We start from the raw sequence: 56,846 nt of genomic DNA, 5'->3' as shown, positions 1-56,846 counted from the left end.
CCCGAGCGCGCGGTAGCAGTCCATCACCGTGGGCACCACGATCCGGAAGCCGTAGATGTCGGTCACCTGGGCGAACGAGAGGTGCTTTTCCTCCATCTTGCGGTAGATGGAATAGACGGTCTTCTCGCGCCCGGCGATGCGCACCTGCATGCCGGCCTGCTCGAAGGCGGTCTCGAGCTCGCGCTGCACTTTCTGGATCAGGTCGCGGCGCCGGTTGCGCGCCCGGGTCACCGCCTTGGTCAGCGTGGCGTGCCGCCAGGGGCGCAGGTGGCGAAAGGCCAGTTCCTGCAGTTCGCGGTAGGTCTGGTTCAGGCCGAGCCGGTGCGCGATGGGCGCGTAGATGTCCAGCGTCTCAGACGAGATGCGGGCCCACTTTTCGCGCGGCACGTCGGCCAGCGTCCGCATGTTGTGGGTGCGGTCGGCCAGCTTGATCAGGATCACCCGCACGTCGCGGGCCATCGCCAGCAGCATCTTGCGGAACGACTCCGCCTGGTTTTCCTCGCGCGTCGTGAACTGCAGCTTGTCGAGCTTGGTCAGCCCGTCCACCAGTTCGGCGACGGCCGGGCCGAAGCGCTCGATCAGCTGCGGCTTGGTGACGCCGCAGTCCTCGATCGCGTCGTGCAGCAGCGCCGCCATCAGCGCCTGCACGTCCAGCTTCCATTCGGCGCACTGGGCCGCGACGGCGATGGGATGGGTGATGTAGGGCTCGCCGCTGGCCCGGATCTGCCCCAGGTGGGCCTCGTCGGCGAAGCGGTAGGCGCGGCGGACCTGCTCGGCCTCGGTCGCGTCCAGGTAGTCGAGCCGGGCCGTGAGCGCGGCAAAGCTGGCGGCAGCCGCGTTCGCCGCCGCCGGGCTCTCGACCGGGGGCGCCTCTGGGGGTTTGCCCCGCCCGGAGGAGGGCTGCAGCACGGCGCTCATGCCCACATCGTAACAAGCGCGCGGCTCGTGAGCGCCCACATAACAAAAAAGCACCGCAATGCGGTGCCTGTTCCGGGGCCGGAGGGCCGGTGGCGCGGCGTCAGCCGGGGACCTTCTTGAGCATTTCCAGGCCGACCTTGCCCTGGGCGATCTCGCGCAGGGCGGTGACGCCCGGCTTGTTCTTGCTCTCGATCCTGGGCGCGTGGCCCTGGCTCAGCATGCGGGCGCGGTAGGTGGCGCACAGCACGAGCTGGAACCGGTTGGGAATGTGCTGCAAGCAGTCTTCGACGGTGATGCGTGCCATGTGCGGGGTCTTTTCAGAGGATGTGGAGGGCCTTGAAGGTCTCGGCCCGGGCGCGGCGTTGCGCGGAGAACTTCAGCCGCTGGGCATGAACGATGGCCTTCAGGTCGAAAAGGGCTCGTTCGAACAACTCGTTGATTATAACGAAGTCGAATTCCCTCGCCTGTGCCATCTCTTCCGCGGCATTCTGCAGCCGCAGGTCGATGGTGTCCGGCGAATCCTCGCCGCGCCGCTGGAGCCGGGAGCGCAGCTCGTCCCAGCTGGGCGGCAGGATGAAGATCAGCACGGCGTTGGCGAAGATCCGCTTGATCTGCAGCGCGCCCTGGTAGTCGATCTCCAGGATCACGTCGGCGCCGCGGGCGATGCGCTCCTCGATCGCCCGCTTGGAGGTGCCGTAGCGGTTGCCGTGCACGAAGGCCCATTCGACGAAGCCGTCGGCCAGCACCATCTGGTCGAATTCCTGCTCCGACACGAAGTAGTACTCGCGCCCGTGCTTTTCCTGGCCGCGCGGCGGCCGCGTGGTGTGCGACACCGACGGCTGCACCTGGGAATCGAGCTCCAGCAAGGCCTTGACGAGGCTCGATTTGCCCGCGCCGCTCGGCGCGGCGACCACGAAAAGGTTGCCTGGGTAGTCCACTGGTTGTCGGCGTTCTGGGGCCGGCTATCTTATCAGCCGGTGCCGCGTCGCCCCGGACGAAGCAAGCCGGCCGGGCCTCGCGGCCGGCCGGCTTCGCGCCCGGCCGGGCAGGCTCAGAGCGCCTGGCCGTTCAGCTTCACGGAAGTGGCCTCCATCACCACGCCGCCGTTGACCGACTTGACGTGCAGCCCCTTGCCGCGGACGAACCAGTTCGTGCTCGGCGCCGAGCCGGGGCCGGAGCTCACCTCGAACTTGCATGCGTCGTAGGTGCCCGCCGGCACGGTCACGGTCTCGTTGCCGAGGTAGGTCGTGGTGGACGAGGTCTGGTACGACCCGCCAGGTGTCTCCGCGCCGTTGATGACGTAGGAGTACGAGGTGTTCTGCGTCGCCGTGAACGACTCGCCGATGGCGAGCGAGGCGGTGCGGTCGACCCATGGCGGCGTGTAGACGGTGCGCATCGCGGGAGCCAGCGTCGACTCTTCGGTGGCCATTCCGTACTGGGTGACCTCGCCCACGCCAGTGCGGGCCGCATATACCTTCGCCGTGATCGTGAAGCCGCCTTGCATCGAGCTGGTGGTGGCGGTGACCGTTTCGCGCGCCTGGTAGCCCTGGAACGAGACCAGCCCGCCGACGGTGGAGTCGATGGTCTGGGTGCCGGTCATCGCCCCCGTGTACGAATAGCTCACCGTGAGCCGCGTGCCTTGGGTGTCCAGCAGGGCCAGGTCGAAGCAGCCGTTGCCGGCCCCGGCCGGCGGCGGGGTCGTCGGCGTCGGCGCCACCGGAGTGATGTAGTTCGTCACGAGGCCTTGCGGCACCGGCGCGTCGATCGAGCCGCCGAAGGGTCCGCCGATGACGTAGATCGCGCCTACTTCGTAACTCGTGCCGGCGACCACGACGACGCCCAGGTAGACGCCGGTCTCGGGGTAGTGGCGGTAATGGAACGGGCCCGCGGACTGCGTCGGCTGATGGCTGGGGAAGTAGCCGGCGTATTGGGGCGCCGACTCGGCGGCGTCCATCAACTGGCGCGCGGCCTCTTCGGGCGTGACGCCGGCATTGCGCAAGGCCTGCGCCTGCGAGCGCAAGGCGCTCGCGGTGACCGCGGGCGTCGCGGCCTCCATCGTGTCGCTGCCGCCGCCGCAAGCGCCCAGCGCGGCCGCGACGGCGACCGTCAACAAGGTCTTCCTGATCTGCAAGGTTGTCTCCTACTGCTGTTGAGGTGCGGATGCTACCGGCGGTAACACCCTGCAACAGTAGGAAACCCGTTTCCAGGAAGGGATTACTCGATGTTCTGGACCTGCTCGCGCATCTGCTCGATCAGGACCTTCATGTCGACCGAAATGCGGGTCAGTTCCAGCGCCGCGGACTTGGAGCCGAGTGTGTTGGCCTCGCGGTGCAGCTCCTGGATCAGGAAGTCCAGGCGCTTGCCGATCTCGCCGCCCTTCTTCACGAGCCGCTCGATCTCGTCGATGTGGGAGCCGAGCCGCATCAGCTCCTCGGCCACGTCGATGCGGATGGCGAATGCCGTTGCCTCGGTGAGCGCGCGGTCCTGCGCCGTTTCAGGCACGGCGGCGCCATCGGCGAGCGCCATCGCCTCCTTCCACCGTTCGAGGAACCGCGTGCGCTGCTGCTCGACCAGCTGCGGCACCAGCGGCTGCGCCTGCTGCACCAGATCGCGCAACTGCCTCAGGTGGCCGAGCATCATGGCGGCGACCCGGGAACCTTCGCGCTCGCGGGCCGCCATCAGGTCGTCGAGCGCGCCGCGGGCCAGGCGGGGCAGGGCTTCGGACCAGTCCGCCGCCGCGCCACCGTCGGTCTCCGCCAGGCGGATCACTTCGGCGATGCCGAGCGGGCGCGCATCCGGCAGCCAGGTGCGGACCTGGTCCTGCAGGGCGCCGAGCCGCTGCAGCAGCCGCGGCGACGGATCGCGCAGCACGTCGCCCGACGTCGACTCGAGGTAGCCGCGCACTTCGACCTTGCCCCGCTTGATGCGCGCGGCGACCAGCTCGCGCAGCGCGGGCTCGTGCTGGCGCAGTTCCTCGGACAGGCGGAACGACAGGTCGAGAAAACGGCTGTTGACCGAGCGGATCTCCAGGCCGAGGCGGCCGCCCCTGGCTTCAGCCGCCGAGCCCGCCGGCGCGCCACTGTGCTGGGCGCTTGCGTACCCGGTCATGCTGTAAACTGGCATGGAGTTCGTCGGTCGTTGCGGGATTGCGAGAATAATCGGGTCAGGGCCGGGCCCTGTATTCTTCAATTATGTCAAAGGTCAAACCAGCCCCGCTCCCCCCGGACACCGTCATCGGCGGCTACCGCGTGGTGCGCAAGCTTTCCTCGGGCGGGTTTGGCGTGGTCTACTTGGCGGTCGACAACGAGGGACAGCAGGTCGCGGTCAAGGAATACCTCCCTGCCTCCCTCGCCTCGCGTGGCCCCGGGGAACTGCTGCCGCAGGTGCAGCCGGAAAAGCTCTCCCTCTACCGCCTCGGCCTCAAGAGCTTCTTCGAGGAAGGCCGCTCGCTGGCGCAGATCTCGCACGCCTCCGTGGTCAGCGTGCTGAACTTCTTTCGCGAGAACGAAACCGTCTACATGGTGATGAACTACCTGGAGGGCGCGACCCTGCAGGACTTCATCATCACCGCGCGCGAGCTGAAGAAGCAGAAGGTGTTCCGCGAATCGTCGATCCGCTCGCTGTTCGACGAGGTGCTGCGCGGCCTGCGCATCGTGCACCAGCACAAGATGCTGCACCTGGACATCAAGCCGGCCAACATCTTCATCACCGACGACAACAAGGCGGTGATGATCGACTTCGGCGCGGCCCGGGAAGTGCTGTCCAAGGAAGGCAACTTCATCCGGCCGATGTACACCCCCGGATTCGCCGCGCCCGAGATGTACCGGCGCGACTCGTCGATGGGCCCGTGGACCGACATCTACGCGATCGGCGCCTGCATCTATGCCTGCATGCAGGGCTATCCGCCCAATGATGCACCGCAGCGGCTGGAGAAGGACCGGCTGGCGCTGGCCCTGTCGCGGCTGCGCGGGGTCTATTCGGACAACCTGATCGAGGTCGTCGAGTGGTGCATGTCGCTGGACCCGCTGTCGCGGCCCCAGTCGGTGTTCGCCCTGCAGAAGGAGCTGAGCCGCGAAGGCGAGCGGCGCTACACCAAGCTCACCGTCGGCGAGAAGATGCGGCTGCAGTTCGACAACATCATCTCCGACACCAAGAAGAACGTGAAGCGCGCCGGCGCCACCGCGTTCGGCGCGCGCGCCAAGTAAGCGATGAAATTCTCGGTATTCCAGATCAGCCGCAAGGGCGGCCGCGAGAAGAACGAGGACCGCATGGGCTACTGCTACACGCGCGAGTCGGGGCTCTTCCTGCTGGCCGACGGCATGGGCGGGCATCCCGAGGGCGAGGTGGCGGCGCAGCTCGCGCTGCAGACGATCTCGGCGCTGTACCAGAAGGAAGCGCGTCCCATGGTGGGCGACGTCAGCGAATTCCTGGCCACGGCGCTGATGGCCGCGCACCACCAGATCATCCGCTACGCCAGCGAAAAAGGCATGCTGGACACGCCGCGCACCACGATGGTCGCCGCGATCCTGCAGGGCTCCTACGCCACCTGGGTGCATTGCGGCGACTCGCGGCTGTACCTGGTGCGCCATGGCGAACTGGTCACGCGCACGCGCGACCACTCGTACCTGGAGCAGCAGACCAATGCCGGCGTGGTGCGGCTGGACCGCGTCAACCGCAACATCCTGTTCACCTGCCTCGGCTCGCCGAGCAAGCCGGTGTTCGACGTCACCGGCCCGGTGATGCTGCAGCAGGGCGACAAGATCCTGCTGTGCTCCGACGGGCTGTGGGGCAGCGTGCCGGATGGCGAGATCGTGCGCTCGCTGAGCACCCGGTCGGTGTCCGAAGCCGTGCCCGAGCTGGTGGAGAACGCGCTGCGCAACGGCGGCGAGCACTCCGACAACGTGACGGTCATCGCCCTGGAGTGGGAAACGCCGGACAGCTTCGAGTCGACGCGCGGCATCTCCACCGACAGCATCATGGACGGCGTGTTCGCCTCGACCATCCAGGCCGGCGTGCTCGACACGGTGGTCGAGGACCTGGACGACGCTGCCATCGAACGGTCGATCGCCGAGATCAACGAGGCGATCCGGCGCAGTGCGGGGAAGAAGGCGTAGCTTTCCTGCCCGCAGGGGCCAGGAGGCCGGGCTGGGCCCCAGGGGAACAGCCCGGCCTCCACTTCAACCTCCAGCTTCCACCATCCACCTCTAGTCCCTAGCCCCTATGAATTTCACCCGCCCCGGCGGCCGCTTGCCCGACCAGCTCCGCCCCGTGCGCATCACGCGCGGCTTCACCATCCACGCCGAGGGCTCGGTGCTCATCGAGTTCGGCAACACCCGCGTGCTGTGCACCGCGTCGGTCGAGGACAAGGTGCCGCCGCACAAGCGCGGCAGCGGCGAGGGCTGGGTCACCGCCGAATACGGGATGCTGCCGCGATCGACGCACACCCGCAGCGATCGCGAGGCGGCGCGCGGCAAGCAGAGCGGCCGCACGCAGGAGATCCAGCGGCTGATCGGCCGCTCGATGCGCGCGGTGTTCGACCTGAAGCTGCTCGGCGAGCGCACCATCCAGCTCGACTGCGACGTGCTGCAGGCCGACGGCGGCACCCGCACCGCCGCGATCACCGGCGCGTACGTGGCCGCGCACGATGCCGTCGCCCGGCTGCTCGCGGGCGGGCAGCTCGCGGCGTCGCCGATCACCGGCCCGGTGGCGGCGGTGTCGGTCGGCATCGTGCAAGGCGTCCCGGTGCTCGACCTCGAATACGTCGAGGACGTGGCCTGCGACACCGACATGAACGTGGTGATGACTGGCGCCGGCCATTACGTCGAGGTGCAGGGCACCGCCGAAGGCGCGGCCTTCACGCGTGCCGAGATGGACCACCTGCTGCGCCTGGCGGAGCAGGGCTGCGCGCAGCTGGTGGTCATGCAGCGCGAGGCGCTCGCGCGCGCCGCCTGAGACGGCAGCGGGGGACCCACGGCCGCGCTGCGGCGCGGCACAATCCGCCTTTGCGCCATGATCAGCAAGATCGTCCTCGCCTCGAACAATCCCGGAAAACTGGCCGAGTTGCGCGCCATGCTCGCGCCGCTCGGCATCGAACTGGTGCCGCAAGGCGAGCTGGGCATCCCCGAAGCCGAGGAGCCGCACCGCACCTTCGTCGAGAACGCGCTGGCCAAGGCGCGCCACGCGGCGCGCGCGAGCGGCCTGCCGGCCATCGCCGACGATGCCGGGCTGTGCGTGGCCGCCTTCGGCGGGCTGCCGGGCGTTGACACGGCGTTCTACGCCACGCAGTTCGGCTACCCCAAGGGCGACGCCAACAACGTGAAGGCGCTGCTGGAGCAGCTGCGCGGCCACGAAGACCGGCGTGCGGCGCTGGTCAGCACGCTGGTGGCGCTGCGCACCCCCGATGATCCCGAGCCGCTGATCGCCGTCGGGCGGGCCGCTGGCGAGATCGCGCCGGCGCCCGTCGGCGAACATGGTTTCGGGTTCGATCCCGTGATGTACATCCCGGAGCTGGGCGGCACCTTCGCGCAGCTGCCGCCCGAGGTGAAGAACGCCAACAGCCATCGCGGCCAGGCGGCCCGACGGATGATGGAGCTCATTCGCGAGAGCTGGCTGCGATGACGGGGCGCACGCCGGTCATGATGGCGAGCGCCGGCGGCACCGGCCGCGCCGTCCAGGACGTGCAGCATTACCTGCGGCCGGGCACGCTGCAGCTGCCGGCCCAGCCGCCGCTGTCGCTGTACGTGCACCTGCCGTGGTGCCTGCGCAAGTGCCCGTACTGCGATTTCAATTCGCACGAGCTCGCCGAGGGCGAGGTGCCGGAGCAGCGCTATGTCGACGCCGTGATCGCCGACCTCGAGGCATCGCTGGGCATCGTGTGGGGGCGAGAGGTGCACAGCATCTTCATCGGCGGCGGCACGCCCAGCCTGTTCTCGCCGCAGGCCATCGATCGCCTGCTGGCGGACCTGCGGGCGCGCCTGCGGCTGGCGCCCGACTGCGAGGTCACGCTGGAAGCCAACCCCGGCACCTTCGAGAAGGACCGCTTCCGGGCCTTCCGCGCCGCCGGCGTGACCCGGCTGTCGGTGGGCGTGCAGAGCTTCGACGACGAACGCCTGCGGGCGCTGGGTCGGGTGCATGACCGGGCGCAGGCGATCGCCGCGCTCGAGGAGGCGGCGCTGGCGTTCGAGACCTTCAACCTCGACCTGATGTACGCGCTGCCGGGGCAGGACATGGCCGGCCTGGAGCAGGACGTCGCGCAGGCGCTGTCGCTCGCGCCGCCGCACCTGTCGGTGTACCACCTCACCATCGAGCCGAACACCTTCTTCGCGAAGTACCCGCCGCAGGTGCCGGACGACGACCTCGCCTATTCGATGCTGGACCGGATCACCGAGCTGACCGCGGGCGCCGGCCTGCAGCGTTACGAGGTGTCGGCGTACGCGAAGCCCGGGCACCGCTGCTGGCACAACGTCAATTACTGGCAGTTCGGCGACTACCTCGGAATAGGCGCCGGCGCGCACAGCAAGCTGACGTTCCCGCACCGCGTCGTGCGCCAGGTGCGCCTGCGCGACCCCCGCCTGTACATGGAAGGCGCGCTGGCGGGCCGGGCGCTGGCGCAGGACGACGAGGTCGCGCGGGCCGACCTGCCGTTCGAGTTCATGCTCAACGCGCTGCGGCTGCGCGACGGTTTCGCCTTGGCCCAGTTCACCGCGCGCACCGGGCTGCCGCTGACGGCGATCGCGCAGCCGCTGCAGGAGGCGGAGCGCCTGGGGCTGGTGGAGCGCGACCTGAACCAGGTGCGCCCGACGACGCGCGGCTTCGACTTCCTGAGCGACCTGCAGGCGCTCTTCCTGCCGCCGAACGCCCGTCCTTGACCTGGCGCAAGTGAAGGAGGGGCCGGAAATGCATTTCGTGCATGCCGGGGAGCGGATCAGGCATTTGCGATCCGGGTCCGCCGGGCCTAGATTCAGGGTGCTGGCGGCGCGAGCGCGCCCGCCGCAAGAAATAGGGCTTCGGCCCAAGGAACGACCTCGATGAATGCTGCCACGCAAGCCGTCCACAACCGCCTGGCCGCCGTGCTCGCCCTCGCTGCCGCGCGGCTCGAGCCGGCCCGCCACCAGGTGATCCAGCAGATCGCCCCCGAATACTTCCAGCGCCTCGACCCGCAGGATCTCGCCGAACGCACGCCCGAAGACCTGCTGGGGGCGCTGCTGTCGCACCTGCAGCTCGGCGCGCAGCGACAGCCCGGCGAGCCGACGGTCCGCATCTTCAGCCCCACGCCGGGCGAGGACGGCTGGAGTTCGCGTCACTCGGTGATCCACGTCGTCAACGACGACATGCCGTTCCTGGTCGACTCCACGACGCTCGAGATCAACCGCGAGGGCTACACCCTGCACCTCATCGTGCACCCGATCTATGCGGTACGGCGCGACGCGCAGGGACGGCTGCTCAAGGTGTCGCCGCGCGACCAGGATCCCGAGGCGCCGCGCGAGTCGTGGATGTACGTCGAGATCGACCGGCTGGCCGACGCGGAACAGCGCGACACGCTGGCCGCGCGCATCCGCCGCGTGCTCGGCGACGTGCGGGCCGCCGTCGAGGACTGGAAGAAGATGGTGGCGCGGATGCAGGATGCGGTCGGTGGGCTGCAGCGCGCGCCCGGCGCAGTGCCGGCGGAGCTGGTGGCGGAGAGCCAGGCGCTCCTGCAGTGGCTGGCGGACGACCATTTCACCTTCCTCGGCTACCGCCAGCACGACCTGGTCCAGCAAGGCGGCGAGCCGGCCCTGCGGCTGGTGCCTGGCAGCGGCCTGGGGCTGCTGCGCGAAACGCCCGAGGAACGGCGCGACGGCGCCGTCACGCCGCTGCCGGTCGCGGCCCGGCAGGTGGCCACGTCCCCGGTCCCGGTGCTGATGGTGACGAAGGCCAACAACCGCTCCACGGTCCACCGCGCCGGCTATGCGGACTACGTCGGCATCAAGCGCTACGACGAACGCGGCGAGGTGGTCGGCGAGCACCGCTTCATCGGCCTGTTCACGTCCAGCGCCTACAGTGCGCGGGTCGCCGAGATTCCCCTGCTGCGAGGCAAGGTCGACGCGATCGCGCGGCGCGCCGGGCTGCCGCCCGGCGGCCACCTGTCCAAGTCGCTGCACCACATCCTGGAGACCTTCCCGCGCGACGATCTGTTCCAGATCCCCGACGAGGACCTGTTCGAGACGGCGATCGGCATCCTGTCGCTGGGCGAGCGGCAACGCCTGCGCCTGTTCGTCTGGCGCGACCCGTTCGAGCGCTTCGTCTCCTGCCTGGTGTACGTGCCGCGCGAGTCGTTCTCGACCGAGCTGCGGATCAAGTTCCAGCGCATCCTGCTGGGCGCCTTCAACGGCACGGTGATCGACTTCGACGTGCTGCTGGGCGAGACGGTCTCGGCCCGCATCCACTTCACCGTGCGCACCACGCCGGGCGAGATCCCGCCCTTCGAGCGCAGCGACATCGAGCGCCAGCTCGCCGCGGCCGCCCGGCGCTGGGACGACGAATTGCGCGAGCGCCTGGTCGAAGCGCGCGGCGAGGGCGAGGGGCTGGCGCTGTTCAAGCGCTGGGCGGCGGCCTTCCCGCCGGAGTACCGCGACCGCGTGCCGGCCGCGCAGGCGGTGCCGGACGTGCGCAAGCTCGCCACGCTGTCGCAGCAGGCACCGCTCGCGCTGTCGCTGTACCCGGTGGGGTCCGACCCGGGGGCGCTGGGGCTGAAGGTGTACCGCCGCGGCGCGCCGCTGGTGCTGTCTGACAGCCTGCCGATGCTGGAACACATGGGCGCCCGGGTGCTGTCCGAGGCCAGCTATCGCGTCGGCGCGCAGCGCGGCGACGAAGCCATCGCGGTGCACGACTTCCGCCTGCAGGCGCCGCTCAATGCAGAGTTCGACATTGCCACCCTGGCGCCGCTGTTCGAGGAGACGTTCGCCCGGGTGCTGCACGGCGAGGTCGAGAGCGACGACTTCAACCGGCTGGTGCTGCTCGCTGCGTTGTCGGCCGACGACGTGCTGGTGCTGCGCGCCTATGCCAAGTACTTGAAGCAGATCGGCTTCGCGCAGTCGCAGGCGACGATCGCGGCCACGCTCGCGGCGCACCCCCGCATCGCGCGCATGCTGGTGAGCCTGTTCAAGCTGCGCTTCGATCCGCAGCGGCACGACCACGCCGGCGCGACGTCGCAGGTCCACGCCATCGAGCAGGCCCTGGAGAAGGTGAGCAACCTGTCCGAGGACCGCGTGCTGCGGCAGCTGCTGGCGTTGATCCAGGCCACGCTGCGCACCAACTTCTGGCGCACCGGCCCCGGCAACAGCGGCACGGCCGGGCCGCGGCGCACCTTCCTGAGCATGAAGCTGGATTCGGCGCGGGTACCCGACCTGCCGCGGCCGAGGCCGCTCTACGAGATCTGGGTCTATTCGCCGCGCTTCGAGGGGATCCACCTGCGCGGCGGCAAGGTGGCGCGGGGCGGGTTGCGCTGGTCGGACCGGCCGGACGATTTCCGCACCGAAGTGCTGGGGCTGGTGAAGGCGCAGATGGTGAAGAACACCGTGATCGTGCCGGTCGGCTCCAAGGGCGGCTTCGTCCTCAAGAAGGCGCCGCCCGCCGGCGAGCGCGAGGCATTCATGCGCGAAGGCGTCGCCTGCTACGAGGATTTCCTGCGCGGCCTGCTGGACGTCACCGACAATCTGGTCGAGGGGCGGACGGTGGCGCCGCCGCAACTGGTGCGCATCGACGGCGACGATCCCTACCTGGTGGTCGCCGCGGACAAGGGCACGGCCACGTTCTCCGACTACGCCAACCGCGTCAGCGCCGAGTACGGCTTCTGGCTGGGCGACGCGTTCGCCTCCGGCGGCAGCGCCGGTTACGACCACAAGGAGATGGGCATCACGGCCCGCGGCGCCTGGGAAAGCGTCAAGCGCCACTTCCGCGAACTCGGCACCGACATCCAGCGTACCGACTTCACCGTGGCCGGCATCGGCGACATGTCGGGCGACGTGTTCGGCAACGGCATGCTGCTGTCGCCGCACATCAAGCTGGTGGCCGCCTTCGACCACCGCCACGTCTTCCTCGATCCGCAACCCGATCCGGCCGCCAGCCTCGCCGAGCGCCGGCGCCTGTTCGCGCTGCCGCGCTCGTCGTGGGCCGACTACGACGCGAGCCTCGTTTCGCGCGGCGGCGGCGTGTGGGCCCGGTCGGAAAAGTCGATCCCGGTCTCGCCCGAGGCGCAGGCCGTCCTCGGCATCGCGGCCGACCGCCTGACGCCGACCGAACTGATCTCCGCCATCCTGCGCGCGCCGGTCGACCTGCTGTACAACGGCGGCATCGGCACCTACGTCAAGGCCGCCGGCGAAAGCCATGCCCAGGTGGGTGACCGCGCCAACGACGCGTTGCGCATCAACGGCAGCGAGCTGCGCTGCAAGGTGGTCGGCGAGGGCGGCAACCTGGGGTTCACGCAGCGCGGACGCATCGAGGCGGCGCTGGCCGGCGTGCGGCTCTACACCGATGCCATCGACAACTCGGCGGGCGTCGACACCTCCGACCACGAGGTCAACATCAAGATCCTGCTGGGACTGTCGATCGCCGACGGCACGCTGACGATCGACCAGCGCGACCAGCTGCTGCCGACCATGACCGACGAGGTCGCCGCGCTGGTGCTGCGCGACAACTACTTCCAGACGCAGGCGCTGTCGGTGTGCCGGGCCATGGCGCCCGAGTTGCTCGACGAGCAGGTGCGGTTCATGCGCTTCCTGGAGAAGGCCGGGCGGCTCGATCCGGCGATCGAGTTCCTGCCGAACGAGGACGAGATCGCGCAGCGCAGGGCGCGCGGCCTCGGCCTGACGGCCCCCGAGCAGGCAGTGCTGCTGGCCTACAGCAAGATGTGGCTGTCCGACGAGATGGTGGATTCCGAACTGCCGGAGGATCCCTGGATCGCGAGCGCGTTGTACCGCTACTTCCCGGTGGCGCTGCGCGAGCGCTTCGGCGCCTGGATCCCGCGCCATCCGCTGCGGCGCGAGATCGTCGCCACCCACGTCGTCAACAGCATGGTCAACCGGGTCGGGCCGACCTTCGTCCACCACATGGGCGAGTTGACCGGGAGCACGGCGCCCCAGGTGGTGAAGGCCTACCTGCTGGCGCGCGAGGTGTTCGGCAGCGTCGACCTGTGGCAGCGGATCGAGTCCTTGGACAACAAGGTGACCGACAGCGTGCAGCGGGAAATGATCGTCGCCTGGCGCGCACTGGTGCACCGTGCCACGGCCTGGTTCCTGCGGTCGCGCCATCTCGACGAAGCCGCCGGCAGCGCGGCCGAGCGGCTGGCACCGGCCGTCGGCATCCTGCGCCGGCAGATGGGGCCGCAGTCCGGCCAGGAGGCGCGGGCCGCCACCTGGATCGCTGCCGGCGTGCCGGCGGACCTGGCGCGGGAGATAGCCGCGGCCGACCGGCTGTTCAGCGCGCTCGACATCGCGGAAATCGCCGGCGCCGGGCACGCCGACCTGGAAGTGACGAGTGCGGTGCACGCCGCCGCCGGCGACCGGCTCGGGCTGGAGCAACTGCGGCGCCAGATCGCGGCGCTGCGCGCCGAAAGCCACTGGCAGTACCTGGCCAAGGTGGCGCTGGCGGACGACCTGGCCGACCTGCAGCGCGCGATCACGCTCGACGTGGTGAGCCGCGGCGGCGGCGATGCCGCGCAGCGGCTGCAGGCATGGGAGCAGCGCGGCGCGGCGGCGATCGCCAGGTCGCGGCGGCTGCTGGCCGAGCTGGGCGATGCCGCCGGCGTCGACCTCGCCATGCTGCAGGTGGCGCTGCGCGAACTGCGCCAGCTCGGTTGAAGCAGTTGCGGGGTCCTCGCGGGCCCCGCAACTCAGCCGCGCAGGCCTTTTCCTACAGACGTTACGCCCGGACACCTACAGGCCGCCTGCTGAGGCGGGGCGTAGATTGAAGGCGTGAAAGCAGGCGAGGTGTGCGATGGAACAGCGGGCGAGGAGCGAACGGCCGGACCGCAAGCGGCGTGAATCGAAGCCGCGCGACGCCGGAAGCGGCGAAGGCGCCGCGAGCGCCCTGGCCAGCCTGCGAGCGCTGGAGCGCAGCCGCAACGCCTGTGCACCGGCGGAGGAAGCCCCTTCCGTGCCGGCCCCGGGCCGCCGCGGCCGCCGGCAAGCTCGCGGCGACTGAAGCACGAAAAGAAGCCCCCGCGCCAGGCGCAGGGGCTTGCCTGGTGAAAGCGGCGCGTGGCGCCGCTCCTGCTTTCCTACTTCCCGAACACCAGGAACAGCGCGTCGTCGTTCGTCGCGTGCCGGACCTGCGCGTTGTCGAACGCGGCGAAGCCGAACGGGTAGCGCGCGGCGGGCTTGTCGAACTGCACGTCGAACTTGCTGCCGGTGACGAGCTTGCGGCTCGCGACCGCGGTCCGCACGCCGTTGTTCCAGCTCTGCGTCACCTTCAGGTCGGCACGGTCGGCCTTCAACCCGTTGAGCACGTACGAGGCGACTTCGTCGCCCGGCTTGAAGTTGTCGACGAACGCGACCTGCTCGCCCGGCTTGATCCAGTAGGTCCCGCCGCCGGTGTTCGCCGCCTTTCCGTCCCGGTTCATGAACTCGGGCTTGCCGTTGACGAGCTTGATCTGCGTGTAGTCGCCCTGCGAGTCCTCGTTCTTGCGTCCGGCGTTGTTGCTCACGCCCTTCACGTAGCGCGTGTGGTCGACGTACTGGTCGTCGCCGAGTCCCAGGGGCACCGTGCGGGCGCCCTTGACGTGCCAGATGTCGCCGAGCTCGCCCGCGCTGGACGTGTACTTGTTGCCATAGGGCTTGCCCTGCCCTTCGTGGCACATCACGGCGCAGCCCTGCTCCTCGAAGCCCTTGATCGAGTTGTTGATCGACCAGATGACGGCCCACTTGTCCTCGTAGAACTCGGTCTCGTCGCCGCCCTTGTTGGCTGCGGCGACCAGCTTCTTCCACGAGCCGTCGGCCTGCTTCTGGTACGGCCCGCGGCGCACGGAATCGGTGGGGTCCTTGTACTGCACCAGCATGTACAAGGTGTCCGCCGTGTACACCGCCTTCAGCGTCGCGGTGGTTTCGCCCTTGCCGCCGAAGTTTGCACCGTCCGTCAGGTCCAGGTTCAGCGGCCTGGCCTGGGCCCACGCCGGATCGGCGGCGAGCGCGGCCGGGTTCGGCGCCTGCACGACCTTGGCGGCCACGAGGGTGTTCGGCGCGGCAGCCTGCTGGCTCACGCCCTGGCAGCCGGCCAGTGCGAACGTTGCAAGGATGGCGGCGGCGGTGCCGTGCAGTTTCAGGTTCATGGTTTTCCCTCTCGATGACAAAGGACTGGGTGGCCCGCCTGACTGCGGAACCACCTCCCGTCACCATGATTGGGAACGATATGGAACGACCGCCTCTTGAGAAAGATCATGTGCCGCGAGGGTGGCTACAGGCACCCGGGCCGGCATCGCGAGCGGCTTGATGCGGCGCAAGCCCCGGCGGAGACCGGCGTCACCTGGCGGAGAGTGTGAGATTCGAACTCACGGACGCCTTGCAGCGTCGCCGGTTTTCAAGACCGGTGCAATCGACCGCTCTGCCAACTCTCCGAGAGCGCGAGTTTACTGCTGTCGATGCACCGGCTGGACCTCAAGCCGCCGACGCCCGCTTCGCCGCCGATGCCGTGGCGGCGGCGGGCAGCACGGCGGATGCGGCCGCTTGCGCGACCTCGGCCAGGTGCGGCGCGGTCTCGTGGTTGGTCGGCGCATTGGCGGCGCTCTGCGGCGCGACCACCTTGTCGGACAGCTCGCGCACGCGGTCAGCGGCGGCGATCAACTCGCCCATCGCAGCCGCGGTGGCATCCCACGACGTGCGTGCGACGATTTCCGCCAGGGCCCTGGCATGCTGCGCCTGCTCGCCGGGCGTGCGGGCCAGGATCTTCTCGCAGGCCGCGACGTACTCGTCGACCGTGTCGGCGATGGCCACCAGGTGGCCGTACGGTTCCACCACGTCGCGGATCGACGTGCTCACCGACGGCCGGCCGCACGCCATGTATTCGAGCGTCTTGGTCGGGCTGATGAAGCGGGTGGCCTCGTTCAACGCGAACGGCAGCAGGCACACGTCCCAGCCGGAGATCAGCCCGGGCAGGTCGTCGTAGCTCTGCTGGCCGAGCCAGTGGATGTTGGGTCGCTGCGGCAGGGTGGCCGGATCGATCTTGACCACCGGGCCGACCATCACGATCTGCCAGTCGGGATGGCGCTGCGCCATGCCGTCGACCAGTTCGAGGTTGACGCGTTCGTCGATGACGCCGCAGTACCCCAGTCGCGGCCGGGCGATGCCGCCGAGCAGGCGGTGGTCCTCGGCCCGGGCGAAGTGCTTCGCATCGACGCTGCTCGGAAAGCAGTGCACGTCCGGGTGGCGGTTGCGCTTCGCGTTGTAGAGGCTGCGGCCGCCGGTGAACACCAGGTCGGCCATCTTGAACAGGGCGTTCTCGCGCTGCACCAGCTGTCGCGGCGCGTGCTTGAACAAGGTGAGTTCGTCCATGCAGTCGTACACGACGCCGCGCGGCGCGAGCTCGGTCGCCAGCGGCAGGGCCATCGGCGTGTAGAACCACACCCAGTAGTCCGACACGCCTTCTTCCGCCATGGCGTCGCCGACCATCCGCTGCAGCGCCGGCAGGTGGTCGTCGTGGAAGCCGGGCGCGTCGCCCGCGACATGCGGCCGCCAGACCTGCACGTTGGCGGCCGGATCGAAGCGCTCGAGCCCGTTCTGCCCCGCCCTGAGCACCGGCTCCTCGATGAAGATCACGCGCCATCGCTGCGCCAGCCGCGACAGAAGGTGCTGCGGCCGCTGGTAGACGAAATTCCAGCGCAGGTGCGAAAAGACGACGAGTGTATTCATGGGTACTTCCTTGTTGGAGGGTGTTGGACAGGCGGTGGCGGCCGGCCCGCGGACGAGCCCTGGCCGCGGCCATCGGCATCGCGCCTGCGGACGGCGCCATGCCGTGCTTGGGGGAGTCGGCATGGAGCTGTCAAGGCAGGCTCAGAAAGGGGAGACGGAAGGTTCCGGGCGCGTGGCGCCGCGGACCGGAGCGCGCGGTGATCCGGACAGCAGGTAGCCGGCCGCGAGCAGGGCCCCGGCGCCGAGCACCAGGCCGCCGGCGCTCATCGAGCGTGCCATGCTGCCGGCCAGCTCGCCGCCGCGCGACGCGGTGAGCTGCAGCCGCCGCTTCGTCATTTCGGCCCCGAGGTCTCCCAGCTGGTGCGCCAGCACCCGCTCGGCCGTCGGCAGCAGCAGCGTCTCCTCGTCGGCCACGTGGTGCATCACGGCGTTCATCAGCTGGTAGAAGGCCTCGTCGAACGAAGTCTCCTCCGGTTGCAGGTGGCGCAACTGGCTGATCAGGCGTCGCACCTGGTCGTGCTCGGGCACGCTCTTGCTCATGAAGTCGCTGTCCGCGATCGCGCGCAGCGCCGGGTAGAAGATCTCTTCCTCCAGCTGTGCATGGATCTCGAGTGCCACGCACACGGTGTCCGCCAGGCCCTTCTTCACCCGCGGCGCCGTGTCGGGATGGTACTGATGGAAGGTCGTGAGGACATGCGTGTGGTCCATCCGGATCATGTTCGTCACGCTGGGACTCATCCGGCTGAGCAGGTGGTTCATGGCGGCCTCGGGTCGTTGCGTCAACCGCCTATTGAACTGCCTCGCGCGAGCGCCGCGTGTCGGACACAGGCTCGTCATTGCATCCGCGGCGCGGTGCCCCCGGCATGGCCGCGCGCGCACCCTCGGCGCTGTAGGCAAGTGCCTACCTCGTCGCGTTTCGTGCCTACCGCCAGCGCGGCAGCTGCCTACCGCAACAGGGGCCCGCGTCGCGCAAGCCGCGGCCGCAGGCGGGCATAACGTGGCGGCATCAACAACCGAATGTGGAGATCGAAATGCCCGTCATCCTCTGGCTTCTTGGCGTCCCGCTCGTCGTCATCGTCCTGCTGATGCTGTTCGGCGTGCTCTGACGCCACCACCCGGGAGCGCCTGGCGCGCTCCCGCCAGTGCGCCGCGCTACGGCCTGCGCTTGACCTGCTCGAGTTGCTCGAGGTTGCGGCCCGACGTGGCCCCGCGATCGCCCTCCGCAGCCTCGTGGCCAGCCGCCGGCCCGCTGTGCCGGTCCGCTTCCCGGTTCTCGTAGGGCTGCCGGCCCTGGCCGCCGTCCCAGTTCATTTCGCTGGGCGCACCGTGTTCCGCCTTCGCGCGTTCAGCGTCCTTGCCGGAAATGCCGTCGTTCATGCAATCCTCCCTGTGTCCTCGAACGTGGGTCGCGTGGCGGCGTACACGCGCAGGGTTCGCCGCATCTCCAGCGTGCCGGGCAGCACGTACGCCACGCCGGCCTGCTGCCGGAACGCCTGCAGGTGCTGGTCGTAGAACTCGCCCGTGACATGGAGGGACCTGCCGTGCACCCGGCCCGCGTGGTGTTGCACGGCAACCGGCTGGCGCTTCCAGGACGGCGGCGCCGCCAGCAGCGACAGCGTGTCGTGTTCGTTCGCCCACACGATCGCGCCGGCGTGTCCCGAGCGGCGGGTGTCGGCGACGAACCTTCCCGCGGGCGCACCGTCGTCGGCCCATTCCGGACTGCGCAGGATCGGCGTGCTGCCGGCCAGCCGGCCCTTCGCGTCGAACGCGAAGACCCGCCCCCGCGCCTGGTCGATCACCACGAACGGCAGGCCGGCATGGTCGTTCTCGCGGATCGCCCAGGCGGTGACCTGGCGCACTTCGGCCGACCAGCCTTCGCGGGCGAGGTCGCGATCCAGGAAGTTCAATGCCTGTTCGGTCGCGGCCCCGGCCTGGCGGTCGTACCAGGCGCCGATGCCGGCCAGCGACACCAGCAGGCAGCCGGCAAACACGAGACCGGCGGGCGCGGTGAGGGAGCGTCTTCTTTTCACGGACGTACAGGGTAGCGGGGACGGCGGTCCCGTTTGTAGGACCACGCCGCGTGAACACCGTGTTGCACGGTGGCGGCGGGCGAAAAAAAGCCGGGCACGTGGCCCGGCTGTGCAGGAAGCCGCTTGCCCGGCCCGCTAAACCATCACGGCAGGAAGTTCAGGTTCCCGGACGTGGTCGCGGTGCCCAGGGTCACCGAGCGCTCGACGGCCGTCCGCCCCGGCGCTTCCGCGCGCAGCGTGTACTTGCCCGCGGCCGCGGCGTCCGGCGTGAAGGTCGCCGTGGCGGTACCCGCCGCGTACGTGCCTTTCAGCGGAGCCGCGAGGGGCAGGCGCATGCTGTAGGTGCCGTTGGTCGCGTCGACGGCACGGGTGGCCACTTCGATAGTCGGCCCGCCGGTCAGTGCCTGCAGCGCGCGCACGTCGGCGTCGGTCACGGCGACCGAGGTCGTGCTGCTGCCCGACACGCTGGTCGCGGTCACCGTGCCCGTCACGTCGGCCATCGAGGACACCGGCGGCGCGAAGGCGGTGGCGGTGCCGTTGACGACCGTCGTCGTGGTGCCCGCCGGCACGCCGGTGAGCACCGTGGTGGCGCGCCCGTCGGAGGTGATGACGAGCGTGTACGTGCCGGCCGGCAGGAAGGGGATGTTGAACTTGCCGGCGGCATCGGGCACCGTCGAGCGGACCGTGGCACCGTTCTGTTGCGCCGCGACCGTCGTGCTGCTCAACGACAGCGTGGTGGTGACGTAGCCCATGACGCCGCTGGCGATGCGCGGTACGACGGAAATCACCGGCTTCAGGTTGTAGCGCCCCGAGTTGCCGGCCTTGACGACCGACTTGCATGCGTCGAAGTCGAGCACGAGGTCCGCCGACTGCCCGGCCGCCACGTCGACGTTGGCCTTCAGCTTGAGGCCGCTTTGCATGGCGCTGGGTGTGGCCAGCGCGGTTTCCTGGCCGCCGATCGGCTTGACGGCGTTGGCCAGCGCGCCGCTGCCCGAGGCCGCGTTCTCGGCGAGCACCAGGCGCACCTGCGAGTAGCGGCCGGGAGGAAGCGTCATGCTGCCGAGTTCCTCGAGCACGCCATTGGTGAGGCTGACCAGGTCGATGCGCCTGGCGGGCGAGACAGCCAGCTCGTGCCAGCCGCCTTCGGCGTCGCCCGCCGTGCCGCTCTGGTGCACACGGACCTTCTCGACGGTGACGAACACGTTCTCGTAGCAGCTCGGCGCATCGGTCAGCGCCACGCGCAGGGCACCCTGGGTGCCCACGTCGCCGCCGTCACCGCCACCTCCCCCGCACGCCGCCAGCGCCGCCGCGGCACCCGCCACGGCCAGCCACCGGGTTGCGCCACCGCGGCTTTCGTTCCTCTTGAGGCTCATCTCGTCTCTCGGTTGTTGAGTGGAGCTCCATCCTCCCCGTCCCCGGCGTCCCCTGGTGTGAGAAAGTGACGAAAAACACGATTTGGCGGCACGCGCGCGTGAATTCGTTACACAAGCTGCCCGGCATTAACACTCGCCGTGGGCGGCCGGCCACAAAAAAGCGGGCCCATGGGCCCGCTCGATTCGCGTTGTCGCGTTACTTCGCGGAAGGCACCAGCACCACCGGCTCGTCCGTCTTGGGTTCGATGGTCACGGACGAAGCGCCGGGGGGGAGCACCACCGTTTCGACTTCCCGCAGCACGCCGCCGCCGGCGACGCTGCCGGTCGCGTTGCCATAGCCCATCATGCGGGCCTGGCAGGCGGCCTTGTCCTCGCCGGCCAGCGGCTCGCAACGCGCCACCTTGTTGGCGTCGAACCGGGCGCCGGCGTTGTCGAGGGCGCCCCGCTTCTTCTCGGCCTGGGCGTTGCGTGCCTCGCGCAGGCAGGTTTCGCGATCCTGCTGGGTCTGGCCCGACATGCAGGCCTGGACTTCCTTCTCGTAGTGGCCGGTGGCGTCGATGGCGGTCGGGCCCGCGGTGACCTGGGCCGTCGCGGCCGTCACGGCGAGCAGGGCGGCCACGCCGAATGACGCGAGGCTCTTGCGCGAGCGGGTGGCGTCGATTGCCTTCATGATGTTCTCCTTCGCGTGGTTCTTCGATGACTGCAGTCTAGGAACCGCCGGTGCGCGACCGTGCCGGAGAGCGCACTGCTTTCGCGGCGGCCGGGTACCGGTCGCGCCGTAGGACTCCGCTTGCAGCGCGCCCGGACGCGCGGCCGCGGATTTCAAGCTCAGCATGAGTAGGGCGCGTCCGACGCGGCGACGCGATGCCCGCGCACGCTGAGCCTTTACAGGCGACTACGCCGCGGCAATGGGCCGCCGACCATATTGCGCTTCACCGGCCGTTCGTTTTGGCGGCGGGTGGTCGAAACCCCTCGGGGAACGGCCCGCTATCAACAACACGCCGTTCGCGGCATAGGAGTCTGAAGATGAATTTCATCATTTGGTTGATCGTCGGCGGTATCGTCGGTTGGCTCGCCAGCCTCATCATGAGGACCGACGGCCAGCAGGGCATCCTGCTCAACATCGTGGTCGGTATCGTCGGCGCCTTCATCGGCGGCTGGCTGATCTCGCCCATGGTCGGCACCGGCACCATCAACGACGGCTTCAGCATCGGCTCGTTCATCGTGTCGCTGATCGGCGCGGTGATCCTGCTGGCCATCGTCAACCTGTTCCGCCGCGGCCGCGTCCGCTAAGCAGAACCCCACGGCGCCACTCCTCGCCGCCGCACAGGGCTGCCGCAGCAGGCAGCCCGGCCGGCCGGCCCGTGACACAGCTTTCAGGCGCCCGGTGCCAGCCGGGCGCCTTGTTTTCCGTTTGACCCGCGAACAGCCCGGCGGACGTTGATGCGTCCGCCGGCTGCGTTGCGTCAGGCGTACGCGACGCCCGCGGCGGCCAGCGCCGCCATGTTGAGGACCCGCCGCACCGTCGACGACGGCGTGAGCACGTGCACCGAGGCGGCGGCACCCAGCAGGATCGGGCCCACGGTGATGCCATGGCCTCCGGTCATCTTCAGCACGTTGAACAGGATGTTGGCGGAGTCCAGCGTCGGGCAGATCAGCAGGTTGGCCTCTCCGCTCAGGCTGCTGTCCATCAGCGCGCCGCGGCGCACCGCCTCGGACAGGGCCGAATCGCCCTGCATCTCGCCGTCGCATTCCACGTCGGGCGCCATCTTGCCGAACAGGTCGCGCGCCAGCCGCATCTTGCGGGCCGAGCCGCGCGACGACGAGCCGAAGTTGCTGTGCGACAGGAACGCCACCTTGGGCGGTAGTCCGAAGCGCTTGACCTCGTCGGCCGCCATCACCGCGATGCTGGCGAGCAGCTCCGCGCTGGGATCGTCGTTGACGTAGGTATCGGCGATGAACAGCGTGCGCTCCTGCAGCATCAGCGCGTTGAGCGTCGCGAAGCCGGGCGCGCCCTTGGCCGTGCCGATCACGTTGCGGATGTGGTCCAGGTGCTGGTCGAAGCGCCCGACCAGGCCGCACAGCATCGCGTCGGCGTGGCCGAGGTGGATCGCCAGCGCGCCGATCAGGGTGTTGGAGCGCCGCACGGCCGCCTTGGCGGCCTCGGGCGTGATGCCCTGGCGGCCCATCATGCCGTGGTAGGTCTCCCAGTACTGGCGAAAGCGCGCGTCGCTTTCCGGGTTGACGCACTCGACGTCCTGGCCCAGCTTCATGCGCAGCCCCGCTTTTGCGATGCGCGCCTCGATCACGGCCGGACGGCCGATCAGGATCGGCGTGGCGACGCCGTCTTCCAGGGCCGACTGGGCCGCCCGCAGCACGCGCTCGTCCTCGCCCTCGGCGAACGCCACGCGGCGCTTCGCCTTCGCGGCCTTGGCGGCCTCGAACACCGGCCGCATGATCATGCCGGTCTGGTAGACGAAGCGGGTGAGGCTCTGGCGGTAAGCGTCGAAGTCCGTGATCGGCCGCTCGGCCACGCCGGATTCGGCGGCCGCCCTGGCGACCGCCGGCGCGATGCGAAGGATCAGGCGGGAGTCGAACGGCGTCGGGATCAGGTAGTCCGGTCCGAACGACAGCTCCTTGCCGGCGTAGGCGTTGGCCACTTCCTCGCTGATGTCGGCCTTGGCCAGGTCCGCGATCTCGCGCACGCAGGCCAGCTTCATCGCCTCCGTGATCTTGGTCGCGCCGCAATCCAGCGCGCCGCGGAAGATGTAGGGGAAGCACAGGACGTTGTTGACCTGGTTCGGGTAGTCGGAGCGGCCGGTCGCGATGATGCAGTCGGGGCGCACCGACTTGGCCAGCTCGGGGCGGATCTCGGGCTCCGGATTGGCCAGCGCCAGGATGATGGGCTTGGGCGCCATCGTCTTGACCATCTCCGCCGTCAGCACGCCCGGGGCCGAGCAGCCGAGGAACACGTCGGCGTCCTTTACCGCGTCGGCCAGCGTGCGGCCGTCGGTGTTCTGCGCGTACTTCGCCTTCGACTTGTCGTAGCCGCCGGGCCGGCCTTCGTACAACATCCCCTTGGAATCGCAGACGTAGACGTTGTGTCGCTTCACCCCCAGTCCGACCATCACGTCCAGGCAGGCGATGGAGGCCGCGCCGGCGCCCGAGACGGCGACCTTCACGTCGCCGATCTTCTTGCCGACCAGCTCCAGTCCGTTGAGCAGGGCGGCCGACGAGATGATGGCCGTCCCGTGCTGGTCGTCGTGGAACACCGGGATGTTCATCCGCTCGCGCAGCTTGCTCTCGATGTAGAAGCACTCCGGCGCCTTGATGTCCTCGAGGTTGATGCCGCCCAGGGTCGGCTCCAGCGCCGCGATGATGTCGACCAGTTTGTCCGGATCGGTCTCGGCCAGTTCGATGTCGAAGACGTCCACGCCGGCGAACTTCTTGAAGAGGCAGCCCTTGCCTTCCATCACCGGCTTGCCGGCCAGCGGACCGATGTTGCCCAGGCCCAGCACGGCGGTGCCGTTGGTTACGACGCCGACCAGGTTGCCGCGCGAGGTGAACTGCGCCGCGAGCGACGGATCGGCCTGGATGTCCAGGCAGGGGTAGGCGACGCCGGGCGAGTACGCCAGCGACAGGTCGCGCTGGTTCGACAGCGGCTTGGTCGGCGTGACCGAGATCTTGCCCCGGGACGGCAGGCGGTGGTATTCGCGCGCGGCCTCGCGCAGGGCTTGTTCGGCCTGTGACAGTTCAGCCATGGAATGCTCTCCTTCTTGCTCGACAGCCTGAAACGCTACTCCATCATGCGACATGGGCGCCTGCCTGGAAACATGGGCGCTTCAAAAAACCATGTTGATCGCGCAATGCCTTGCTCTGCGTCATGTTCCCGCTTCGGCCGCGGCGCGGTGCCGCGGGGGATGGATTCACCCAGCGCGCAGCTCGCTGCCGGTCGCCGCAAGATGCTCCATGGCCGCCGCGGTGCCGCTCTCGCGTACCCGCACTCCCGCCAGCTTCAGTCCCATCTCGCAGCCGCCCACCGCGGCCAGCAGCGAGAGGTCGTTGCAGTCGCCCAGGTGGCCGATGCGGAACATGCGGCCCTTGACCTTGCCGAGCCCGGTCCCCAGCGACAGGTTGAAGCGCCGCCAGATCAGGTCGCGCACCCGGTCGGCATCCACGCCTTCGGGCATCACCACGCCGGTGAGCACGGGGGAGTACAGCTTCGGGTCGGCGCACTGGATCTCCAGGCCCCAGGCGCGCACCGCGGCCCGGCATGCCTCGCCCAGACGGGCGTGGCGGGCAAACACGTTCGGCAGGCCCTCGGCCTGCAGCATCTGGAGCGCTTCCGACAACGCATAGAGCAGGTTGGTGTTGGGCGTGTACGGCCAGTACCCGGTCTTGTTGGACTCCAGGATCTCGTCCCAGCCCCAGTAGGAGCGCGGCAGGCGCGCCGATTTCGACGCCGCCAGCGCCTTGGGCGACAGCGCGTTGAAGCTGATGCCCGGCGGCAGCATCAGCCCTTTCTGAGATCCGCTCACGGTGACGTCCACGCCCCATTCGTCGTGGCGGTAGTCCACGCAGGCCAGGCTGGAAATCGTGTCGACCATCAGCAAGGCGGGATGGCCGGCCGCGTCGATCGCGCGCCGCACCGCGGGGATGTCGGAGGTGACGCCGGTGGACGTTTCGTTGTGCACGACGCACACCGCCTTGATCGCGTGGCCGGTGTCCGCCCGCAGGCGGTCGGCGATGCGCCCGGCATCCACGCCGTGGCGCCACCCCTGCGCGCCGGGAAGGCCCAGGAATTCGGGCTGCAGCCCCAGGCGCAGCGCCATCCTGTGCCAGAGGCTCGCGAAATGGCCGGTCTCGTACATCAGCACCTGATCGCCCGGGCTGAGCGTGTTGACCAGCGCGGCTTCCCAGGCACCCGTGCCGGAGGACGGGTACACCACGACCGGATGCTGCGTCCTGAAGACCGCGGCCAGGCCCTGCAGCACCTGCCGCCCCAGCGCGCCGAATTCCGGCCCGCGGTGGTCGATGGTGGGATAGCTCATCGCGCGCAGCAGCCGGTCCGGCACGGGGCTCGGTCCCGGAATGCCCAGGAAGTGGCGGCCGGCGGGATGGAAATTCAGGTTCAGCATGGGGCGCTCCTTGGGTGGTGCGAGCACGCTGCCGGGCCCGGCCCGTGGCAGCCGCTACTCGCGGAAGATGGCCTCCAGGTCCACGTCGACCGCGTGGCTGTCGAGGTCCAGGCTGTGCTCGATGTGATCGAGGTGGGCCAGCATCAGCTTTTCGGCGCGCGCGCGGTCGCGCTTCGCGATCGCGTCGATGATCAGTTCGTGCTCGTCGTTGCGGCAGCTGGTCGAGGTCGGCGCGTCGTAGAGAAAGATCGTCAGGCACGTCAACATGCACAGTTCGCGCATGGTCCGGGCCAGCGCGGAATTGCCGGCCAGTTCGGCGGCGAGCGTGTGGAACTCGCCCGAGAGCCGCACCATCGCGCGCTTGTCCTCGCGCCGGTGGGCGTCGGCCTCGAGCTCCTGGTGCTGCCGCAGCCGGGCGATCTTCTCGGGCGTCAGCGTGTCCACCAGGCGCCGCAGCACCGCCGGTTCGATCAGCCGGCGGGCCTCGAACACGTCGCGCGCCTGCTCCTTGGTCGGCTTGGCGACGAACGCGCCGCGCTGCGGAAACAGCTCCACGATCTGTTCGTGCGCGAGCCGGGCCAGCACTTCGCGCACGCGGGCCCGGCTTACGCCGAAGATGTCGGCCAGGCGCTCCTCGCCGAGCTTGGTCCCGGGATGCAGCCGGTGCTCCAGGATCGCGACGTAGATGCGCTCGTAGATCTCGTCGACGGTGTTCTCGCGCTCGATGCGCCGGGTGTTCTTGCGCGCGCTGGCAGGCATGGGCGGGGCGGGGGTGACCACGGGCGTGTGCATTCTAGCGACGGCCCTGCGGCGTGGTTTCACCAGTTCCATGGGGCAACACTGTGCCACTGCGCTGGATCAATTGTCAACAACGGTGTAGACATATATTCGCGCTTTGCGCTCCCCGCCATGATTTCTCCCTCGGAGCGTATACAGGCAAACCCGGATGAGCAACCCACTGGGCGTGTCGGGATTTGACGGATCGCGGTCGCTTCGACAGAATGCCGCGGAACTGTTGTCGACAATCCTGTATGCAATCCGTCGCACCGTGGCCAGGCCGGTTCCCTGCGGGAACGAGCCCCGCCACGCGCCTCGAGGCCTCCAGATGCGGCTGCTGCTGATCAACCCCAACATCTCGGCGAGCGTGTCCGCGCTCATCGAGGCGGAGGCCCGGCGCAGCGCGGGTGCCGGCACCGAGGTCGAAGTGATGACGGCGCGGTTCGGGGTCGCCTACATCGAGACGCGGTTCGAGGCCCTGGTCGGGGCCTACGCCGCCGCGGAGCTGGCCGCGGAACACCATCACCGTTTCGACGCCGTCGTGGTCGCCGCGTTCGGCGACCCGGGACTCGTGGGGCTTCGCGAAGTGCTTCCGGTGCCCGTCACCGGCCTCACCGAAGCCGCACTCGCCAGCGTTCAACTGCTCGGCGGGCGGTTCTCCGTGATCGCGATCTCGCACCGGATCCAGGCCTGGTACCGCGAGGTGATCGAGGCCAACGGCTTCGGGGCGCGGCTGGCCAGCATCCGCTCGCTGGAAGCGCCGCTGCAGCGCATCGACCGCGTCCAGCAGGAACATGCCCCGGCCTTGCAGGTGCTGGCCGAACGCGCCGTCCGCGAGGATGGCGCCGACGTGATTGTGCTGGCCGGCGCCCCGCTGGCGGGCCTCGCGCGCAGCGTCAGGTTGCCGGTGCCCGTGGTCGACGGGGTGGCCAGCGCCGTGCGGCATGCCGCCAACCTGGCGGCGCTGCGCGGCGCCCACCCCGAAGGCGGGAGCTTCGCGCCGCCGCCGACCAAGCCGAACCAGGGACTGTCTCCCGCCATCGCCCGGCTGCTGGCCGGCGCCAACGCCAATCCTCACCCGCCGGCGACGGACTCGCCGACTCCCGTCCACCAACCACGGAGCTCCCCATGAAGTTGCGCACCACATTCCATACGCTGGCCGCATTGCTGCTGGCGGCCGCCCTCACGCCGGCCGCGCAGGCGCAGGAGCGCATCAAGTTCAAGGCGATCGGGCAGCCGCTCGCCACCGGCCTGATCCAGAAGAACAAGGAGCAGCCGTTCTTCGAGAACTTCGGCGCCCGCACCGGCCTGCCGATCGACGTCGACTACAAGCCGGTCGACACGCTAGGCATCAAGGACACCGAGCAGCTGCGCATCATGAAGGCCGGCCTGTTCGACCTGGTGTCGCTGCGCATCGCGCAGAACACGCGCGACGAGCCGACGCTGCTGGGCCTGGACCTGGTCGGCGCGAGCCCCGACTACGCCACGGCGCGCAAGGTCGCCAGCGCCTATTTCGACACCATAGACAAGCGGCTGCAGCAGCAGTTCAACGTCAAGCTGATGGGCCTCTGGCCGTTCGGCCCGCAGGTGCTGTTCTGCAAGAAGCCGATCACCAAGCTTGCCGACGTCAAGGGCATGAAGGTCCGGGTCTACGACCAGAGCCTGGCCAAGTTCATCGAAATGGTGGGCGGCACCCCGGTGCCGGTCGGCTTCGCCGACACGCACCAGGCGCTCTCGCTCGGCGTCGTCGATTGCGCCATCACTGGCGCCAGTTCGGCCAACTCCGCCGGCTGGCCCGAGGTGAGCACGCACCAGATGCCCATCGGGTTCCAGATGGCGCTGAACGGCTACGCCATGACGATGAAGTCGTGGAACGCGCTCAAGCCCGACCAGCAGGCCAAGCTGAAGGCGGCCTTCGACAAGCAGACCGAGGAAGTGTGGAAGTACTCCGAGGAGCTGTTCCAGGATGCGCTGAACTGCAACACCAACAAGGATCCGTGCACCACCGGCAAGAAGTTCAAGCTGGTCAACGTGCCGGTGTCGCCCGCCGACCTCGAACTGGTGCGCGGCGCCGTGACCAAGGTGTCGTTCCCGGCCTGGGCGGAGGTCTGCGACAAGTCGAACCCCGGCTGCTCGCAGCAATGGAAGACCACCGTCGGCCCCGCGATCGGGATGAAATGAGCTCCCGCGCCGACAGCACCGACATGCTCGGCGCGCGCCCGCTGGAAGCCCCCGCCGCCGCGGCGGGCGCTTCCACCAGGGAGCGGATCGAGGGCCTCCTGGGCACCGTCTTCGGCCTGGTCTTCCTGGCGCTGGCCTTCGTGGTCACCGTGGAGACGCTGGCGCGCAAGCTGTTCAACGTGTCCCTGCAGGGCGCCGACGAGCTGGGCGGCTATGCGCTGGCGGTGGGCTGCACGATCGCCTTCAGCCTGGCGCTGATGGGGCGCAACCACATCCGCGTCGACGTGTTCCACGAGATGTTTCCGCCGCGCGTGCAAGGCTGGCTGAACTGGATCTCCATCGTGTCCATGGCCGCCTTCGGCATCTTCATCGCGGTGGTGGCGTTCAAGGTCATAGGCGACACGCTGCAGTACCGCAGCACGGCACCCACGCCCTGGCAGACGCCGCTGATCTGGCCGCAGAGCGTCTGGTACGCCGGGCTGGTGGTATTCGCCCTGGTCGCCACGGGGTACGCGCTGCGCGCCACAGCACTCCTGTTCGGTGGCGACCTGGCGGCGCTCAACCGCGACTTCCATCCCAAGAGCACCAAGGAAGAACTGAAGGCGGAGCTCGACGACCTCAGCGCGCGCCAGGGCGCCGGCGGGAGAGCGCCATGAACGTCGGCATGATCTCGCTCGCGTTCTTCGCGATGCTCGCCATGATGCTGGTCGGCATGCCGATCGCGGTTTCCATGGTGCTGGTGGGCATCGTCGGCGGCGTCGCCGCCTATGGCATGCCGTTCATGGACTCGATCGCGCCGGTGGTCTGGGGCGTGCAGAACGAGAACCTGCTCACCTGCATCCCCCTGTTCGTGCTGCTCGGCGAACTGCTGCTGCGCTCGGGCATCGCCGACCGCATGTACATCGCGCTGTCGGCCTGGCTCGGCCGCCTGCCCGGCGGGCTGCTGCACACCAACATCGGGAGCTGCGCGCTGTTCGCCGCCACGTCGGGCTCCTCGGTGGCGACCGCCGCGACCATCGGCACCGTTGCGCTGCCTTCGCTGCGCAAGCGCGGCTACCCGATGCGCGCGTCGCTCGGGACGCTGGCCGCCGGCGGCACGCTGGGGATCCTGATCCCGCCGTCGGTCAACATGATCGTGTACGGCTCGCTGACCAGCACCTCGATCGGCAAGCTCTTCATCGCCGGCATCATTCCGGGCCTGCTGCTCACGTCGGCATTCATGTTCTGGATCTACGTCTCCAACGTCGCCAGCGGCAACCCCATGCGCGAGGAACCGGTGCCGATGAGCGCGCGGGTGCGCACGCTGGCCTACCTGGTGCCGCCGCTGGTGGTGTTCGGGATCGTGATGGGCAGCCTTTATTTCGGCATCGCGACGGCCACCGAAAGCGCCGCGCTCGGCGTCGTGGTGGCGCTGTTCTTCGTCTGGCAGTCGGGCAAGCTGACCCGCGAGGTGATGCGCACCTGCTTCATTTCCACGGCGCGCATCAGCGGCATGATCCTGCTGATCATCACGGCGGCGTTCATCCTGAACCTCACCATCAGCCTCACCGGCGTGGCCGACGCCATGACCAAGTGGGTAACCGGCCTGGGCCTGTCCGCCACCGGCCTCATCTTCGCGCTGATCGTGTTCTACCTGGTACTGGGCATGTTCATGGACGTGCTCTCGATGCAGGTGGCCACCATCCCGATCACCTTCCCCATCGCCACCGCCGTCGGCGTCGACCCGATCTGGTTCGGCATCTTCATCGTGCTGATGTGCGAGATGGGAATGATCACGCCGCCGGTGGGCATGAACCTGTTCGTGGTCCACGGCATCCGGCCGGACAAGGGTGGCATCGAGGACGCGATCTGGGGCGCCTTGCCGTACGTAGTGATCATGCTGCTGTTCACGCTCCTGATGATGGCGTGGCCGGCGATGGTCACCTGGCTGCCCGGCAAGATGGCCGGATAGGGGAGAACAATGAAGTTGTACACGGAAGTCCTGGCATCAACCTACCAGGACTCGGTGATCCTCATGCGCATTTCCGGCCAGGTGCGCCAGCATCCCGGCGTGCGCGAGGTCGCCTTGTTCATGGGGACGCCCGCCAACCAGGCGCTGCTGCAGCAGGCGGGGCTGGCGACCGAGGCGGCGCGGCAGGCCGGGCCCAACGACCTGATCGTCACGGTGCAGGCCGCGAGCGACGAAGAGGCCGCCGGCGCCGTCGCCGCCATCAAGGAGATGCTGCAGGCCACCCGCAAGGCGGTAGAGAGCGCCGCGGAGTTCCGGCCGCGCTCGCTGGACTCGGCATTGCGGCAGATGCCCGATGCCAACCTGGTCGCCATCTCGCTGCCCGGCGCCTACGTGCGCCACGAAGCGATGGCGGCGCTGCGGCGCAACCTGAACCTGTTCATCTTCAGCGACAACGTGCCGCTGGAAGACGAGATCGCGCTGAAGCAGGAGGCGGTTGCGCGCGGACTGTTCTGCATGGGTCCGGACCAGGGTACGGCGTACCTGGGCGGCACCGGGATCGGGTTTGCGAATCTCGTGGCGCGCGGGCGCATCGGGTGCGTCTCGGCGTCGGGCACCGGCCTGCAGACCGTCGCCGCGCGGCTGGACGCGCTCGGCGAAGGCATCTCGCACGGGATCGGGGTCGGCGGCCGCGACCTTTCAAAGGCGGTGGGCGGCGCGATGACCTTGTTCGCCCTCGACGCACTGGCGGCGGATCCGGGGACCGAAGCGATCGTGCTGGTCTCCAAGCCGCCGCATCCGTCGGTGCTGGCGCGCATCGAGGCGAAGCTGGACGCGCTGCGCAAGCCGGCCGTGGTCTGCTGCATAGGCACCGGGCCGCGCGTCAGTGGCCGCACCGTGTGGGTCGAGACGCTGGACCAGGCGGCCGACGCCGCGGTGGCCCTGCTCGCGCGCCAGCCGTTCAAGGCGGGCGTCCTGACCGATCCGGCGGCGGTCCGGGGGGCCGTCGCGCGGGCCGGCGGCGAGACCGCCGGCAAGACCATCGTGGGACTCTACACCGGCGGCACGCTGGCGTACGAAACGGGCCACCTGCTGCGATCGGCCTGCGGTACGGACCATCCGCACCGGGTACTGGACCTCGGCGACGACGAATACACCGTCGGCCGTCCGCACCCCATGATCGACCCGGCCGTTCGCACCGACAAGATCCTGGAGGCGGCGCGCGACCCGCGGGTCGGCGTGCTGCTGGTGGACCTGGTCCTGGGGCAGGGCGCGCACGAGAACCCGGCCGAGCCGCTCGCCGCCGCCGTGCTCCAGGCCCGCGACGTCGCCGCTGCCGAGGGACGGGGACTCGCATGCGTCGCGTCGATTCTCGGTACCGCACGGGATCCGCAGGACCTTGCCGCGCAGCGCGCCACGCTCGAGGCGGCGGGCATCTCCGTGCTCGCCACCAATTCCGATGCGGCGCGCTGTGCCGCCATGCTGGTGCGGCCGCCGTTGCGGGCGCAATGGCTCACCGAGGAGGCGTGATGCTGCCGATCCTTCTGCAGGACCCGCCGCGGGTCGTCAACATCGGGCTGGCCGGTTTCGCCGCCGACCTGCGCGCGCAAGGCGTCGCGGTGGTCGAGGTCGACTGGCGGCCTCCCGCGGGCGGCAACGTCCGCCTCGCCGCGCTGCTGGCGCAGCTGGAAGACGAGCCCGAACCGATTCCCCAGACCACGCCGAACGACCGGAGCACCAGATGAGCATCAGGACCGCCAACGAGGAATGCCTGCGCCGCATCCAGCAGGGCGCGGCCGTGTGGACCGGCGTGCGCCAGGCGCGCGAAGTCGTTCCCGGCATGGATGAACACACCGTGCTGCACGCGGGGCCGCCGGTCGCCTGGGCACAGATGTGCGGCCCGATGCGCGGCGCCATCATCGGCGCCAGCATGTTCGAGGGCTGGGCGAAGACACCCGAGGAGGCGGTGGCGCTCGCCGAGCGCGGCGCGCTGCGTTTCGACTCCGGGCACCACCACCATTGCATCGGCCCCATGTCGGGGATCATCACGCCGTCGATGCAGGTCAACGTCGTGCGCAACGAGCCGTTCGGCGTCGACACCTATTCGACGCTGTACATGGGCATCGGGAAGGTGCTGCGCCACGGAGCCTATGACGAAACCGTGATGGCGAAGTTGCGCTGGATGAACCACGAGCTCGCGCCGATGCTCGCGGCCGCCCTGCAGGAAGCCGGCGGCATCGACATCAAGGCCATCGTCGCGCAGGCGGTGCAGATGGGCGACGAGATGCACAACCGCAACAAGGCGAGCAATCCGCTGTTGCTGGCCCGGCTCGCGCCGCACCTGGTGTCGGTGGCCGAACGGGCCGACGCGATCCGCGCGCTGAAGTTCATCGACGAGGCCGGCCACTTCATCCTCAACATGGTCATGGCCGGGTGCAAGGGCATTCTCGATGCGGCCAGCGGCATAGACGATTGCACGCTGGTGACGGCGATCGCCCGCAACGGGCACGAGACCGGCATCCGCGTGAGCGGCCTGGGCGACCGCTGGTTCACGGCGCCGGCGCCGATGATCGAAGGCGTCTACTTCCCCGGCTTCGGGCCGCAGGACGCCAATCCCGACCTCGGGGACTCGGCGATCACCGAGACCATCGGGCTCGGCTCGCTGGCGATGGCGGGCGCGCCGGCCGTCGTCGAATACGTGGGCGGCACGCCGCAGTTCGCGCTGGAGACCACGATGAAGATGTACGAGATCACCGCCGGCGAGAACCAGGCGTTCAAGCTGCCGTCGCTCAACTTCCGCGGCACGCCGCTGGGCATCGACATCCGCAAGGTCGTGCAGACCGGCATCACGCCGGTGATCAACACCGGCATCGCCTGCCGCCGTCCCGGCGTCGGCCAGATCGGCGCTGGGCTGACGGCGGTGCCGATGGCGTGCTTCGAGCAGGCGCTCGAAGCGTTCGCGGCCCAGCGCGCCGTCGCTGCTTGAGGAAGCGGCGGCAATGCGTCCCAACGAGATGACCGCCAGCTCCGCCGCCGAAGCGATCCGCCGCGGCGAACTGACGTCCGAGCAACTCGTCGCCGGCTGCCTGGAGCGCATCGCCGAGGTGGAGGCGCGGGTCGGTGCCTGGACCTGGCTCGATCCGGACCACGCGCTCGCCCAGGCCCGCGCTGCCGACGCGCGCCAGCGCGCCGGGGCGGCGCTCGGCGCGCTGCACGGCATTCCGGTCGGCATCAAGGACATCTTCGACACGGCCGACATGCCCACCGAGGACGGAACGGTGCTGCACGCCGGCCGCCGTCCCGCCGCGGACGCCACGGCCGTCGCCCTGCTGCGCGCGGCTGGCGCCGTGATCATGGGCAAGACGGTCACCGCCGAACTGGCGGTGTACGCGCCGGGCAAGACGACCAATCCGCACGATCCGCGGCGCACGCCGGGCGGCTCGTCCAGTGGCTCGGCGGCGGCCGTCGCGGCCAACATGGTCCCGCTGGCGATCGGCACGCAGACCAACGGCTCCGTCCTGCGACCCGCGTCCTATTGCGGCGTGCATGGATTCAAGCCTTCGCATGGTTCCATCTCGCGGCACGGCGTCCTCAAGCAGTCGCTGGCGCTCGATCATGTGGGCGTCTTCGCGCGCAGCGTCGACGACGTCGCGCTGATCGCCCGAGAGCTGCTGGTGCACGACGGGAAGGACCCCGACGTGCCGCCGCACACGAGCCTGGCGCTGGACGACTGGCGCTTCGCGGGCGGTCGCCCGCCCCGCATCGCCTTCGTCAGGACGCCGCAGTGGCCGCAGGCGAGCGGCGCGACGCAGGACGCATTCGCATCGCTCGCCGCGCAGTGGAGCGATTTCGCGCACGAGGTCGAACTGCCGCGCGAGTTCGGATCGGCCGTGCAATGGCATCGCACCATCATGGAGACCGATCTGGCGAGCAGCTTCGCCGCCGAGTACGCCAGCGGCAAGGACCGGCTCAGTTCCGCGCTGCGCGAGATGATCGAGCGCGGGCAGCGCCACCTTGCCGTCGACTACAGCCGCGCGCTCGACGGCGTCGCGGCCCTGCGGCTGGCGCTGGCCCGCCTGTTTTCGGAATGGGACGCCGTGCTGACGCCGGCCACCCAGGGCGTGGCGCCGCTGGGGCTCGAATCCACCGGCAGCCCGATGTTCTGCACGATCTGGACCTTGTGCGGGGTGCCGGCCATCAGCCTGCCGATGCTGCGCGGCGAGGACGGCATGCCGCTCGGCGCACAGCTCGTGGCCGCCAGGGGCGATGACGCCAACCTGCTGCGGATCGCGAAATGGCTGGAGCAGCGCCGCGAAGGAGCCAGGCCATGACCGTCTTGCCGCAAGCCGGGACGACCGTCGAGATCATCGCCGAGCCGCTGACCGAGCGAGCGTTCGCGCCATTCGGCCAGGTCATCGCCGGCACCGGCGACGGCGCCGGGCGCCGCCCGTTCCTCGCGCGCATGCACAACGGCCGTACGCAGGCGCAGCCCAACCTGACGTGGATGCGGATCGCACCGCAGCCCTTGCCGGTCACCGTGACGGCCCTGGAGCGGCATCCGCATTCCAACCAGACGTTCGTGCCGATGAACGGAACCCGGCAACTGGTCGTGGTCTGTCCGTCGGACGCGCACGGCGCGCCGCTGCCGGCTCAGGCGCGGGCCTTCGTCGCCTCGGGCAGCCAGGGCGTCAACTACGACGCCAACGTCTGGCACGCGCCACGCGTGGCACTGTGCGCGCCCGGCGAGTTCGCGATGTTCCGCTGGGACGACGGCGGCGGCGAGGACACGGAGCTGATCGAACTGCAGGTGCCGTTCGTCGTCACGGGGGTGGCCGCATGAGGAATCCGGTCGACATTCCGCGCCGGCTGATCGTCGCCGTCGGCGGCAACGCGCTCGACGCCAACGGCAGCGACGACTCGCCCCAGGGCCAGCGGATCATCGCCGCGCAGACGGCCAGGGCGATGCTGCCGCTGCTGCTCCTGGACAACCAGCTCGTCATCACCCATGGCAACGGCCCGCAGGTGGGCAAGCTGCTGCTGGCCAACGCGATCGCGCGCGAACGCGTCACGCCGCAGTCGCTGGACATCCTGGTGGCGCAGACGCAGGGTGCCACGGCCTACATCCTGTCGCAGGCCTTCGAGAACGCGTTGCGCGAGGCCGGCAGCCCGCGCCACGTGGTCGGCCTGGTGACGCAGGTGGAGGTCGACCCGCACGATCCCGCCTTCGGCAACCCGACCAAGCCGGTCGGCCCGTTCTTCACCGAGCGCGAGGCCAGGGCGCTGGCCGACGAACTGGGCGTCTCGGTGCGGGAGGACTCGGGCCGCGGCTGGCGCTACGTGGTGCCATCGCCGTACCCGATGCACATCTGCGACATCTCTCTGGTGGAGGCGCTGATGTGCCTGCGCACGGTCGTGATCGCCGGCGGCGGCGGCGGGATTCCGGTGGTGCGCGACGAACAGGGGCGCCGGCACGGCGTCGAGGCCGTGATCGACAAGGACCTCACCACGGCCGCCATGGCCAACGTGCTGGGCATCCGCGACATGATGATCCTGACGGCGGTGCCGCGGGTCGCGATCGACTTCGGCAAGCCGAGCCAGCAGGAACTGTCGCGCGTCTCGCTGTCGCAGATGCGGCGCTACCAGGCCGAAGGCCAGTTCCCGGCCGGCAGCATGGGTCCCAAGGTGCAGGCGGCCATCCACTTCCTCGAAGGCGGCGGGCGGCGCGCCATCATCACCAGCCTGGAGTCGGCGGTGCCGGCGCTGCGCGGCGAAACCGGCACCCACATCGTGGCCGATGCCGACCTGGAGGAAGCCGTGCCCGCCGACCGGCGCAACGCGGCGGGCGTGGCTTAGCTCATGCCCTCCTTGCGCGCCGCGTCGATCGATGCCGAGGGCTACGCCCGTTGGCGCCGGCTCGCCGCGCGCGCGACGGTGCACAGCGTCTTCGAGCGGGTCGTCAACCTGCAGTCCGCGGGCGGCGACCTGTTCACCGTTGCCGCGGCGGGCGTCGACGACGCTCCCGACACGGCCGTCGCCGACGGGCCGCTGGCCGTCGCCGGAGTGGCGCCGGGCGACCTCGTCCAGGCCGGCGCCGACCGGCTGACCATAGCCGGCGCAATCGACATGGCGCTCGGCGGCGCACGATCCTGGCGCGCCGTGCTGCCGGCCTACCCCGCGCACGAAGGACGGCTGCGACGCAACCTCGACCTCGTGCAGCAGGTGCTCGCGCAGCGCTGGCTGCACGGTGCCTGCACCTCGGCGCTGGGCCGGGAACTCGACGCGCTGCTGGCGCATCGCCGCGACTTGCTGTGCGCGGCACTTGCCGCCGGCGACCTCGATGCGGCATGCCGGCACGGCCAGGCCATGGTGGGACTCGGACCGGGCCTGACGCCGTCGGGCGACGATTTCCTCGCCGGGCTGATGGCGGTGCTGCGCCTGCCCGGCGGCCCCGGCATGGCCCTGCGCGACGTCGGGGTGCGAATGGTCCACGGCGCCGAACGCCGCACCAACGCGATCAGCGTGGCGATGCTGCGCGCGGCCAGCGAGGGGCGCGTGCGCGACTGCGTGATCGTGCTGCTGCGCGAGCTGGTGGTGGGCGATCCGCACGGGTTGGACGGCGCGCTGGCCAGCGTGCTGGCGATCGGCTCCACCTCCGGCAGCGACCTGGCGGCCGGCATCGTCGCCGCCTTCGACGTGCAGCTGCAGCTGGCCGGCGCCGTGCAATCGGCCATCGTCGCCGCCTGAAATCTCCCGGCCGCGGGCCGTGGAACAATCGGTGCATGAAGGACGGCAGCGTGTGGCAGCTCGACGCCGTGGAGATGGTGCGGCGTTTCCGCGTCGGCGAGCTCACGCCGGCGGCGGTGGCGCAGGCGTGCCTCGCCCGCCTCGATGCCGTCAACCCGCGGCTCAATGCCGTCGTGGCCCGCCGCGACGAGCAGTTCCTCGCCGAGGCGCAGGCGTCCACCCGGCGCCACGCCCGCGGGGAGCCGCTCTCCGCGCTCGATGGCGTGCCGCTCACCGTCAAGGACAGCCTGTTCGCCTGTGACCTGCCCACGACCTGGGGCTCGCCGGCGCTGCGCGGCTTTCGCGGCGCGGGCGAGGAACTGGCGGTGGTGCGCGCCCGCGCCGGCGGCGCCCTGGTGCTGGGCAAGACCAACGTGCCCGAGTTCGCGCTGGAGGGCTACACCGCCAATTCCTTGTTCGGCACGACGCGCAATCCCTGGAACCTCGCGCTCACGCCGGGCGGCTCCAGCGGAGGTGCGGTCGCCGCCGTCGCCGCCGGGATCGCGCCGCTCGCGGTGGGCCAGGACGGCGGCGGCTCGATCCGCCGGCCGGCGTCGCACACCGGGCTGGTGGGCCTGAAGCCGTCGCTCGGCGCCGTGCCACGCCATGGCACGCTGCCCAGCCTGCTGCTCGATTTCGAGGTGATCGGGCCGATCGCCCGCACCGTCGCCGGCACCCGGCTGCTGTTCGACGCGATCCGCGGTCCGGAGCCGGTCGATCGCTGCCCGCTGGTTGTGGCACCCGCGCCCGCTGCGCCGCGCCGCTTCGTGCCTCGCCGCATCCTGTACGTGGAGCGGCTCGGCGATGCGCCGCTCGATCCGCAGGTTGCCGCCAGCGTCGCTGCCGCGGCGGCGCGCATCGAGGCGCTGGGCCACCGCGTGGACAGCGGTCCACTGCCCCTCGACGTGGCGTTCCTGGAGCAGGAGTGGCCGTGCGTCGCGGAGGCCGGGCTGGCGCGGCTGTTCGAGGACCATCCCGAGTGGGAGCGGGAAGCCTCGGAGAAATACCGCGAGATGGCCGCGCGCGGCCGCAGCGTGCCGGCGGGGCGCGTGGAAGGCATCGGCCGCCTGGTAGCCCGGCTCAGGCGCGACGCGGCCTCGCTGTTCGAGCGCCACGACATCGTGCTGATGCCGGCCGCGGCGGCACTGCCGTGGCGCGCGGAGCTCGCGTACCCCGAATTCATCGCCGGCCGCGCCGCCGGACCGCGCGGCCACGCCGTCTACACCGGCTGGGTGAATGCCGCCGGCCTGCCGGCGCTGGCGCTGCCTTGCGACCCTTCGTCCGAAGGCTTGCCGATCGGCCTGCAGCTGATCGGCGCGCACGGCGCCGACGACGAACTGCTGGACCTCGGCGAAGCCTACGAAGCCGCCTGGCCCTGGGCCGACCGCTGGCCGGATCTCTGACCGGCCCCTGTCAGGGCGCGGTACAGCCCGCGCACCATCGTCAGCGCCAGCACGGCTTCGGCGGCGGTCTGCATGAATGCCACGATCGGATTGCCCGTGGCCATCCGCCGCCGGAACTTCGCGAACATGCGGTCGCGCGCGATCTCGATGCTGTCGTAGAACGCCGGCACCACCAGCAGCGTGAGCAGCGTCGCCGTGATCGTGCCGCCGATGATGGCGATGGCCAGCGGCCGGTAGAACTCGCCGCCTTCGCCCAGCCCCACCGCCACCGGCACCATGCCGGCGATCAGGGCGAAGGTCGTCATCAGGATCGGCCGCAGCCGCGCCCGGCCGGCCTCCATCAGCGCTGCCTCGCGGTCCATGCCTTGCGCCTCGCGCCTGCGGGCGGCGTCCAGCAGCAGGATCGCGTTCTTGGCCACCAGCCCCATCAGCATGATCACGCCGATGAAGCTCATGAGGTTGAGCGTGCCGCCGGTCACCAGCAGCGCCAGCACGACGCCGATCAGGCTCAGGGGCAGCGACAGCATCACCGCCATGGGCGCGGTGAACGAGCCGAACTGCACCACCAGGATCAGGTACATCAGCAGCACGCCCATCACCAGCGCCGTGGTCATGGCGCCGAACACTTCCTTCTGGTCCTTGCCGGCGCCGCCCAGCTCCACGCCGTAGCCGGGCGGGAACTCCATCTGCTTCGCGAGCTTCAGGGCATCGGCCGTCACCTCGCCCGAGGAGCGGCCCTGCGCGTTGGCCGACACGGCGATCATCCGCTTGCCGCCCAGGTGCTGGATCTGCGCCGGCCCTTCGCCCATCGTCACCGTCGCCACCTGGCTCAGCGGCACCACCATGCCGGCGCCGCCCACCGCGATCGGCAGCCGCTCGATGTTGCCGGCGTCCACCCGGTCGTCGGGATGCAGCCGCACCGCGACGTCGCGCGCCTCGCCCGTGGGGTCGACCCAGTCGCCCACCTCCACGCCGGCGAACGCGACGCGCAGCGCCTGCGCGGTGTCGTTGACCGAGATGCCCAGCGCGCTGGCCAGGCCGCGATGCAATTCGATCTGCAGTTCCTCCTTGGGCGCCTGCTCCGACAAGCCGACGTCGACGGCGCCGGGCACCTTGCGCAACCGATCCATGTATTCGTTGGTGATCGCGAGCAGCTTGCGCGCCTCGAGCCCGTAGAACTGGATCTGCACCGGCTTGCGCGCGCCGTTGTTCAGGTCGTCCAGCACCACGTATTCGGCGCCGACCAGCCGCGCCATGAGCCCGCGCAGTTCCACCGCGATCTCGCTGGCCGAGCGCCGCCGCTCGGTGCTCTTGCCCAGGTCGACGTAGACGCGGCCGCCGCCGGGATTGACCAGGCTGTTGGTGGCCTTGGTCTCCGGCAGCGTGCGCGCCAGCTCCGCCGCCTTCTCGATCTTCAGGCGGCTGTACGCCAGGCTGGCGGAGGAGGGCGTGCGCACCTCGATCGCCACCATGCCGGCGTCCTGCTTGGGCAGGAAGCTCGAGCCGCCGAAGAAGTGGTGCAGCGCGATGGCGCCGGCCAGGCTGCCCACCGCGGCCAGCGCCATCCAGCGGCGGTGGTGCAAGGCCCACGCGATCACGGAGCCGTAGCGGTCCGCCTGGTGGTCGAACCAGGCATTGAAGCGCTGGAGCAGGTGGCTCAGCCCCTTGCGCTCGCGGCCATGGTGGCCCGCCGGGTCGCCCCAGTACGCCGACAGCATCGGGTCGAGCGTGAAGGAGATGTACAAGCTCACCAGCACCGAACAGGCCACCGTCAGCGCGAATGGCCGGAACCACTCGCCGGCCACGTCCGGCATGAAGGCGACCGGGATGAAGATCGCCACGATCGAGAAGGTGGTGGCCGCCACGGCCAGGCCGATCTCCGCGGTGCCCTTGCTCGCTGCCGTGATCCGGTCCGCGCCGGCCTCCAGGTGGCGGACGATGTTCTCGCGCACCACGATGGCGTCGTCGATCAGCACCCCGATCGCCAGCGACAGACCCAGCAGCGTCATCAGGTTCAGCGTGAAGCCGCACAGCCACACCGCGATGAAGGCCGTGATCGCCGACGTCGGCAGGCTCAGCGCCGTGATGAGTGTCGAGCGCCAGGAGTTGAGGAACACGTAGACGACGAAGATCGTCAGCGCCGCCCCCAGCGTCAGGGCGTGGATCACGTTGTCCAGGTTGGCCTTGGCGTCCAGCCCGCCGTCGCGCGTGATCTCCAGTTTCGTGCCGGGCGGCAGCGTGGTGTTGACCTCGGCCACCAGCTTGCGCACGCGCTCCGCGACGCTCACGGTGCTCGCCTCGCGCGCCTTGGTCACAGCCAGCGAGACGTTGGGATGCGCGTTGCGCACGCTGAAGCTCTGCAGCTCCGCGAACCCGTCGGCGGTGCCGGCGAGCTGGCCAAGGCGCACGACCTCGTCGCCGCTGCGCCTGACGATGATCTGCGCGAAATCGGCCGGCGCTTCGATCCGGCCGACCAGCCGGATGTTCTGGTCGTGCAGCGGCCCGACGATGCGACCCACCGGTGCCGTCGTGTTCTGGCTGCGCACCGCGGCCACCACTTCGGCGACCGACACGTTGTACTGGCGCAGCCGGTCGGCGCGCAGCAGCACGCTCAGCTCGCGCTTGAGCGCACCCGTCACCGTGACCTGCGACACGCCGTCGACGCCGCGGAACTTGTCGGCCAGCACGTCCTCGGCCAGCCGCGAGATCTCGGCGTGGCCCTGCGAGGTGGACGACAGCGCGAGGTCCATGATCGGGTAGGCGCCCGGATCGCGCCGGCGGATCACCGGCTCGCGCATTTCCACCGGCAGCTTGTAGCGCACGGTGCTGATCGCGCCGCGCACCTCGTCGGCCGCTTCCACCAGGTTCTTGCGGAAGGTGAACACGATCACGATAGCCGCGCTGCTGTCCTTGGCCGTGGAGCGGATTTCGTACACGCCCGAGATGCTTTGCAGCGGCTTCTCGATCCGGTTGATGATCTCGCGCTCCACGGTCTCCGGCGACGCACCCGGGTAGGGGATCTCGATCGCCAGCACCGGCTGGTCGACGTCGGGAATCTCGTTGACGCGCAGCTTGGTGAGCGCGAGCAGGCCCAGGCCCATCAGGCCGAGGATGATCACCACCGTGGCGACCGGGCGCTTGATGCTGAAGTCGGAAAGGAACATGGTCAGGGCTTCGCCGGAGGCTGGCTCGCGGCGGCGGAGGCAGCGGGTGCGGCTTCCTCGACGGCCTGGCCGTCGCGCAAGCTGCCCATCGGATGGCGCAGCAGGCGGTCGCCCTCGGCCAGGCCGGCGCGCACCACGTGGTCGCCGCGCCGCGGGTCGCGCTCGCCCAGCGTCACCGCTACCTTGCGCAGCGCCTTGCCGTCCAGCCGCCAGGCGAACGCGCGGTCGCCTTCGCGGACGATCGCCGAGGCCGGGACCAGCAGCGCCTGGGCGCTCGCGGACTCGACCCGGCCTTCCGCATAGAGCCCGGCCAGGCGCGGCGAGGCGTCGCCGGTGATGTCCACCAGCACTTCCACCTGCCGCGTCGCCGCGTTGGCGGTGGGGCTCACCAGCCGCACGCGCCCGGCGAATTCCTGCCGGCCGTAGCCGTTCACGCGGAAATTCACCGCCTGTCCGGGGCGGATAGCCTGCACCGCGTCCGACGAGACCAGCCCCTCGAACCGCAGGCTGCGCGGGTCGATCACCTTGAGCAGTTCCTTGCCGACCTGCGCCGTGTCGCCGGCCGACACCTTGCGCTCGCCGACGATGCCATCGAACGGCGCGCGCGCCTCGGTGCGCTGCAATTGCTGGCGCGCCTGCACCACGCGCGCCTTCGCCGCCGACAGGTCGCTCTGCGTGCTGTTGCGGCGGATCTCGGCGTCCTCCAGGGCCTGCGCCGAGGCCATGCCGGAGGCGCGCAAGGTCTGCAGCCGCTGGAACTGCCGGCCGGCCTGCTCGAACGCCTGGGCCGCCGCGCGCTCGGCCTCCTGCGCCGACAGCAGGGCGTCGCGGATCGAGGTGTCGTCCAGGCGCACCAGCACCTCGCCGCGGCGCACGGGCTGGCCGTTTTCCTTGAGCACCGCCAGCACCACCGAGGACACTTCGGCGCGCAGGTCGGCCCTGCGATCCGGCTGGATCGAGCCGGTGATCAACGGACCGGACGCCAGCGGCGCGACCTTCAGGGTGATCACGTCTTCCGCGGCGATCAGCAGCGGCGCTGCCGGCGCGGCCGCGGGCGCGCCGGCCGGGGCGCGGCCGCAGCCCGCGAGCAACAGGAAAAGCCCCAGCAGGGGCAACAGGATGCGCATGGGAGTCCCTTCTGCCGCGGATTGTTGTTCTGGTGCCCGCCAGACACAAGTCCGGCTCCACGGATGAGGTCAGTATTATGCGAAATCTTTAGATGTAAAGGATCGCGGTCCCGGAAAGTTGCCGGAGCCTACAATGGCCGCCCCCCACTCGCGCCACCGGCGCCGCACGATGCTTACCGTCCACCACCTGGAAACTTCCCGCTCGCACCGCGTGCTGTGGCTGCTGGAGGAGCTCGGCACCCCGTACGAGATCCGGCGCTACCCGCGCGACCCGAAGACGCGGCTCGCGGATCCGGCGCTGCGGCGCATCCATCCGCTGGGCAAGTCCCCGGTCGTCACCGACGGCGACGTCACCGTGGCGGAATCGGGCGCGATCCTGGAATACCTCGCGGCCACCTACGCCGCGCACGCGCCGCCGGAACTGATGCTGCAGCCGCCGGTGGGCGGCCAGCACTGGCTGCGGGAGCGCTACTGGATGCACTTCGCCGAAGGTTCGCTGATGAACTGGCTGGTGATGAAGCTGGTGTTCATGACGATACCGACCCAGCCCATGCCCTTCTTCGTGCGCCCGGTCGCGCGCCAGCTGTGCGCCCAGGTGCAGAAGAAGCTGATCGACCCCAACGTCGCCGGCGCGGTGCAGTTCATGGAGCAGCACCTGGCGCGGCACGAGTGGTTCGCGGGCGAGCGGCCGGGCCTGGCGGACTTCCAGATGAGCTTCGCCGTGGAGGCAGCGCTGGCGCGCAGCGAGGGCGCCGCCAGCCTGCCGCGGCTCACGGCCTACCGCGACCGGATGCATGCGCGCCCCGCCTACCAGCGGGCGTTGGCCAAGGGCGGGCCGGTGCTGATGACTCGTTAGAAGGCGGGGAGCAGACCGCGCAGGCAACGCCGGTCAGGCGAGCAGGTCGTACACCGTCCGCGCGACCACCTTCGTCGCCCGGCGCAGGTCTTCCAGCTCCAGCCGCTCGTCGGCGCGCTTGGCGTTCGACTCCAGCACCGTGCGCGGGCCGGCGCCGTAGATGACTCCGGGGATGCCGGCCTGCGCGTACAGCCGCACGTCGGTGTACAGCGGCGTGCCCATCGCGGGAATGTCCTGGCCGAACAGCGCGCGGCCATGGCGCTGGATCGCCTCGACCAGCGGCTGGTTGCCGGGCAGCGGCTTCATCGAATTCGCCAGCAGCAGCCGGCGGATCTCCACGCTGATGCCCGGAACCGCGGCTGCGGCCCGCTCGATCTCGTCGCGCACTTCGGCCTCGACCTGCACCGGGTCCTCCTCCGGGATCATCCGGCGGTCGAGCTTGAAGACCACCTTGCCCGGCACGACGTTGGTGTTGGTGCCGCCTTCGATGCGGCCGACGTTCAGGTACGGGTGGGTGATGCCTGCCACCGAGGACCTGACCTGCCGGTAGCGCTCGTTGCAGGCATACAGCGCCTGCAGGATCTTCACGGCGCCTTGCAGCGCGTCGACGCCGGTGTGCGGAATGGCGGCATGCGCCATCCTGCCGTGCACCGTCACCTCCAGCTGCAGGCAGCCGTTGTGGGCCGTGATCACTTCGTAGCTGAAGCCGGCCGCGATCAGGAGGTCGGGCCGGGTCAGCCCCTGGCGCAGCAGCCAGCCGGGACCCAGCTCGCCGCCGAACTCCTCGTCGTACGTGAAATGCAGTTCGACCCCACCTTTCAGCGGCGCGCCCAGCGCTTCCAGCGCCCGCAGCGCGAAGGTGTAGGTCGCGAAGTCGCTCTTGCTGACGGCGGCGGCGCGGCCATGGATGCGGCCGTCCTCGATCTCGCCGCCGTACGGATCGTGGGTCCAGCCCTCGCCCGGCGGCACCACGTCGCCGTGGGCGTTCAGCGCGATGGTGGGTCCGTCGCCCCAGCGGCGGCGCACGATCAGGTTGGTGATCGACGCCATGCCCGCCGCGCGCACATCCTGTGCCGGCACCGGATGCTGCTCCGCCTGCAGGCCGAAGCCGGCCAGCAATTGCGCGGTGCGTTCGGCGTGCGGCGCGTTGTCACCCGGCGGCGTGTCGGTGGGCACCCGCACCAGTTCCTGCAGGAAGCGCACCTCCTCGTCGAAGTGCGCGTCGATCCACGCGTCGAGCCGCTCGTGGCCGGTCATGCCGTCGCCTTCGCCGCCAGTTGCTCCAGCAGACGCAGGTAGGCCTCGATCCCGAGCTGGATGTCGTCGCTGGTCGTGGTCTCCAGCGGGTTGTGGCTGATGCCCAGGTTCTGGCCGCGCACGAACAGCATCGCCTGCGGCATCACCTGGTGCAGCTTCATCGCGTCGTGGCCGGCCCCGCTGGGCATGCGGAACACCGGCACGCCGAGGTCGGCCACCGCCTGTTCCCAGTGCACCTGCCAGGCCGGCGCGCTGGGCGCGGCGGCGACCTGCATCGTCTGTTCCAGCGTGTGGCGCACGCCGCGCCGCTCGCAGATCGCGGCCAGCTCGGCCAGCACGTCCCTGACCATCGCGTCGCGCTGCGCATCGTTGGGTGCCCGCAGGTCCAGCGTGAAGACGCAGCGGCCGGGCACCACGTTGATCGAGCCGCCGGGCACCTCGAGCATGCCGATGGTGCCGACCGAGTCGCCGTCCTGGCGGGCGCGCCGCTCGACGTACAGCGCCAGTTCGGCAAAGGCGGCAGCCGCGTCGCGGCGCCGGTCCATCGGCGTGGTGCCGGCGTGGCTGGCCATGCCGACGATTTCGCAGCGCAGGCGCACGCCGCCGTTGATGGAGGTGACCACGCCCAGCGGCAGGTCGCGCTCGGTGAGCACCGGACCCTGCTCGATGTGCACTTCCAGGAATCCGAGGTAGCGCTTCGGGTCGCGGCGCAGCGCGGCGATCGCGTCCAGGGTGGCGGGCAGGCCGGCGTTGCGCATCGCCTCGCGCATGGTGATGCCGTCGGCATCCTTCTGGTCCAGCCAGGCCGCATCGAAACTGCCGATCAGCGCGCCGGAGCCGAGGAAGGTCGCGTGATAGCGCTGGCCTTCCTCCTCGGCGAACGCCACCACCTCGATGTCGAACGGCAGGCGGCGCCCTTGCCGCGAGAGCTCGCGCACGCAGGCCATGGGCGTGAAGATGCCCAGCCGGCCGTCGTACTTGCCGCCGTTGCGCACCGTGTCGTAGTGGCTTCCCGTCAGCACGCGCCGCCGCTCCCCGTCGCCGCTGCCGTGGTAGACGCCGACGACGTTGCCCACGGCGTCCATGCCCACCTCGTCGAAGCCGCTCTCGCGCATGTGCTGCGTGATGCGCGCCGCCACCTGCCGGTGGGCGTCGGTGAGGTAGGTCACCGTGAGCTGGCCCTGTTCCTTGAAGCCCGGGTCGCTGTGCTGCGCGAGCTGCTCCAGCTGGTCCCACACCATGTTGCCCAGCACCGGGTCGACGCCGAACCTGTCGTTCAGGCGCAGCTCCGCGATGCGGTGCACGTTGCGCAGCGCCTCGGCGAGTTCGACGTCCGACGGGTTGTCCAGCCGGCGCTCGAAGGTGGCGATGATCTCGCGGCGCGAGAGGCCTGCGCCGCGCGGTCCGCGCACCGCCAGGATGAACGGAAAGCCGAACTTGGCGGTGTAGTCGGCGTTGAGCTGCTGCAGTCGCGCGTACTCGTCCGGGGTGCAGGTGGCCAGCCCCGCCTGGTGCTGCTCGCCCGTGGATTCCGGGGTGAGGGCCCGCGCCACCAGCGCCTTGCCGGCGAGCTCCGGGTGAGCGCGCACCAGGGCGAGTTGCTCGTCGGCGCCGGCCTCCTTGACCACGTGCGCCATCACGCACTTGAGGTGCGCCAGCGAACGGAACGGGCGGTGGGCAAGCGCCGCCTCGGCGATCCATGGCGAGTGTTCGTAGATGCCGTCCAGCAGGCGGACGGCTTCGTCGCCGCCGGCGGCGTTGAGTTGTTGCAAGGTCAGTGGCATGGGATTCAAGCGGCGAAGGGATGGGTGCGCTTCCAGTGGCGCGCGATGTCGATGCGGCGGCAGATCCACACGTGCTCGTGCCGCTGCACATGGTCCAGGAAGCGCTGCAGCGCGACGATGCGCCCGGGGCGCCCGAGCAGGCGGCAGTGCATGCCGATGCTCATCATGCGTGGTGTCTCGGCCCCTTCGGCATACAGCGCATCGAAGCTGTCGCGCAGGTAGACGAAGAAGTCCTCGGCTTGCGCGAAGCCCTGGGGCAGCGCGAAGCGCATGTCGTTGGCATCGAGCGTGTATGGCACCACCAGGTGCGGCACCACGCTGCCGTCGGTCTTGCGCACCCGGGTCCAGAAAGGCAGGTCGTCGGCGTAGGAGTCGCTGTCGTATTCGAAGCCGCCCCAGTCGGCCACCAGCCGCCGGGTGTTGGGGCTGTCGCGCCCGGTGTACCAGCCCAGCGGCCGCTCGCCGGTCAGGCGCTCGATCGCCTCCATCGCCAGGCGCATGTGCTCGCGTTCGGTCGCTTCGTCCACCTGCTGGTAGGAGATCCAGCGCCAGCCGTGGCAGGCGATCTCGTGACCCAGTTCCCTGAAAGCGGCGGCGGCTTCGGGATGCCGCTGCAGCGCCATGCCGACGCCGAACACCGTCAGCGGCAGCCCGCGCCGCTCGAATTCGCGCAGGATGCGCCAGACGCCGACGCGCGAACCGTATTCGTAGATGCTCTCCATGGAGAGGTGGCGCGCGGCGTACGCCGGCGGATTGAACATCTCGGAGAGGAACTGCTCGGACCCGGCGTCGCCGTGCAGCACCGAGTTCTCGCCGCCTTCCTCGTAGTTGAGGACGAACTGCACGGCGATGCGGGCCTGGCCTGGCCATTGCGCCTGCGGCGGTCGGCGACCGTAGCCGGCAAGGTCGCGGGGATAAGGCGTGGCGGAGTCGGGAGTCATCGGCTGGATGTGCGGGACGGCGGCCCGGACGGCTGCGGGTGCGGCGCGTGGAGGCGGCAATGTTATGGCAAATTCCAGCCTCCACCCGCGCGAACCGCTGCAAAGGAAAGCCTGATGGGCCTCTCAACCCACGTCCTCGACACCATGCACGGCTGTCCGGCCGCCGGCATGGGCGTCGCGCTCTACACCACCGCCGGCGGCGCGGCGACGCTCGTCAAACGCCTCGAGCTGAACCAGGACGGCCGCAGTCCGGACGGTCCGCTGGTCGCCGACGCCGCCTTGCAGCGCGGCACCTACCGGCTGGTGTTCGACGTGGCGGGCTATTTCAGGCGGCGCGGCGTGGCGCTGCCGGATCCCAATTTCCTGGACCAGGTGAGCATCGACTTCGGGGTGGCGCAACCGGACCAGCACTACCACGTGCCGCTGCTGGTGAGCCCGTGGAGCTACAGCACGTACCGCGGGTCGTAACCTCAGTCCTGGCCCTCGGTCAGCGTGTCGAGCTGGAACTGTCCGCTCTTGTGCCACAGCCACGTGTCGGTATAGACCACCTTGCCCATGCGCGCGGGCGCGGGGAACGGCGCGGCGGCACGCACCGTGCGCTCGATCTCGGCGATCACTTCCGGCGCGTGCTTGGGCGCGCGCATCCAGTTCAGGTTGCGCACCTGGCCGCGGCCGTCGACTTCCACCTGCAGCACGCCGATGGCGTACAGCAGGGGCGGCAGCCGGCCTTTCCAGATGCGGTCCTGGTTCAGGCCGTACAGGTGGCTGGCGGCGTCGGCGCGGTAGGCGCGGGGATTGGACGCGTTGGAATGGCGGGCGACCGGTGGCGCCACGGCCGGGGCGGTGGCCGCGGGCCCCGCTTCGGGCGCGGGCTCGCCAGGGGCGGGCACCTTGGGCGGGGCCGGCGGTGCCGCGCACCCCGCGACCAAGGCCGCGATGCAGCCGGCCAGGCTGCCGGCCTGCGCCCAGCGCTGCTTCCACAATTGCTTCATGATTTCTCTCCGGATCCCCTCGCGCACGCGCGCAGACCATGATTGAACGCGAACTCTTCAATTTCGCCGACCGCCGTTACCGGCGCGACGGGATTGTTGCGCATTGACGCAGTGGATTCCGGCTCCGACACCACTTCGTTCACAACCCGGCTGGCGGGCGAGCCGGCCGTGCTCGTCACCGTCGAAGCGACGCAGGGCTCGGTGCCGCGCGAAGCGGGCGCCTGGATGGGCGTCTTCGCCCGCGACGTCGTCGGCACCATCGGCGGCGGCCACGTCGAATTCAGCGCCATCGAGGAAGCGCGCCGGCGGCTGCGCGGCGAGGCCGGGGAGCCGGTGCGGCGCTACGCGCTGGGGCCCAGCCTGGGCCAGTGCTGCGGCGGGGTGGTGCACCTGCGCTTCGAGCCGGTGTCGGCCGGCGATGCCGCGCGCCTGCGGCAGCGGCTCGCGCCACGCCTGTCGCCGGTGGCGCTGTTCGGCGGCGGCCACGTGGGTCGCGCGATCGTCGCCGCGCTGGCGCCGTTGCCGTTCGATCTGACCTGGATCGACAGTCGCGACGAGATCTTTCCCGCCGAGACCCCGGCCGACGTGCGCTGCGAACACTCCGACCCCGTGCAGGCCGCGGTCGCCGGGTTGCCGGCCACCGCCAGCGTGCTGATCATGAGCTTCAGCCATGCCGAGGACCTGGACGTGGTCGCGGCCTGCCTCGCGCGCCAGCGCCAGCGCGGGGACCTGGCCTTCATCGGCCTGATCGGCAGCAGCACGAAGTGGGCGACCTTCCGCCACCGACTGGCCGAGCGCGGCTTCGGCGAACCCGAGCTGGCGCAGGTGACCTGCCCGATCGGGCTGCCGGGCATTGCCGGCAAGGAGCCGGCGGTGATTGCCGCCAGCGTCGCGGCGCAACTGCTGCAGCGCCGCGCGCCCTGAGCCCGCGACGACACGGCACACTCGGGGCCCATGGAAAGTTATCTCCTCGACTGGGCCAACCTGCTGCTGCGGTGGGCCCACGTCATCACCGCGATCGCCTGGATCGGCTCGTCGTTCTATTTCGTCTTCCTTGATTCCAGCCTCACGCCGCCGGTGGACGAGGACCTGAAGCGCCAGGGCGCCAGCGGCGAACTGTGGGCGGTGCACGGCGGCGGCTTCTACCACCCCGTCAAGTTCAACGTCGCCCCACCGAAGCTTCCCGACCACCTGCACTGGTTCTTCTGGGAGGCCTATTCGACCTGGCTCACCGGCTTCGCCCTGTTCACGGTCTCCTACCTGTGGCACGCCGGCACCTACCTGGTCGACAAGTCCCTGATGGACTGGTCGCCTGCGGCGGCGGTCGTCGCGGCGCTGTCCTTCCTGGTCGTCTTCTGGCTGGCGTACGACGCGATCTGTCGGGTGTTCGGGCAGCGACGCAACGGCGATGCCATCGTCGGCGGCCTCGTGCTGCTGCTGGTGTGCGCGGCGTCGTGGCTGGCCTGCCACTGGTTCGCCGGGCGTGCCGCCTTCCTGCTGGTGGGCGCGATGATCGCCACCGCGATGAGCGCCAACGTCTTCTTCTGGATCATTCCCGGCCAGAAGAAGGTGGTGGCGGCGATCAAGGCCGGCCAGCCGCCCGACCCGATCCACGGCGTGCGCGGCAAGCAGCGCAGCGTGCACAACACCTATTTCACGCTGCCGGTGCTGTTCTCCATGATCAGCAATCACTACAGCTTCACCTGGAGCCACCCGCGCAACTGGCTGGTGCTGATCCTGATGATGGTGGCCGGCGCCGCCATCCGCCAGTTCTTCGTCCTGCGCCACGGCTGGAAACTGGGGCGCAACCGCCATCCGCTGCCGTATGCCGTGGCCGGCGTGGTGCTGATCGCCGCCGTGGTGGTCTGGTTGCGGCCGGCGCCGGCGGTTGCCGTGCCGGCCGCCGGTGGTCCGGTGGGCTATGCGCAGGTGCAGCCGGTGCTGGCGCAGCGCTGCTACCAGTGCCACGGCGAGCAGCTGCAGATGAAGAACGTGCGCCTCGATTCGCCCGCCTTGGCGAAGCAGCATGCGGCGCAGGTCCACCAGCAGGTGGTGGTGACGAAACTGATGCCGATGAACAACGCGACCGGGATGACGGACGCGGAGCGGACGCTGGTCGCCCGCTGGTTCGGCGCCGGGGCTCCCGTGCCTTGACGCGTGCGCGACGCGGGAATCCACCAGTACCCGCCATCCCGCTGCCTGCCTACGCTGTTGCCGGGCAGCGGCCCGGCACGGGAGAACAGGGATGACGAGCGAGCGATCGATTCTGGACGCGATCTACGACAACGAGGCGCAGCGCGCGCGGCAGGTCTTTCTCACCCAGCCGGTGGGCGGCGGCAAGGTGATCGACTACACCTGGGCGCAGATGATGGACCAGGCCCGCCGCATGGCGCGCCACCTGCAGGACCGCGGCCTGCAGCCCGGCGACCGCATCGCCATGCTGTCGAAGAACTGCGCGCACTTCTTCATGGCTGAACTGGCGATCTGGATGGCCGGCGGCACCACGGTGGCGATCTTCCCGACCGAGACCGCGGAGACCGTGCGCTACGTGCTGGAGCACAGCGAGGCGAGCCTGCTCTTCGTGGGCAAGCTCGACACCTGGCCGCTGCAGGAACCGGGCGTATCCAGGGACCTGCCGCGCATCGCCTTCCCGCTGGCGCCCGCGAACCCCTTCGACAAGTGGGACGAGATCGTGGCCCGCACCGAACCGCTGCCGGGGCGCATCCAGCGCAACCCGGACGACCTGGCGATGATCATCTACACGTCGGGCTCCACCGGGCAGCCGAAAGGCGTGATGCTGCCGTTCCGCTCGATCAGCGCCGCCGCGGACGGCATGGTGAGTTACCTCAAGGCGACCTACGGCGAGGAGAAGGAGACGCGCCTGATCTCCTACCTGCCGCTGGCGCACAGTTTCGAGCGCGCCTGGATCCTGGCCGCCTCGCTGTACGACGGCTCGGCGCACATCTTCTTTGCCGAGGCGGTCGACACCTTCCTGGAAGACCTCAAGCGCGCGCGGCCGACCACCTTCATCTCGGTGCCGCGGCTGTGGCTGAAGTTCCAGCAAGGCGTGTTCGCGAAGATGCCGCCCGAAAAGCTCGACCGCCTGCTCGGCATCCCGATCATCGGCAAGCTGGTCGCCCGCAAGGTGCTCAAGGGCCTGGGCCTGGACAAGGTGCGGCATGCGGCCAGCGGATCGGCGCCGATCCCGGCCGAACTGATCCAGTGGTACCGCAAGCTGGGGCTGAACCTGTTCGAAGGCTACGGCATGACCGAGGACTTCGCGTACTCGCACAGCTCGACGAAGGACCGCAACGCGCCGGGCTTCGTGGGCGTGCCGCTGCCGGGCGTGCAGGTGAAGCTGGCCGACGACGGCGAGATCCTGATCAAGTCGCCCGGCCAGTTCAGCGGCTACTACCGGCAGCCGGAGCTCAATGCGCAGGCGTTCACCGCCGACGGGTTCTTCCGCACCGGCGACAAGGGGGAACGCGACGCGTCGGGCCTGCTGAAGGTGACGGGCCGCGTCAAGGAGATCTTCAAGACCTCCAAGGGCGAGTACGTGGCGCCGGCGCCGATCGAGAACCTGCTCAACACGCACCCGATGGTCGAACTGTCGCTGGTCTCCGGCATGGGCCAGGCGGCGGCGTACGCCATGGTGGTGTTGGCCGAGGACCTGCGTCCGCGGCTGAAGGACGAAGCGGTGCGCTCGCACGTGCAGGAGAAGCTGGCGCGGCTGCTGGAGGACGTCAACCGCGAGCTGCCGGCCCACCAGCGGCTGAAGATGATCGTCGTCGCCAACGAGCCGTGGTCGATCGAGAACGGCTTTTTGACGCCGACGATGAAGATCCGCCGCAACCGCATCGAGTCCGCGGTCGCATTCGCAGTGGACCAGTGGTATGCCACCGGCACCACCGTGCACTGGGCCTGAACCAACACTGGGACCACTTCACCCGATGACCGTAACCACCATCATGCGCCACGGCGGCGACCGCGTGGCAGAGGCGCTGCGCGTGCACGGCGTGCGCTCGCTCTTCACCTTGTGCGGCGGCCACATCGCGCCGATCCTCGCAGGCGCAAAGGCGCGCGGCATCCGCATCGTCGACGTGCGCGACGAGGCGACGGCCGTCTTTGCCGCCGACGCCACGGCGCGCCTGACCGGCACGCCCGGCGTGGCGGCGGTGACGGCCGGGCCCGGCGTCGCCAACGCGATCACGGCGCTGAAGAACGCGCAGCTGGCGCAGTCGCCGCTGGTGCTGCTGGGTGGCGCGGCGCCGACGGCGCTGCAGGGCCGCGGCGCACTGCAGGACATCGACCAGCGCGCGCTGGTCGGGCCGCACGTGAAGCTGTTTCGCAAGATCACCTCGGTGCGCGAGCTCGCGCCGGCCGTGGAGGAGGCGTTCTCGGTGGCGCGGTCGGACGTGCCCGGCCCCGTGTTCATCGAATGCCCGGTCGACCTCCTGTACGAGGAAGCGTCGATCCGCCAGTGGTACGCCGACGCTGCTGGCAAGGGCACCGGCGTGGCCGAGCGCATGCTGCGCATGTACCTGAACCGGCACGTGCGCAGGATGTTTGCCGGCAGCGACAAGCCGGTGACGCACCGCGTGCTGAAGGTGAGTGCGCCGCGCGCCGCGGGCAAGGCGCTGACGGCGAGCCAGAAGGCGCTGCTGGACGCCAGGCGGCCGCTGATGGTGATCGGCAGCCAGGCGGTGGTGATCGCGTCGCACGCGCAGGCCATCGCCGAGGCGGTGCGCACGTTGGGCATCCCGGTGTATCTCTCGGGCATGGCGCGCGGCCTGCTGGGGCGCGACCATCCGCTGCAGATGCGGCACCAGCGGCGCGAGGCGCTGCGCGAAGCCGACTGCGTGCTGCTGGCCGGCGTGCCGTGCGACTTCCGCCTGGACTATGGCAAGCACGTGCGGCGCAGCGCCACGCTGATCGCCGCCAACCGCAGCCCGCGCGACGCGCGCCTGAACCGCAAGCCGGACATCCTGGCGCTGGGCGACGCCGGCTTGTTCCTGCAGGACCTGGCTGAGGCGATGCCGAGGCCGGCGCCGAGCCGCCTCGACTGGACCGAGCCGCTGCGCCAGCGCGACGCGCAGCGCGAACAGGAGATCGACCGCCAGGCGGCCATCGCCGGCGAGCACGTCAACCCGGTCGCCTTCTTCCGCGCCCTGGAGCTGGCGGCCGGCGAGAACGCGACCTTCGTCGCCGACGGTGGCGACTTCGTGGCCACGGGTTCGTACGTGCTGCACCCGCGCAAGCCGCTGACGTGGCTGGACCCGGGCGCCTTCGGCACGCTGGGCGTCGGCGCTGGCTTCGCGCTGGGCGCGGCGCTGGCGCGCCCGAAAGGCGAAACCTGGATCGTCTTCGGCGACGGCGCCTGCGGCTGGGGCCTGGCCGAGTTCGACACCTTCGTGCGCCACGGCATCCCCGTGATCGCGGTCGTCGGCAACGACGCGGGCTGGACCCAGATCGCCCGCGAGCAGGTGAAGATGCTCAAGGACGACGTCGGCACCGTGCTCGCGAGAACCGACTACCACCAGGTCGCCGCCGGCTTCGGCGCGCATGGCATCGTGGTGAAGACCATGGCGGAACTGGAGCCGGCGCTGGCCGAAGCCAAGGAAGTGGCGGCAAAGGGCAAGCCCGTGCTGGTGAACGTGTGGCTGGACCGGACGGAGTTCAGGGAGGGGTCGCTGTCGATGTGAGGGGGCGGCTTGCCTGCGAGGGCGCGGTTGCCGCCGCGGGTTTGCGCGGGTTTTTCGCGTGAGGGTGCGCCCGGGGCCGCAGAAAAAAGCGCGGCAAATCAACGGCCTGCGCCGCCGCGGGAAACCAGTAGCACGGCCCGGCTCCGGTGCTATCCGGCACGGACACGGGCTTCGTCGCCGTTTTCGTGAGCACAAGGGCTGGGCGGCGGCTCGACAATGCCTTATAAGTCAAGGACTTGGCGTACCCGAAGGAGCTTTCCAGGTGAATGCATTTCCGTGCAATCCCGTGCTGGCGCGGGCCATATCAAGTTAGGCCGCACAATTTAGGTCTGCGAAAATCGTCCAGCCACAAATCCTAGGAGGAGACAGCGCGTGTCAATCGAAAAGGCGCTTCAAGATCTTGTCAACAAGTTCGAGAAGGCGGCAACGGGGCTATTTGATCTCACCGGCCGGTACACCGTGAACTTCGATCAAGGAACCTACGGTTGCGCTATCGCGAAGCCAACAAAGCGGATGAAGAACGCACTGGGAGTCGATCGCGAGATTCTCGTCGTTGCCTCGAACTTCAAGGACCAGCAACAGCGAACAATCAAACTTATCAAACGCGAGATCGAGACGTCAGCGGGCCGATACGAGAACACCATTGCAATCGTCCTGCACCAAGATCCAGAGGGCAATGGCAAGCTAAAGAACTGGGGTCGAGACCAAGGGCTGTCCGTCTTACCGCTGCTCGGATCAGAGGACTACAAGAAGTCCGCCGACCTTGAGCGCGCACTTTGCTTCGAACTTTACTCGCACGACCCATTCGACATCACCGGCCCGGTTTCCGATGACGCCAACTTCTTCGGGCGCAGAGACGAAGCCATTGAACTCGCTCGCAAACTCCAGCGTGGGCAGATTCGCTCGTGCCTCGGAATCAGAAAGGTTGGAAAGACCTCAATCATCAATCGGGTGCTTGCCGAGATTAGCGCGCACCACAGATGCGTCGCCTTGATGGTTGACTGCTCTAGAGATGACGTGTGGAGCTTGACTGGCACCCAATTGCTCGACTCTCTTGCCGCTTCCGCGGAGTTTGCAGCACACACTGAGTCGCGATACGCGAGCTTCGCTCCGAATAGCTCCGCAACGGACTTAGCAACCGCCCGCGAACGTTTGCAACGCCTTCTTCTCAAGCTCGAACATCCGCTGGTGCTTGTGTTCGACGAGGTCGACTACATCACCCCAGGCAGCCCAACCAACCCCACGTGGAAGAGCGAGTTCAACCCCTTCTGGCGCAATTTGCGAGCCGTCTATCAGGAGTGCACCAGACAGGGGCACCACATGTCCATTCTTGTCGGCGGAGTCTCGACATACTGGTTCACGGTCGAGTCCATTGACGGCGTCGAGAACGCAGCGCTTGCGTTTGTGCCCGAGGAATATCTCAGTCCAATGCCGGAAGGTGCCACGGTCGCAATGATAAAGCGGCTGGGCAAAGTAGCGGGACTGCAGATTGATGACAACGCAGCAACGCAGATTGCCAGGGCGTCGGGGAACATGCCCTATTGGGCTCGCAAGTGCGCATCGTACATTCACCGGCACATCTCAACAGCTGAACGCCCGTGCCCGCTCTCTGTCGACCGAACGTCTCCTTTGCTGGACTCGTTCGTCACGGAGGAGGGGGCGGCCATCTCGGAAGTGGCGCTTCGTCACCTGTTCCGCGTTCATCCTCAACTGCTTGATGCAACGAGAAAATGCACTGCCGGTATGGCCAAGGATGTTCCAGAGCCCCTGCGCCGAGTTCTGAAGCGCTACGGGGTTCTTGCTTCAGATGACTCACTGTCAGGAGCGATGATCACGCGCGGCTTCGAAGCGCTTGTGAGCGTGCTTCCAGTGATACCCGAAAGTAGCGACGTGACATCGGACGGCAGCGAGGCTACCGACGGGCTAACAGAATGGGCGGAGGAACTCGCAGCCCTTGGAATGAGGCGCAACATTCTTGAGCGCCGTCTACGTGAAATCGCACTGAACTTCCTGCGCTTCAGCGCGCTAAGTGCTGGCAAGCCGAGCGAAGCCAAAGATCGAGCCCTCGCAATCCTGCCTGAGGCACAGCGAGAGGCGTTCAAGCATCTTTCCGCCGAAGATGTTGTCAGCCGCTTTCTCTGGACGGACCTGACGAAGCTCGTCGCTAAAGAGTGGACCCTCTTTTCCCGCCTCCTCGGCGACAAAGACAGCTTCATCCGGCACTGCGACATCATCAATGATCGATTCGACGCTCACGCCAAAGCCGCAGATCTTGCGGACTTCGCCCTATATCGCCGGTCGCTGTCCTTTCTTGAAAGCAGGATGTCCAAGATCCAGTAGCAGGGCGCTGCGGCGATGCGGCCTAACAGGTCGTTCGACGCGGACACGCACCGGCAAGGCGCCGCAAGCCGTGCGCGGGAGCATACGTCTCGCGGGCGCCTTGCCGGTGCGTGCCGGTCAACTCCGACGTTGAGGCTGTGCAAAAACTCCCGCGGAGGTTCGCCGGCCGGTCAGCGTTTCTGACTAGTTAAACGTTGACCAGGCATCGCCGCCCCTGCCGATGCCATGCCCCGCTACAAACCTGTAGACCGCAG

Annotated in this window: 47 protein-coding genes and 1 tRNA gene (1 of these 48 running past the window's edge); 26 read left to right on the top strand and 22 right to left on the bottom strand. The window is 69.5% G+C overall.

What is annotated here, in order from left to right; genetic code table 11:
* From RAMLITH_RS21305 to RAMLITH_RS21285, 5 genes are all read right to left on the bottom strand, one after another.
* On the bottom strand, positions 1-918 hold the beginning of the coding sequence (locus tag RAMLITH_RS21305) for a RelA/SpoT family protein (protein ID WP_168109463.1). Its footprint begins 1,350 nt before the window's first position; 918 of the gene's 2,268 nt are visible here — the first part of the coding sequence; its start codon is at positions 916-918; the stop codon falls past the left edge of the window.
* A 100-nt stretch (positions 919-1,018) separates the two neighbouring features.
* A complete protein-coding gene (gene rpoZ, locus RAMLITH_RS21300; protein WP_168109462.1) occupies positions 1,019-1,222 on the bottom strand; it encodes a DNA-directed RNA polymerase subunit omega in 204 nt (67 codons plus the stop codon).
* 13 nt (positions 1,223-1,235) lie between these two features.
* The gene (gene gmk, locus RAMLITH_RS21295) at positions 1,236-1,856 is read right to left on the bottom strand and encodes a guanylate kinase (protein ID WP_168109461.1); all 621 of its coding nucleotides are present in this window, start codon (positions 1,854-1,856) and stop codon (positions 1,236-1,238) included.
* 113 nt (positions 1,857-1,969) lie between these two features.
* The gene (locus tag RAMLITH_RS21290; RefSeq protein ID WP_168109460.1) at positions 1,970-3,049 is read right to left on the bottom strand and encodes a hypothetical protein; all 1,080 of its coding nucleotides are present in this window, start codon (positions 3,047-3,049) and stop codon (positions 1,970-1,972) included.
* Positions 3,050-3,132: 83 nt separating this feature from the next.
* Positions 3,133-4,041, bottom strand: a complete 909-nt coding sequence (locus RAMLITH_RS21285; RefSeq protein ID WP_168109459.1) for a YicC/YloC family endoribonuclease — start codon at positions 4,039-4,041, stop codon at positions 3,133-3,135.
* A 68-nt stretch (positions 4,042-4,109) separates the two neighbouring features.
* Here RAMLITH_RS21285 and RAMLITH_RS21280 point away from each other — a divergent pair, with 68 nt between their 5' ends.
* The 6 genes from RAMLITH_RS21280 to RAMLITH_RS21255 all read left to right on the top strand — a co-directional run bounded on the left by RAMLITH_RS21280 (position 4,110) and on the right by RAMLITH_RS21255 (position 13,754).
* Complete coding sequence (locus RAMLITH_RS21280) at positions 4,110-5,123, top strand: serine/threonine protein kinase (RefSeq protein WP_168109458.1); 1,014 nt, start codon at positions 4,110-4,112, stop codon at positions 5,121-5,123.
* Between the two features lie 3 nt (positions 5,124-5,126).
* Positions 5,127-6,032, top strand: a complete 906-nt coding sequence (locus tag RAMLITH_RS21275; RefSeq protein WP_168109457.1) for a PP2C family protein-serine/threonine phosphatase — start codon at positions 5,127-5,129, stop codon at positions 6,030-6,032.
* A gap of 106 nt (positions 6,033-6,138) precedes the next feature.
* On the top strand, positions 6,139-6,870 hold the full coding sequence (gene rph / locus RAMLITH_RS21270; protein ID WP_168109456.1) for a ribonuclease PH: 732 nt from the start codon (positions 6,139-6,141) through the stop codon (positions 6,868-6,870).
* A 57-nt stretch (positions 6,871-6,927) separates the two neighbouring features.
* Positions 6,928-7,536: a non-canonical purine NTP pyrophosphatase gene (locus RAMLITH_RS21265; protein ID WP_168109455.1), complete on the top strand. Its 609-nt coding sequence runs from the start codon at positions 6,928-6,930 to the stop codon at positions 7,534-7,536.
* Positions 7,533-8,786 carry a radical SAM family heme chaperone HemW gene (gene hemW / locus RAMLITH_RS21260; protein ID WP_238344315.1) on the top strand — a complete coding sequence of 418 codons (1,254 nt, stop codon included), beginning with the start codon at positions 7,533-7,535 and terminating at the stop codon, positions 8,784-8,786. The genes RAMLITH_RS21265 and hemW overlap by 4 nt, the downstream gene beginning before the upstream one ends.
* A 159-nt stretch (positions 8,787-8,945) precedes the next feature.
* Positions 8,946-13,754 (top strand): NAD-glutamate dehydrogenase, encoded by a 4,809-nt coding sequence (locus RAMLITH_RS21255; RefSeq protein ID WP_168109454.1) that lies wholly within the window; start codon positions 8,946-8,948, stop codon positions 13,752-13,754.
* Between the two features lie 419 nt (positions 13,755-14,173).
* Here RAMLITH_RS21255 and RAMLITH_RS21250 read toward each other — a convergent pair whose 3' ends face one another.
* The 8 genes from RAMLITH_RS21250 to RAMLITH_RS21215 all read right to left on the bottom strand — a co-directional run bounded on the left by RAMLITH_RS21250 (position 14,174) and on the right by RAMLITH_RS21215 (position 20,869).
* Entirely contained in the window at positions 14,174-15,220 is a 1,047-nt protein-coding gene (locus tag RAMLITH_RS21250) for an ethylbenzene dehydrogenase-related protein (protein WP_168109453.1), read from the bottom strand.
* Between the two features lie 195 nt (positions 15,221-15,415).
* Positions 15,416-15,505, bottom strand: a tRNA-Ser gene (locus RAMLITH_RS21245).
* A 40-nt stretch (positions 15,506-15,545) separates the two neighbouring features.
* On the bottom strand, positions 15,546-16,796 hold the full coding sequence (locus tag RAMLITH_RS21240) for a glycosyltransferase (protein ID WP_168109452.1): 1,251 nt from the start codon (positions 16,794-16,796) through the stop codon (positions 15,546-15,548).
* A gap of 141 nt (positions 16,797-16,937) precedes the next feature.
* Positions 16,938-17,579: a hemerythrin domain-containing protein gene (locus RAMLITH_RS21235; RefSeq protein WP_337786187.1), complete on the bottom strand. Its 642-nt coding sequence runs from the start codon at positions 17,577-17,579 to the stop codon at positions 16,938-16,940.
* A gap of 369 nt (positions 17,580-17,948) precedes the next feature.
* The gene (locus RAMLITH_RS21230) at positions 17,949-18,173 is read right to left on the bottom strand and encodes a hypothetical protein (RefSeq protein ID WP_168109451.1); all 225 of its coding nucleotides are present in this window, start codon (positions 18,171-18,173) and stop codon (positions 17,949-17,951) included.
* Entirely contained in the window at positions 18,170-18,826 is a 657-nt protein-coding gene (locus tag RAMLITH_RS21225; protein WP_168109450.1) for a hypothetical protein, read from the bottom strand. Before RAMLITH_RS21225 ends, RAMLITH_RS21230 begins: the two co-directional genes overlap by 4 nt.
* A 143-nt stretch (positions 18,827-18,969) precedes the next feature.
* Entirely contained in the window at positions 18,970-20,199 is a 1,230-nt protein-coding gene (locus RAMLITH_RS21220; protein ID WP_168109449.1) for a DUF4382 domain-containing protein, read from the bottom strand.
* 196 nt (positions 20,200-20,395) lie between these two features.
* Positions 20,396-20,869 carry a hypothetical protein gene (locus tag RAMLITH_RS21215; RefSeq protein ID WP_168109448.1) on the bottom strand — a complete coding sequence of 158 codons (474 nt, stop codon included), beginning with the start codon at positions 20,867-20,869 and terminating at the stop codon, positions 20,396-20,398.
* Between the two features lie 356 nt (positions 20,870-21,225).
* On the opposite strand from RAMLITH_RS21215, the gene RAMLITH_RS21210 reads away from it, so the two are divergent.
* Positions 21,226-21,492 carry a GlsB/YeaQ/YmgE family stress response membrane protein gene (locus RAMLITH_RS21210; RefSeq protein ID WP_168109447.1) on the top strand — a complete coding sequence of 89 codons (267 nt, stop codon included), beginning with the start codon at positions 21,226-21,228 and terminating at the stop codon, positions 21,490-21,492.
* A 173-nt stretch (positions 21,493-21,665) separates the two neighbouring features.
* Here RAMLITH_RS21210 and RAMLITH_RS21205 read toward each other — a convergent pair whose 3' ends face one another.
* The 3 genes from RAMLITH_RS21205 to RAMLITH_RS21195 all read right to left on the bottom strand — a co-directional run bounded on the left by RAMLITH_RS21205 (position 21,666) and on the right by RAMLITH_RS21195 (position 26,096).
* Positions 21,666-23,960 (bottom strand): NADP-dependent malic enzyme, encoded by a 2,295-nt coding sequence (locus RAMLITH_RS21205; RefSeq protein ID WP_168109446.1) that lies wholly within the window; start codon positions 23,958-23,960, stop codon positions 21,666-21,668.
* A 165-nt stretch (positions 23,961-24,125) separates the two neighbouring features.
* Positions 24,126-25,337: a pyridoxal-phosphate-dependent aminotransferase family protein gene (locus RAMLITH_RS21200; RefSeq protein ID WP_168109445.1), complete on the bottom strand. Its 1,212-nt coding sequence runs from the start codon at positions 25,335-25,337 to the stop codon at positions 24,126-24,128.
* A gap of 54 nt (positions 25,338-25,391) precedes the next feature.
* Positions 25,392-26,096, bottom strand: coding sequence for a GntR family transcriptional regulator (locus RAMLITH_RS21195; RefSeq protein ID WP_168109626.1), 705 nt, complete (start codon positions 26,094-26,096; stop codon positions 25,392-25,394).
* Positions 26,097-26,442: 346 nt separating this feature from the next.
* Here RAMLITH_RS21195 and RAMLITH_RS21190 point away from each other — a divergent pair, with 346 nt between their 5' ends.
* From RAMLITH_RS21190 to RAMLITH_RS21140, 12 genes are read left to right on the top strand one after another with little or no spacing between them, the layout of a single operon-like run.
* Entirely contained in the window at positions 26,443-27,246 is an 804-nt protein-coding gene (locus RAMLITH_RS21190) for an aspartate/glutamate racemase family protein (RefSeq protein ID WP_168109444.1), read from the top strand.
* Positions 27,243-28,295, top strand: a complete 1,053-nt coding sequence (locus RAMLITH_RS21185) for a TRAP transporter substrate-binding protein (protein ID WP_168109443.1) — start codon at positions 27,243-27,245, stop codon at positions 28,293-28,295. Before RAMLITH_RS21190 ends, RAMLITH_RS21185 begins: the two co-directional genes overlap by 4 nt.
* Positions 28,292-28,951, top strand: coding sequence for a TRAP transporter small permease subunit (locus RAMLITH_RS21180; protein ID WP_238344314.1), 660 nt, complete (start codon positions 28,292-28,294; stop codon positions 28,949-28,951). Before RAMLITH_RS21185 ends, RAMLITH_RS21180 begins: the two co-directional genes overlap by 4 nt.
* Positions 28,948-30,246 carry a TRAP transporter large permease gene (locus tag RAMLITH_RS21175; RefSeq protein ID WP_168109442.1) on the top strand — a complete coding sequence of 433 codons (1,299 nt, stop codon included), beginning with the start codon at positions 28,948-28,950 and terminating at the stop codon, positions 30,244-30,246. Before RAMLITH_RS21180 ends, RAMLITH_RS21175 begins: the two co-directional genes overlap by 4 nt.
* Before the next feature lie 9 nt (positions 30,247-30,255).
* The gene (fdrA, locus tag RAMLITH_RS21170) at positions 30,256-31,773 is read left to right on the top strand and encodes an acyl-CoA synthetase FdrA (protein ID WP_168109441.1); all 1,518 of its coding nucleotides are present in this window, start codon (positions 30,256-30,258) and stop codon (positions 31,771-31,773) included.
* The gene (locus tag RAMLITH_RS25505; RefSeq protein ID WP_181017808.1) at positions 31,773-31,988 is read left to right on the top strand and encodes a hypothetical protein; all 216 of its coding nucleotides are present in this window, start codon (positions 31,773-31,775) and stop codon (positions 31,986-31,988) included. Before fdrA ends, RAMLITH_RS25505 begins: the two co-directional genes overlap by 1 nt.
* Positions 31,985-33,229, top strand: a complete 1,245-nt coding sequence (locus RAMLITH_RS21165; RefSeq protein ID WP_181017807.1) for a YlbE family protein — start codon at positions 31,985-31,987, stop codon at positions 33,227-33,229. The genes RAMLITH_RS25505 and RAMLITH_RS21165 overlap by 4 nt, the downstream gene beginning before the upstream one ends.
* Before the next feature lie 13 nt (positions 33,230-33,242).
* Positions 33,243-34,574 carry an amidase gene (locus RAMLITH_RS21160; protein WP_168109440.1) on the top strand — a complete coding sequence of 444 codons (1,332 nt, stop codon included), beginning with the start codon at positions 33,243-33,245 and terminating at the stop codon, positions 34,572-34,574.
* Positions 34,571-35,083, top strand: a complete 513-nt coding sequence (locus tag RAMLITH_RS21155; protein WP_168109439.1) for an ureidoglycolate lyase — start codon at positions 34,571-34,573, stop codon at positions 35,081-35,083. Before RAMLITH_RS21160 ends, RAMLITH_RS21155 begins: the two co-directional genes overlap by 4 nt.
* Entirely contained in the window at positions 35,080-36,096 is a 1,017-nt protein-coding gene (locus RAMLITH_RS21150; protein WP_168109438.1) for a carbamate kinase, read from the top strand. The genes RAMLITH_RS21155 and RAMLITH_RS21150 overlap by 4 nt, the downstream gene beginning before the upstream one ends.
* Before the next feature lie 3 nt (positions 36,097-36,099).
* Complete coding sequence (locus RAMLITH_RS21145) at positions 36,100-36,987, top strand: oxamate carbamoyltransferase subunit AllH family protein (protein WP_168109437.1); 888 nt, start codon at positions 36,100-36,102, stop codon at positions 36,985-36,987.
* 35 nt (positions 36,988-37,022) lie between these two features.
* Positions 37,023-38,429, top strand: a complete 1,407-nt coding sequence (locus RAMLITH_RS21140; RefSeq protein ID WP_168109436.1) for an amidase — start codon at positions 37,023-37,025, stop codon at positions 38,427-38,429.
* On the opposite strand, the gene RAMLITH_RS21135 is transcribed toward RAMLITH_RS21140, so the two are convergent.
* Together RAMLITH_RS21135 and RAMLITH_RS21130 are read right to left on the bottom strand one after the other, a co-directional pair.
* Positions 38,384-41,593: an efflux RND transporter permease subunit gene (locus RAMLITH_RS21135; RefSeq protein WP_168109435.1), complete on the bottom strand. Its 3,210-nt coding sequence runs from the start codon at positions 41,591-41,593 to the stop codon at positions 38,384-38,386. The two genes, RAMLITH_RS21140 and RAMLITH_RS21135, sit on opposite strands and share 46 nt — an antisense overlap.
* A gap of 2 nt (positions 41,594-41,595) precedes the next feature.
* Positions 41,596-42,720, bottom strand: a complete 1,125-nt coding sequence (locus RAMLITH_RS21130; RefSeq protein ID WP_168109434.1) for an efflux RND transporter periplasmic adaptor subunit — start codon at positions 42,718-42,720, stop codon at positions 41,596-41,598.
* 169 nt (positions 42,721-42,889) lie between these two features.
* Between RAMLITH_RS21130 and RAMLITH_RS21125 the strand changes: the two genes are divergently transcribed.
* A complete protein-coding gene (locus tag RAMLITH_RS21125) occupies positions 42,890-43,576 on the top strand; it encodes a glutathione S-transferase family protein (RefSeq protein ID WP_168109624.1) in 687 nt (228 codons plus the stop codon).
* A gap of 33 nt (positions 43,577-43,609) precedes the next feature.
* On the opposite strand, the gene RAMLITH_RS21120 is transcribed toward RAMLITH_RS21125, so the two are convergent.
* From RAMLITH_RS21120 to puuE, 3 genes are read right to left on the bottom strand one after another with little or no spacing between them, the layout of a single operon-like run.
* On the bottom strand, positions 43,610-44,833 hold the full coding sequence (locus tag RAMLITH_RS21120; protein WP_168109433.1) for a M20 family metallopeptidase: 1,224 nt from the start codon (positions 44,831-44,833) through the stop codon (positions 43,610-43,612).
* On the bottom strand, positions 44,830-46,617 hold the full coding sequence (gene uraD, locus RAMLITH_RS21115) for a 2-oxo-4-hydroxy-4-carboxy-5-ureidoimidazoline decarboxylase (RefSeq protein WP_168109432.1): 1,788 nt from the start codon (positions 46,615-46,617) through the stop codon (positions 44,830-44,832). Before uraD ends, RAMLITH_RS21120 begins: the two co-directional genes overlap by 4 nt.
* A gap of 5 nt (positions 46,618-46,622) precedes the next feature.
* On the bottom strand, positions 46,623-47,558 hold the full coding sequence (puuE, locus tag RAMLITH_RS21110; protein WP_168109431.1) for an allantoinase PuuE: 936 nt from the start codon (positions 47,556-47,558) through the stop codon (positions 46,623-46,625).
* A 114-nt stretch (positions 47,559-47,672) separates the two neighbouring features.
* On the opposite strand from puuE, the gene uraH reads away from it, so the two are divergent.
* A complete protein-coding gene (uraH, locus tag RAMLITH_RS21105) occupies positions 47,673-48,026 on the top strand; it encodes a hydroxyisourate hydrolase (RefSeq protein WP_168109430.1) in 354 nt (117 codons plus the stop codon).
* Between the two features lie 2 nt (positions 48,027-48,028).
* Here uraH and RAMLITH_RS21100 read toward each other — a convergent pair whose 3' ends face one another.
* Positions 48,029-48,550 carry a hypothetical protein gene (locus tag RAMLITH_RS21100; protein WP_168109429.1) on the bottom strand — a complete coding sequence of 174 codons (522 nt, stop codon included), beginning with the start codon at positions 48,548-48,550 and terminating at the stop codon, positions 48,029-48,031.
* 111 nt (positions 48,551-48,661) lie between these two features.
* Between RAMLITH_RS21100 and xdhC the strand changes: the two genes are divergently transcribed.
* The 5 genes from xdhC (at position 48,662) to RAMLITH_RS21075 (ending at position 56,592) form a co-directional block, all read left to right on the top strand.
* On the top strand, positions 48,662-49,474 hold the full coding sequence (gene xdhC, locus RAMLITH_RS21095; RefSeq protein ID WP_181017806.1) for a xanthine dehydrogenase accessory protein XdhC: 813 nt from the start codon (positions 48,662-48,664) through the stop codon (positions 49,472-49,474).
* Between the two features lie 30 nt (positions 49,475-49,504).
* Positions 49,505-50,704 (top strand): urate hydroxylase PuuD, encoded by a 1,200-nt coding sequence (locus RAMLITH_RS21090; protein WP_168109428.1) that lies wholly within the window; start codon positions 49,505-49,507, stop codon positions 50,702-50,704.
* Between the two features lie 91 nt (positions 50,705-50,795).
* The gene (locus RAMLITH_RS21085) at positions 50,796-52,475 is read left to right on the top strand and encodes an AMP-binding protein (protein WP_168109427.1); all 1,680 of its coding nucleotides are present in this window, start codon (positions 50,796-50,798) and stop codon (positions 52,473-52,475) included.
* 25 nt (positions 52,476-52,500) lie between these two features.
* Positions 52,501-54,252, top strand: coding sequence for a thiamine pyrophosphate-binding protein (locus RAMLITH_RS21080; RefSeq protein ID WP_202883309.1), 1,752 nt, complete (start codon positions 52,501-52,503; stop codon positions 54,250-54,252).
* Between the two features lie 372 nt (positions 54,253-54,624).
* Positions 54,625-56,592, top strand: a complete 1,968-nt coding sequence (locus tag RAMLITH_RS21075) for an AAA family ATPase (protein ID WP_168109426.1) — start codon at positions 54,625-54,627, stop codon at positions 56,590-56,592.
* The last annotated feature ends 254 nt before the right edge of the window (positions 56,593-56,846 follow it).

The sequence above is a fragment of the Ramlibacter lithotrophicus genome, assembly GCF_012184415.1.
Taxonomy (GTDB): Bacteria; Pseudomonadota; Gammaproteobacteria; order Burkholderiales; family Burkholderiaceae_C; genus Ramlibacter; species Ramlibacter lithotrophicus.
The sequence above is the reverse complement of the archived record's forward strand: the minus strand, read 5'-3'. Positions and strand labels throughout refer to the sequence as shown.

What these genes read in the sequence shown, in the direction of transcription:
- rpoZ (WP_168109462.1), bottom strand. Translation starts at nt 1,222, where the DNA reads ATGGCACGCATCACCGTCGAAGACTGCTTGCAGCACATTCCCAACCGG.
- RAMLITH_RS21285 (WP_168109459.1), bottom strand. Translation starts at nt 4,041, where the DNA reads ATGCCAGTTTACAGCATGACCGGGTACGCAAGCGCCCAGCACAGTGGC.
- RAMLITH_RS21280 (WP_168109458.1), top strand. Translation starts at nt 4,110, where the DNA reads ATGTCAAAGGTCAAACCAGCCCCGCTCCCCCCGGACACCGTCATCGGC.
- RAMLITH_RS21275 (WP_168109457.1), top strand. Translation starts at nt 5,127, where the DNA reads ATGAAATTCTCGGTATTCCAGATCAGCCGCAAGGGCGGCCGCGAGAAG.
- rph (WP_168109456.1), top strand. Translation starts at nt 6,139, where the DNA reads ATGAATTTCACCCGCCCCGGCGGCCGCTTGCCCGACCAGCTCCGCCCC.
- RAMLITH_RS21265 (WP_168109455.1), top strand. Translation starts at nt 6,928, where the DNA reads ATGATCAGCAAGATCGTCCTCGCCTCGAACAATCCCGGAAAACTGGCC.
- hemW (WP_238344315.1), top strand. Translation starts at nt 7,533, where the DNA reads ATGACGGGGCGCACGCCGGTCATGATGGCGAGCGCCGGCGGCACCGGC.
- RAMLITH_RS21255 (WP_168109454.1), top strand. Translation starts at nt 8,946, where the DNA reads ATGAATGCTGCCACGCAAGCCGTCCACAACCGCCTGGCCGCCGTGCTC.
- RAMLITH_RS21250 (WP_168109453.1), bottom strand. Translation starts at nt 15,220, where the DNA reads ATGAACCTGAAACTGCACGGCACCGCCGCCGCCATCCTTGCAACGTTC.
- RAMLITH_RS21240 (WP_168109452.1), bottom strand. Translation starts at nt 16,796, where the DNA reads ATGAATACACTCGTCGTCTTTTCGCACCTGCGCTGGAATTTCGTCTAC.
- RAMLITH_RS21230 (WP_168109451.1), bottom strand. Translation starts at nt 18,173, where the DNA reads ATGAACGACGGCATTTCCGGCAAGGACGCTGAACGCGCGAAGGCGGAA.
- RAMLITH_RS21220 (WP_168109449.1), bottom strand. Translation starts at nt 20,199, where the DNA reads ATGAGCCTCAAGAGGAACGAAAGCCGCGGTGGCGCAACCCGGTGGCTG.
- RAMLITH_RS21215 (WP_168109448.1), bottom strand. Translation starts at nt 20,869, where the DNA reads ATGAAGGCAATCGACGCCACCCGCTCGCGCAAGAGCCTCGCGTCATTC.
- RAMLITH_RS21210 (WP_168109447.1), top strand. Translation starts at nt 21,226, where the DNA reads ATGAATTTCATCATTTGGTTGATCGTCGGCGGTATCGTCGGTTGGCTC.
- RAMLITH_RS21205 (WP_168109446.1), bottom strand. Translation starts at nt 23,960, where the DNA reads ATGGCTGAACTGTCACAGGCCGAACAAGCCCTGCGCGAGGCCGCGCGC.
- RAMLITH_RS21200 (WP_168109445.1), bottom strand. Translation starts at nt 25,337, where the DNA reads ATGCTGAACCTGAATTTCCATCCCGCCGGCCGCCACTTCCTGGGCATT.
- RAMLITH_RS21195 (WP_168109626.1), bottom strand. Translation starts at nt 26,096, where the DNA reads ATGCCTGCCAGCGCGCGCAAGAACACCCGGCGCATCGAGCGCGAGAAC.
- RAMLITH_RS21190 (WP_168109444.1), top strand. Translation starts at nt 26,443, where the DNA reads ATGCGGCTGCTGCTGATCAACCCCAACATCTCGGCGAGCGTGTCCGCG.
- RAMLITH_RS21185 (WP_168109443.1), top strand. Translation starts at nt 27,243, where the DNA reads ATGAAGTTGCGCACCACATTCCATACGCTGGCCGCATTGCTGCTGGCG.
- RAMLITH_RS21180 (WP_238344314.1), top strand. Translation starts at nt 28,292, where the DNA reads ATGAGCTCCCGCGCCGACAGCACCGACATGCTCGGCGCGCGCCCGCTG.
- RAMLITH_RS21175 (WP_168109442.1), top strand. Translation starts at nt 28,948, where the DNA reads ATGAACGTCGGCATGATCTCGCTCGCGTTCTTCGCGATGCTCGCCATG.
- fdrA (WP_168109441.1), top strand. Translation starts at nt 30,256, where the DNA reads ATGAAGTTGTACACGGAAGTCCTGGCATCAACCTACCAGGACTCGGTG.
- RAMLITH_RS25505 (WP_181017808.1), top strand. Translation starts at nt 31,773, where the DNA reads ATGCTGCCGATCCTTCTGCAGGACCCGCCGCGGGTCGTCAACATCGGG.
- RAMLITH_RS21165 (WP_181017807.1), top strand. Translation starts at nt 31,985, where the DNA reads ATGAGCATCAGGACCGCCAACGAGGAATGCCTGCGCCGCATCCAGCAG.
- RAMLITH_RS21160 (WP_168109440.1), top strand. Translation starts at nt 33,243, where the DNA reads ATGCGTCCCAACGAGATGACCGCCAGCTCCGCCGCCGAAGCGATCCGC.
- RAMLITH_RS21155 (WP_168109439.1), top strand. Translation starts at nt 34,571, where the DNA reads ATGACCGTCTTGCCGCAAGCCGGGACGACCGTCGAGATCATCGCCGAG.
- RAMLITH_RS21150 (WP_168109438.1), top strand. Translation starts at nt 35,080, where the DNA reads ATGAGGAATCCGGTCGACATTCCGCGCCGGCTGATCGTCGCCGTCGGC.
- RAMLITH_RS21145 (WP_168109437.1), top strand. Translation starts at nt 36,100, where the DNA reads ATGCCCTCCTTGCGCGCCGCGTCGATCGATGCCGAGGGCTACGCCCGT.
- RAMLITH_RS21140 (WP_168109436.1), top strand. Translation starts at nt 37,023, where the DNA reads ATGAAGGACGGCAGCGTGTGGCAGCTCGACGCCGTGGAGATGGTGCGG.
- RAMLITH_RS21135 (WP_168109435.1), bottom strand. Translation starts at nt 41,593, where the DNA reads ATGTTCCTTTCCGACTTCAGCATCAAGCGCCCGGTCGCCACGGTGGTG.
- RAMLITH_RS21130 (WP_168109434.1), bottom strand. Translation starts at nt 42,720, where the DNA reads ATGCGCATCCTGTTGCCCCTGCTGGGGCTTTTCCTGTTGCTCGCGGGC.
- RAMLITH_RS21125 (WP_168109624.1), top strand. Translation starts at nt 42,890, where the DNA reads ATGCTTACCGTCCACCACCTGGAAACTTCCCGCTCGCACCGCGTGCTG.
- RAMLITH_RS21120 (WP_168109433.1), bottom strand. Translation starts at nt 44,833, where the DNA reads ATGACCGGCCACGAGCGGCTCGACGCGTGGATCGACGCGCACTTCGAC.
- uraD (WP_168109432.1), bottom strand. Translation starts at nt 46,617, where the DNA reads ATGCCACTGACCTTGCAACAACTCAACGCCGCCGGCGGCGACGAAGCC.
- puuE (WP_168109431.1), bottom strand. Translation starts at nt 47,558, where the DNA reads ATGACTCCCGACTCCGCCACGCCTTATCCCCGCGACCTTGCCGGCTAC.
- uraH (WP_168109430.1), top strand. Translation starts at nt 47,673, where the DNA reads ATGGGCCTCTCAACCCACGTCCTCGACACCATGCACGGCTGTCCGGCC.
- RAMLITH_RS21100 (WP_168109429.1), bottom strand. Translation starts at nt 48,550, where the DNA reads ATGAAGCAATTGTGGAAGCAGCGCTGGGCGCAGGCCGGCAGCCTGGCC.
- RAMLITH_RS21090 (WP_168109428.1), top strand. Translation starts at nt 49,505, where the DNA reads ATGGAAAGTTATCTCCTCGACTGGGCCAACCTGCTGCTGCGGTGGGCC.
- RAMLITH_RS21085 (WP_168109427.1), top strand. Translation starts at nt 50,796, where the DNA reads ATGACGAGCGAGCGATCGATTCTGGACGCGATCTACGACAACGAGGCG.
- RAMLITH_RS21080 (WP_202883309.1), top strand. Translation starts at nt 52,501, where the DNA reads ATGACCGTAACCACCATCATGCGCCACGGCGGCGACCGCGTGGCAGAG.